Source organism: Elusimicrobiota bacterium, from assembly GCA_016721625.1.
Lineage (GTDB): Bacteria > Elusimicrobiota > Elusimicrobia > FEN-1173 > FEN-1173 > JADKHR01.
Map to the genome: position 1 here is coordinate 1 of JADKHR010000002.1, position 54,057 is coordinate 54,057.

The window sequence follows — 54,057 nt, forward strand, 5'->3', positions numbered from 1 at the left end:
AGTCGAATGGATGCCGTAGAGGGTTCCCCACCCGAACTCCGTCCCACATCGGTATTTGGCAAATCAGAAGGAGGCACTATTAGCCTTTTTTACATTTTATGGCGCGGAACGGCGTGACCGTCGGCGAACAACCGATCCGTCACGGCGCGAAACTCAGCCAACCGTTTTCCGAATCAAAGGACCGTTTTCCCGCACATAGCCGGGATAGGCATAGATCCCATCTAAGCGAACCCCAGGGCTTTTTCCACCAAACGATAAAATTTTGCAGGAGATCCTGGGCCCAACCCCCACCGGCCAGTCCCAGGTCGACCTCGATCTGCAACACTGCAGGCCGCCGAGCGTTCAAGGACGAGAGGGCGCGAAGGGGAACGGGGTTGTCCACCATCACGAAAATTTGTTTTTCGGACGACACGCCCCCCGCGCGGGATTCACCAGACCGGTGATCAAGATCAAGCGCCGAGCCCAGCGGCGCGAAGAGATGCCGGCCTCCGTTCAGATCAGTCCGACCAGCGGTCGGCGCCCGAGGCGGGGCTACCAGGCCACCGCCGGCGCTCCGTAGCCAGACCGTCGGCCCGCGCCGACGACCGCGGGCGAAGCAAGGCCAGCCCGATTTCCCGCCTCACCGCCCGCACGTTGTAGGCGATGGCGGCCAATTCCACCTCCACCCGGCGCAGGCGTGGTCCGTGACGACATCAGTCGGCCTCAGGACGATCGAACGGGGACAGAAGAAGGAGGATCGCCCGCCAGATTTTCATAAAGATCGGCAACCGCTGGCGCCCACAGGAAATAGAGCCAAGGGACATGCACGCGGTCGTATTCCCCCCCACAAACTCCGTCAGTTCCGCCCCAAAGCCTTTCTTGAACCGATACAACCCACACGGATCCTCCGGTTTCAGGTTGCTCGGCACAACGCGAAATCGTAGAGCGTGCAGGCGTTGGATTTCGCCCAGCGGATCATGGTCCATTGCATCAGATGGTTGGGCATGTATTGACGGTCGGTGTTGGCGCTGGCGCCGTAAGGCATACCAGGTTGTTTTCCCATGGGTGAGCGCCCAGGGCCCCGGAAATCGGTTTCCCCTCGCGCTCGGCCGGGAAAATTGAGCCTTCCCCTGCGCCCAACCGCTTTTGAATGTCCAAAAATACCCCGCCGGCCGAATCAAAAAATCCGTCGGCCGGGCCGTATCGACGAGGATGCGGTAGAAGGTTTCAATCTCTTCGCGGGGAGCGACCGGGCGGATGGTCACGCCTTCTTTTCCCGCCAAACGAATGTTATGGCGGGTCTTCTGATCCATCCTTCAGAAGATCTCTTCGCTCTTCGAAATATCAAGCGAAACACCAGCCGAGGCTGAACCCCGAAAAACCCGCCCGTCTCGGCGCCCGCCGAAACCCGTTTTGCAAAAAGAGGCCCCGAAATCCAGTCCATCGTTTTTTGAGACATCGGGATCGATCTTAAGAAAAACCGCTTTACGTTCCCGCGCCAGCTTTTTCCACTCGACGGAACAGTTCCGCCAAATCCTCCGCCGTCCATCCCTCCAGAGAACCGGGCCCCGGGGCGCGTAAAAAACAATGCCCGAATTTTGGAAAATCCCGCTCCAAAACCTGGAGCCCCACCGGAAAACGTCCCGTTCCACACAAAAGACGGTGCGCCCGCCAGCCGACGGGGCTTTAACCTCGGACCAACCCGCGGTTTTGAAACACATGGTGCTTAACGGCCGTGGCCGTCGTCGATCACGCCTCCGCCGCCAGGGTCAAAGGTTCACCATGGCGTTGCCACATTTCCAGCATGAGGAGGCCCACAGGCGATACCCGTGGTCCCGTCGGCCCGATTGGTGCTCGTCCCCCAATCCCTGAAGAACCTCGGGCCGGAAATCGCCGCTGGGCCTCGGGAGAAAGCACGGTCTCCTGAAACATCGGACAGGCAGCCCCGAAACCAAGGTCCCAAAGGAATCCCAAACCCCATTTTCCGCTTCAAGATCGTGGGGAAGGAGATCCTTGGAAGTTTCTTTGAAAATCCATTTGGTCTGGGACCATCCCTTTAATTTCCACCGGCGGGCAGTCGGAACACGAACTCCGCGAAATCGTGGTCAGGAGCGGCGACCGTCCCTCAAGGAAACCGCCATGGAGGCGATGTCGACTTTCGTCATCAAACATTCCGGCAAATAGGTCGAAAAATCCGTGTAGAGCGTCCGGTTGATGACATCGGCGCTGGGCGCCCGGTCGAAAAGCTTGTCGAATATGGCGCAACGCCCGTCCCTCGGCAACCCGGGAAGCGAAGGCTTCCGTATGGAGCGCGCGTTTGAGCGGGTCAGGGAAAAAACAAAGAACCCGAGATGGCGCGCCGCGGGGTCGATTCCCCCACGCTCTCCATCAAGCGCCGAACCCCGCCACACCCCACCCCTTGGAACCCCCGCGATCTCCGAGTAGGGAAAGCGTTTTGGCCCCCTTTCCAAACCCGCTCCGGGAACGGCCCGCGCCCTGTGGGCCCCAGGGCCGCCACGCGTGCCGAAGGTATCCCGCGAAGTTCTCGTCCCCCGTCGCCGTTCAAGGCCACGGTGACGTACCCGCCGGGTCTCCCGCGCCGCGTAATAGGTCGGCAGGGCGGAGGGGTCCCGCGAAGGCTCGCCGTAATGGCGGGCCAGAAGAAACACTTCCGCCATCTCGAAGCTTGACCACGAACTCCGTGTGGTCGGTTCCCGAACCGCCAGGCCACCTCATGGCGAAGGGAGTTCGGAAAATTCCTCATGGTCGAACCCAATGGAAAGGTTTTAACAGGCTGGTCCGACAATTCGCTCATAGGCCCACGATGACGGAGGAATCGATGCCGCCCGAAAAAACGCGCCCAAAGGAACCTCGGAGATCAGTCGCATTTTGACCGCCTCGGTCAATCGTCGGCGGATCTCAGACAACCTCTTCAACCCGATCGATAAGGGCGGTTGGTTAACCGGAAAGGTCCCAATACCGTTCCACCGCACCGCGCCTTTCTCCACGATCAAACGGTGGGCCGGGAAGTTTCCGAACATTTTTGTAGATAGTGAACGGGCTGGGGATATACTGAAAACTTAAAAACAGATCCAGCGCCTCGAGGTGCATTTCCGGATCAAAGTCGGGAACTTTAAGCGCCCAAGTTCAGACGCCCACGCCAGCCAGCCGCCGTTCCATGTAGAAGAGCGGCTTTTTCCCGAACCGGTCCCGAGCTAAAAACAACCGCTGGCGTTTCTCGTCCCACAAGGAAAAGCGGAACATCCCCGAAGCCGCCGAACGCACTCCACGCCTTCTTCCTCATACAGATGGACAATAGTTTCCGTGTCCGAATGGGTTTTTAAACCGGTGCCCTTGGCCTCCAACTCTTTCCGCAAAACCTCGAAATTATAAATCTCCCCGTTAAAAACAATCCCCACCGTCCCATCTTCATTGAAGATCGGCTGTCGCCCCCCCGCCACATCAATGATCGCCAACCGCCGCATGGCCAACCCCACCCGACCGTCGGGCGAAACCCAAGCGCCGCCCCCATCCGGACCCCGGTGGTGAAGACTCTCGCAGGCGCCCTCCAACAGTGGGGCCGATCCGGTAACGCCGGAACGGGAGAAAAAGCCGGTTATGCCGCACATGTTAGCGCTCGCATAGGAAATGCCAGTAGGGAAGGTGATCGGAAACCGTCACGCGAGTAAAAGTGTCCGTGAGAGCTGAAATCTCTTTCCGACTCACCCTCTGTTCGATGCTCGTAAAAAATCGATCGTAGACATCCTGCTCGATCCGCCGAAGAGATTTGTCTTGATAGAACTCGAAAAGCGGAACGTACCGGCCCCATCCGAAAACATTCAACAGACGGCCCCAACACCACCAACGGTTTGTAAATAAACACCGCACCCAGCCAAGAGAACAACCGCCAGAAAACCAAGCCCCCGGATCTGGCAAAGGATCGTCCGGGCCAACGTCACCGCTTGGAGCGCCCACCGATAATAGAAAGGACGATTGTCCAAGCTGTAGTAAAGGAAAACCAACAACCGCGGCGCGTAGCGAGCGATGGCCCTCACCTCGTCTAAACAAGGCACCGGCAAATGGTGCAACACCCCGAGACAAAAAAGAAAATCGGCGAAATCTCGCCGAAAGGAAGCCCACGAAGGTCTCCCTAAAAAAAAAAGCGCGTGGGGGCAATCCCGCAAATTTTCTCGGCCACAAAGATCGCGTCGGAGAAATCCACCAGCACCAGTTCCCGGCAATGGTCTTTGATGAAGTGGCTCCAGCGCCCAATGCCGCACCCCAGGTCGCAGACCCGCGCGCCGCGAAGGCTCGCCCGGTCCACCAGATCGAAATAGGCGTCAAATTCCCGCCCATGCTCGGGGAGAATCCGCGGATACTGTTTCCATTCCTCTCCAAAGGAAAATTGGATGTCTTCGGCGAAATCCGCGCGAGAGGGGCCTCCCCTGGAATCCCATAAGACCCGGCGAACCTGCGCTGAATATTCCCGCGGGTCCGGCAGAAGGATGACGTCGCCCAAAACGGGATACGACCGGCCTCGAACCTCGATTCCGCCATCCACTAGGCGAAGGTCCTCCGTGCCAAAGAGATCACGAAGGGCGGGAAGTTTGTCCGCGTAGTAAGAAGGTCCCAGGACCAAAGAGGGAGGGATCACCGCGGGGCTCCTAACGCTTCGTCATAGAGGGCCCGATAACGGGCGGCGACGGAACCCATGGAAAAATGTTTTTCAATTCGATCTCTTCCCGCCAAACCCCGGCTTCGGCGCTCTTCAGGCGATAGGGCCAAGAGCGCCCCCCACGCCTCGGAAAGAACCGCCGGATCCCGCGCCGGAACGGTCCGGCCGGTGTCCCCCAGAAGCGCGACCACGTCCCCCACGGCCGTGGCCGCGCAGAGGACCCCGCAGGCCATGGCCTCGCCTAAAACGCTGGGGAACCCTTCGCTCACCGACGACAGGGTGGCCACATCAAACCCCGGGAGAATGTCCTGAACATTTTCTTGTTGGCCCAGAAGGATCATGTCGTCAAGCCCGCGGGCACCCAGAGCGTGGAGAAGAACGGCGTTGCTCCTTTCCATTCCCGCCCCGCAGAGAACGAACCGCGCGTCGGGCCGCTTGTTTTTAAAAATCTGGGCGGCGTCCAAAAAAGTGGGGATGTCTTTGTGTGGGTCGTAGCGAGCCACGAGCCCGATCACCGGGTTCTCCGGCGTCACCCCCCAGGAAAGCCGAACCGCCGCCCGGACGTTCGGACGCGGCCGAAAAAGGTCGGTGTCAAACCCCAGTGGAATCACCCGCATGGGACCCGGGTCATACCCGGCGGCCACATGCGCAAGACGAACCGCCTCTCCCACGCACACGATGCGCCGCGGAATCCGACAGGACAAACGAGCCCCCCACCGCAACATCCGCAGGGTCCGCGCCCCGTTCAGGCCGGGCGAAAGGTTGGCCTGGTGGAGCCCCCACACCACCGGGATCCCCAGGGTCCAAGCCGCCAATCCCCCGACTACATTAGGGTCCGGAAGCCAGGTTTGAACCAAATCAAACTTTTCCCTCCCGAAGCCACCCCCACAGACGGAGGAGACAGCGTCCCCAGGGTTTTTTCCTAGAGGTCCCAACCCTTCACACGGAATTCCCATTCCCTTAAAGCGCTCTCAGCCTCCCCCCGACCGAAAAGCAAGAACCCGTTGCCTAAAATCCGGCCCCTCCAGCCTTTCCGCCAGCCGGAGCAACATGTTCTCCGCGCCGCCCGGGTCGAGGCCTGTGATCACATGGGCGATCTTTGTCATTCGGGGTCCAAAGCGGAGGCGGGGCCCTTCTCTTTCCTTTGGTCGCGCGCCGATGTTCTCCGCAGTCTCTCCGTCAACCCCCACAGGAAACGTTTTGCCGATTTTTCCCTTTGAAACCAAGAAGTCGTCAACGACCGCCCCATCCACCGGAAAAATATCCAGTAAAGCCAGGCCCGAGGCCGCCAGGGGTCGAGCCGGAGGGATTCCCTTAAGAACGGGTCCCCGTTTCCACCTCCCGCCAGGAGCGCGCTCCGAAAGTGCCGCAGATGAACGGCGGCCAATGCCCGACGCCGCGCGGGTTCCGCCACCCGAAGTCCCTGGAACGCGCTCTCCAGCGCGCGTATTTCCGAGACATGGGCGCGGGAAAGGTCCGAGGACATTTGATGGGGAGACACGCGATAAAGCGCCAGCGTCTCCCGCACCACGGCGATGGGATAACGGGCGGCCAAACGGAGCCACAGTTCATAGTCTTCCGAGCCTCTCACTTCCGGATCCAGAGAAAACACCCCGACCGTCACCAGGCAAGAGCGACGGACCATGACCGTGCAGGCAGGAATGAAATTCCCGTTCAATAGCGCTGAGAACACCCGACCCTCCCGAAGTTGCCAGGGCCCGGCCTCGACGTCCTGGGTTCGGAGCCCCTCGCCAAAGCGGCGGGCGTTCGCGTAGCACCACCCCGCCTCCGGCGCCTGTTCAAGAAACTTAATTTGTCGATCGAGTTTTGTCGGCAACCACAGGTCGTCGGAATCCAGGAACGCGATAAACTCCCCACCGGCGGCGCGAATTCCCTCGTTCCGCGGGCACGCGGGCAAAGGACAATTGGGAATCTGAAGGACCCGAACCCTGTCCGGAGCGCGGGCCTTCAGCATCGCCGCTGTTCCATCCGTGGACCCGTGGTCCACCACCAAAATCTCAAAATCCGTAAACGTCTGCCGTTCCACCGAATCGATGGCTTCCGCCAGCCACTCCTTGCGATTGTAGGTGGGGATGATGACGCTGACCCGTGGATTCATCGATTAGCGGCTGATCGGAATTTTTGTCTTTCCAAGAAAGGAACGGCGGCAGAGGCGCAACGTGGATTCGATCTCCCACTCGATTCTATTTCGCCAGGAAAAACCCATTCGCTGAAGCCGCTGAACCGAAAATGTCCAGGAGGGGGCGCGGGGGGTCATCGCAGGAATTTCAACGGGAACCGAAACCCCCCATATTTTCTGGGCCACGCCGGCCACGGACTCCGCAGCCTCCCGGAGCGTCATGGCGCGCGGGTGGCCCACGTGGAGAAGTCCCTGATCCGGCCAACGTTTTGGTCGCCGCAAAAGAAACGAGACGGCACGGGCTGTGTCTTCCAGGGTGATAAAATTCCTCTTCTGGTTGCCGGGAGACTTCAACACAATTTTCCCGGTCCGAACGACCTGATCGCAGAGGTCGTTAAAGAGAAGAGACCAGCGGGGAACGCTGACATCGGCGGGCGCCCCCATGGCGTTCGAAAGGCGGAGTCGGAGGACGGGAAGTCCTTTGTTCGAGCGGAAATAGTCCGCCACGCATTCTCCAAGGTAACGCCCGAGGGCGTAGGGGTGGCCGGGGGCCGGGGGCGTGTCTTCGCGCAAGACGCCACGCGCGTGGGCGCCGTAGACATGAAAAGTGGAAAAGAAAAGGACGCGGGGGGGGGGTAAATGAGCCAGAAGATCAAGGGTCGCCCAGGTCCATTCCCCCCCGACCTGAAGAGCTTCAACGGGATTCCGGGCGGCGTCGATTTCATTGGGAGCCGAGAGGAGAAGCGCGGCGTCCACCGGACCCAGCGCCTGTCGAAATCGCTCGGCCCCCTTCCCCGTCCACGCCAGGACCCGTTTCACTTTAAGCCACGGGGGCGGCGGCCCCGGACGCCGCGAGACGGCGATGACGTCATGCCCTTCTTCCGTCAAGTGCGCCGCGATTCTTCCCCCGAGGTATCCCCGAGCGCCGAAAAGGGCGACCTTCATGGATGCCGCGACTCCCATTGGTAGGGAATCGATTGGTCGAACGGGTCCAAGCGGTCGATTTCATTCGGATCGTGGGGGATGGTCGCGCAATTGGCCACCAGGGACATTCCCTCCGCCAACCCCAAGAAACCGTTCCAGATTCCAGGCGGAATGGCCACCAGGGCGTAGTGGTCCGGCCCCATCTCAATTTCTTGAACCTGACCTCGGGTAGGACTCTGGAGGCGCTGGTCGTAGAGCACGAGACGAACGAGGCCATGGGGCACCGCGTAGTTCAGGGTCATGCGATGGTGCAGATGCCACGCCTTGACCCGCGCGCCCTGATGCACTCCGGAAAAATAGATCTCCCCGAATTCCTCGAAATGGGGATCATCTCGCCTCAACATATGCATAACCATTCCACGGGGATCGATGATTTTCCGGAGCGGGAAAACCCGCACGTCATGGATCATGGCACGTTCCCCGCGTATTCCTGAATTTGTTGCCACGTCAGGTCGGTCAGGTGTTCCTTTCGCTCGGCGTTTTGGTACCAACGCGCGGTTTCCGCCAAGGCTTTGTCGACGGTCCAACGGGGCCGCCAAGACAACAAACGTTTTGCCTTATCACAATTTAAAAAAAGGAAGGTCGTTTCCCGAAGTCCTCCCACCTCCCGCCGAACTTCAACCCGGCCGCCACCCCAATGAGCGAGAAATGTTTTGACCAAACTCCTCACCGGCAAACAAGCTTCCTCGTTTGGCCCGAAATTCCAGGAACCGGCGAATTCCTTGGGGCGGTCCGCCAAGGCCACCGCCAAGGTGAGATACCCGGACAGGGGTTCGAGCACATGTTGCCAGGGGCGGGTGGCTTCCGGTCGGCGAAGAACGATGGGGGCGCCGCGTTTGAGCGCTCGCACGCAATCGGGGATCACACGGTCCTTGGCCCAATCCCCGCCGCCGATCACATTGCCCGCCCTCACCGTGGCCACCCCCGTGGATGAACCGTCGAAGTAAGATCGGGCGAAAGCCGTGTAAACGGTCTCCGCCGCCGCCTTGGAAGCGCTGTAAGGGTCATCCCCCCCGAGGGAGTCGGTCTCACGATAACCCCACACCCACTCTCGATTTCGGTAACACTTATCCGAGGTGATGAGGACGACGGAGCGAAGTTTTGGCGCACGACGACAGGCCTCCAGAACGGTGGCCGTTCCTCCCACATTGACCGAAAAGGTTTCCACCGGACTCTCGTAGGAGGGACGGACCAAAGACTGCGCGGCCAAATGGAACAAAAATTCCGGGGAAAATTCTTTCATCACCCGCTGAAAAACGGTTCTGGTCCCGAATGTCACCGTTGACGTGGCGGATCTTCCGGGAGGCCCGAGCAGTCGATAGGGATTTTGATCCCGGCGCGGCGGAAGGGCATAGCCCAGGACGTGGGCCCCCAGACGATGGAGCCAAAAAGCGAGCCAGGCCCCCTTAAACCCCGTGTCGCCCGTGACGAGAACTTTTCGCCCACGATAACGATCGCCCACCTCTTTCAGCGTCACCACACCCGCCAAGGGGCTTGGCCCCGGTTCCAGAGATCATTCAAGTGGGCGTAATCCCGGTAGGTGTCCATGGGTTGCCAGAACCCATCGTGTCGATACATCATCAGTTGTTTGTTTTGAACCAGTTGGTTCATGGGCTCCAATTCAAACACCAAATCCTCCCGTTCCGGCAGGACCTCAAAAAGATCGGGACGGCATACGAAAAATCCCCCAGAAACCCGACCCACCGTCCCCTTCGGTTTTTCATTAAAGGTGGTGACCAAGTCCTTCTCATCGCTGAGGATCTCGCCGAAACGTCCCGTGGGCAATACCCCGGTCACCGTGAGGATCTTTCCGTGGGCGCGGTGATACGCCAAGAGCTTGTCCGGGTTCACGTCCGCCAAACCATCTCCGTAGGTGAGGAAAAAATTCTCATTCCCCACGTAATTCTTGATCTTCCGGATGCGGGCCCCCGTCATGGCGTCCAGCCCCGTTTCGGCGAAAGTCACACGCCAATCCGCCTCGCCGTTTCGGGTGTGGTACTGAATCTCTTTTTCATTCCCGAGCGTCACGGTAAAATCCGATGTTCGGGCGGCATAGTTTAAGAAATAATCCTTGATCGCTTCTCCCTTATACCCAAGACAGAGGACGAACTCTTGGTGCCCCCACCGCGCGAAGTATTTCATGATGTGCCACAGGATGGGCCACTGGCCCACGGTCACCATGGGTTTCGGTACGTTCTCGGAAACATCGCGGATCCGGGTTCCCCGGCCACCGCACAAAATGACCACTTTCATTGGGATCTCCTTTGACCTAAATCGGGGAATAACAAGGGCCGGGGAAGATCACAGACCATAGTGACCCCCAAAGGCCTTATAAAAATCGAAGGTCTTTTGCACCCCCTCTTTAAAAGCAACGAGCGGAAACCATCCCGTGGCCTTTTTAAACTTTTCGATATGGGTCACGTAGTCTCCTGTTTCGACGTTCACATAATTCTCCGGCCAGGGGACGTATTGAACGCTCCCGGAACCAACGGTGTCCAAAATGCGCTGGACCATGTCCTTGAAAGTGGTGCCGACGCCGCTTCCGACATTGTACACCTGGCCCCGGCAGGCGGGGGTCACGGCGGCCTGCAAGAAGGCCTCCGCCAGGTCGTCGACATAGATGTAGTCCCGAATTTGTTCTCCCGACCCGAAGATACGGATCGTTTTATTTTCCATGGCCTGCCGCAACATCCAGTTGACCATGGAATATTTTGAATGTTTCATTTGAGACCGTGGACCGTAGGGATTGGCGATGCGAAACAAGACGCAGGGAATGCCGTACATCTCGTGGTAAAACCGATACATGTTTTCAGCGGCGGTTTTGTTCAATGCGTAGGGGGTGCGGGGGTTGAGGGGATGGTTTTCATCCACCGGAATATTTTGGATCCGCCCGAACTGTAACCGCGATCCCGCGTGCAGAATGACGGCGTGGGGTTCACATGGCGAAGGTTCTCCAACACGTTCAAATGGCCCAGGTAATTGATTCCCGCATCCAAGAAGGGATCGTCAATGCTGTCGTTATGGCTCACTTGGGCGGCCAGGTTAAAAATGATGTCCTTGTTTTCACGAGGACGCTCATCCCCTCCCGGTCCCGAATGTCCGTCGAGTGGATCTCCACGCGCCCTTTTAGTTCATGCACATTGAATTCGTTGGCGCCATAGGGTTCCAATCGCGAATCGGCGATCGTCACGCACGCCTTCGCCCGGACCAGTTTATGGACCAGGGTGCTCCCAATCATTCCCAGTCCACCGGTCACGAGAACATTTTTTCCTTCCAACTCCGCTAAGCCCTTCCCCACGTCTTCCTCCGATGGGGCCCTCACCCGGGCCCCGCCCACTTTTAGGGTTTTTGAAAATAGACGACGGAATATCCGGCCGGTTTCAGGTCCACTTGGATTTTCCTTTCTAAAAAGAAAGCATCCACCGCTTTTCGGCATCCTTCCCAGTGCCCGTAATCATCAATCACCACGTACCCGCCGGAAACGACGTTGTCGTACAACGTCTCCAAACACACCTTGGTGGACTCAAACCAATCCCCATCCAACCGAAGCAGGGCGATGGGCCCCACCGCGTCTTTTTGCGACGGGAGGGTGTCCTGGAACCACCCTTTGACGATCTGAACCCGTTCGGGGTCAATTCGAAACTCCCTGAACAAAATTGTTTCCACGTTCTTGAGCGCGCCCACGAAATGTCCGATGGCTTTCAGCCTCCCGGACGCGTTGTTCAACGCCAAGCGCTTGGCCTCGGCGCCATCCAGTTCGACGGGTTCGGGAACCCCTTCAAAAGAGTCAAACAGCCATGTCCTGCGCGCATGACCGGACCTTTTGGCCGTTCGAGCCATGAGGGCCGAACACCCTCCGTTCCAAACCCCGCATTCCACGTAGGCCCCCCCCAGGTTTCTCCGCTCCACGTCGACGCAAAGGGTCAGCAAACTAGACAACCCTTCGTAGGGAACCATAGTGTAAGGTCTTAGTTGTCGGAAAAGACGAGCCTTGCTTAGGTTCAATCCCGTGACGCGAAAAAGTTTCCAGCGATCCAACAGCCACAGATAAAAACGAAAGAGGGCGGGCCTCTTCTTTACCCACTGCTTCGTTCCTTCCAGCATTTACTTCCTCCTCGAAGAACTACGCCCAATGGGCGACCCGCTGTTTCCGTCTCGGTACGTTCGCTCCGTATCTTGGAGCATCCGTTCCAATGAAAAATTCGCTTCCACGTGCTGTCGCGCCGTTTGGCCCATGCGCGCCGCTTCCTTGGGGTTTTCCAACATCCACCCCAAGGCTTCGGCCAGCTCCCCGTCGCTTCGGGGCGAAACCAACCTTCCGCACACCCCGTCACAGATTTGCTCTGAAACCCCCCCCACGCGGGTGGCCACGATGGGTAAAGCGGATTCCATAGCATTTAAAATAACATATGGAAGGCATTCGTTGTCCACTGAGGGGAACGCAAACAGATCCAGAGCCGGAAGGAATTGAGCCGCCTCCGGCACGTATCCCGGCAACGACACACGCCCGTCGAGGCCCAAGGACCTCAAAGCGTCCGACAGTTCGGCGGAAGAAGGTCCGCTCCCGATTATCACTAAATGAGCCGTGGGAAATTTGGCCGCGATTTTGGAAAAAGCCCTCAAGAGGAAGATATGTCCTTTTCGCGGTTCCAAAAATCCGATGGTTCCAATGAGCTGGGCCCGGGCGGGGACCCCCAGGGCTCGACGCAGAGAGTCCCGGTCCGTGGCCCTTTGAGAGGGCCAGGCGATCCCATTGGGAATCACGCTCACCGTGTCTGAACGAAACCCCCGGCGAGCCCCCCGGGGAACGGGCATGGCCTCATTATGAAAGGTTAAAACTCGCCGGGAAACCCCGTAATGGCTCGCCGCCAAAACGGCGGCCCGGTGGCTCTCGCTGGCGGGATATCCGCCGCTGACAACGTGAAAAACATCTGGTTTCGCGGTTTTAAGAAACCGCCGAACCATCCAATAACAACGAAACATGTTGAGGTAAAAGAAAATCATTCCCGGACTCTTCAGAAAAGAAAATCGACTTTTCCAGGACCGGTTTAAAGACAAACCCGCTTGGAGAATCCGGTTCCGGGTAATGCTGGGAAACCGTCGGGTGAAGAGGAGGACCTGGCCTCCCGTCTGTTTCCGGATGTAATCGATGAAGGGCGGATGATCGTGGCAGAGGAGCATCACCTCCCACCCGCGGGATTCCATCCCGCTCAAAAGATCGGCGACGTATTTCTCGGCTCCCCCCACCGCATGGGTGTCCATGAAATAGAGGAGGCGCCCTTTTTCGCCCGGGCTTTGCCGGGCCAGAGCATCGACCTTTTCAGTCGCCATGGGGGTGCCTGTTCGTGAACATAAAATGTTAGTTCCCTCCGTTTTTCCGCGCCACCGCCAAGAATGAAAGCGCCCAGCGGTCTTCCTGGAAAATTTTATCCAAAACGAGTGCCGCCACATTGATCAACGGGACCAGGCTTAACTTCCATAACCACCCCAACGGGCGGTCCCAGGGGGGCCTGGGGCGGAGCGCCCCAAACAACAGAGCGATAATCACCATCTGCCCCGCCGCGGACCAGGCGCCGCCCTGGGCTTTCACCGTTTCCACTTGGAAACCGGCGTTTTCCAGCAAACGGACCAGACCCTGCGGAGTGTAACGAACGAAATCCCACGGCTCCCCATGCACCGGCCAAACGAAGGGAGCGGATAAAAGGATTCGGCCGCCCGGTTTAAGTACCCGAAACATTTCTTGGACGTGGGATTCGGGCGCCGGGAGATGTTCAAGAACGTGGATGGACAAAGCGGAATCAAAAGTCTCCGAAGGGAACGGAAGGGCGGACGCGTCCCCCCAGGCATCGGCCAAGGTGTGCTCGCCATAATGACGATCGCTCCCGGGCGGGTAATCCAGTCCCAGGTAATCCACTCCCGGGAACAGGCTCGCGTAGGGTTTAAGCCCACACCCCACGTCGATCAACCGGCCTTTGAATTGGGACGCCACCTGCCGGACGTCCTTCCAGAGGTGATGGCGGATTAAGAAAATGTCCTGGTAAAACCGAACGGAGGAAAAATTCTTCCGAATTTGTTTTGCGATTTCAGGGGACGGCGTTGGGCCCATGGTCAGGCGGTTCCTTTTTTGCGAGAGAGGAATCGACTCAGATGCTGGCGGATGTTCAAGGTTTGTTCGGCCTTCCAATAGAGAGGAAGCATCCCCCCCCACGCCAACAAAACACACAAACCGCTCCTGAACAAATCCGAAGAAAAGGATCCAAGCGGGCGGTCCCCATAAACAACAAGATCCAATAGACGGATGAGCAGAATGGTGTAAAAAGCCCCCCCCATCAATAAGGCATAGGTCTTAAGGGCCTCCATCCGCCCCATCATGCGCGAGGCCACCCAGAAAAAGGTCAATGAGAAGAAGGCGGCGTATCCGGCGATGGTCACCGCCGCAACACCCGAGAGCCCCCAAGGGGAAGCCAACCAAGCCGATCCCGCGATGGCGCCCCCGACCCCCAATTCCATTAACGCGAGACCCCACATTTTATTCCTGGCAATGAAGATTTGTGCCGGGATTTGGGTGGCCGGTAAAAACATGCTTCCAAAAATCAGGAGTTTCAAGGCGGGGATCCCGGGTGAAAACGTCGGCAGGAACCTTCGCACAATAAAGGACGAGCCGAAATAGGCGGGAGCGAGGACGACGGGCACCAGGAACAAGAACAGGGCCAAGAGGGAAAGAACCACTTCCGATTTCAATGCCGAAACATCTTCGGTGGCCCCGTATTTTTCAACCAATCTCGGAAAGATAACCGTGCTGAGACGCGTTGGGATATCGGAGACGGCCCTCGCCACGGTGGACCCCAGGGAATAGAATCCCAGGGAGGCCACCCCCAAGGTCCGGGCAAGGACTAAACTGTCGGCGGAGGAGAGGAACTGCCACGTGAAGCTTCCCACTAAGATGGGAAACCCCACCCGAACGACAGGAATAGCTTCCCCCCAAGACCAGTACCACGAGTAGCTGAACTTTTTATGCCGTCGGACCCAATAGGCCCAGAAGGCAGTACGGAACAGGAGCCCCGCGCCGAAGGAGCCCAGGAGGCCGCGGAAACCCCAGACGTAGCAGGAGGGAACAATGAGGAGGAGGTCCGCGCAAGCGAACAACACTTCGCTTTTGCTGAGAAACACAAAATCGTGGGAGGTGCGAAACGCGGTGATGAAGCACCCCAGGATTCGCTGGAGAACCACATACGAACAAGAATAAATGAACCCCAGGGCCAGCGCTTTTGGGAATTCAGAGAAATGACGGAGCAGGTAAGCCAGGAAAACCCCACCCACCCCAACGCCTTCCAAGAGCGACGTGGTGAACATTAAGCGACGGACGTGATCCTCTTTTTCGGGTTGGCCCTTCCCGCGGTAGAAGGGAATTTCGCGCTCGGCCCCCAACTGAACCCCGGCGCTGATGCTGGCCATGTAACCCGCGGCGATCTGGACCAGGCTCCACACGCCCATTAGCTGAGGACCGAGAAGCCGCCGGGTCATGAAGTTGGTCCCCACCGTCACGATCTTCACCAGGAAGCTAGAGAAGATCAACGCGGAGGCGTTCACGAAAATAGCCATTGGCTTTTCAACTCCCCCGCGGGTTTTTTGCCGCGCACGCGTCACTCACGAAAGATAAAAGACGATCGCAACTCTGCCCATCCAATGTTCCAACAAATCGGGTCAAAACCTCCGAATAATCCACCCCAGCGGCGGGGCGGGGCGCCGCCACTTCCCGAAGAAACCTTTGCAGTTCCACAGCGCTGGACGCGAAAGGGAATCCCCATGGGGGCAAGGGGCGGCGGGTATTCGCACCGGGTGAAATTGACGCAGAGGACCGCTTTCCCCAGGACAGCGGCCTCAGCCAGCACGGTCGTGGCGGGCCCGATCACAATATCATGCTCGTCGAGAAGGGGTTCGATATCTTGTTGGGCCTCCAAACGGACTCCCGAGCGCCCGGCCAGAAGAGACCGGTAGTAAGCCGGGGATTCGGAGGGATGGGGCCGCACGGTGATTGAAAGCCCTGGAAAACCGGCGAGCACGTCCAACACGGTGTTCAGGTAGACTTCCGGATCTTCAGGCGAGGAAAGACAGCTTTGAAAGAAGAGGGTGGAGGTCAACAACAAGACCCGGTTCCTTCCGTCTTTGGGAGGAGGCGGAAGTCCACTCGAGCGGACGGATGGATCCAAATAGCACACACAGTTGGTCACGATGCTCCCGGGATCGCGCCCCTGGGCCACGAACTGGTTTTTTATTTCTCCCCCTAACGCCAGCGTATCCGCGTTCATAAAATAATTTCCCGAATGATGGCCCGGAAGACCGTGAAGGAGAACGATGTTGGGTAACTTTTTTTTCTTGGCGACTTCCACCACGGCGGCCTGGCGCGGCATGCAGTCGATGGGCACCAGAACCGCGTCCATCGCCTGGGAATCCATAAAATGGTCGAGAAAGGCGACCCAGCGAGCGATTTGGGTCAACGATTGAATGAACGAGTCTCTCATCACGTGGTCCAGCCGAGACCAGGGGGACAACCCCGAAAAAATAAACCTTTCCTGGTATTTCACGCTTTGGGCCAAACCTTCGTAGGTCGACGCGATTTCCAATAATCGTGACTCGTCTTCCCCCGTCAGTGAGTTCGGAACCGGTGGGACGCCGCCCAGCCGTTCCCCTCGGAGCAAGCGGAAACCGCGGGCCCAGGAGGCGAACAAGAGGTCCCGTGACGGCGGTTCCAGCATCACCACATCGAAGGCCCGAGACCATGGGGGAACGCATCAGCGCCCGGTAGAGGTCCTTCATGGCGACATGGTAGGAGACCAAAAGGCGCCGGCGGTTTGGGGAAGGGGACCGGACCCTCTGGAAAAAAAAGGCCGACCCATCGAAGAGAATCTTGGTCAAATTCTCCGCCCATCGCGAACGCCGTGACGATTGGTCAAGACTCCAAGCGTAGGCGGGTCCCATCACTTCCCGAACCTCCCAAGCCCGGCTTGGAGGGTTTCCCAAAACTTTAAGCTCAAAGGGATCCCGGCTCTTTTCCCGGACACGCTGGAGGGCCTCTAATAGGAAACCGGAAGAGGTTCCCTCGCAAAGAACCACTCGCGGGTTTTCCCTGGCGATGATCGCTTCGGCAAAAACCTGGGATCGGTACGCCGGTTGAAACTGGAGGTCGCAGAAATAGACGTCGTAAAGTTTTCCGAGAGAAACGCCGTGAAACTCCGTAAAATCTTTTCCGTCTAAACCCAGACGCCACTCCCTGGACAGAGCTTGAACGAAGGCGTCCGCCTCACGGGCTTTGGCTTCCCCGACATAATCCTTAGGGGAAAGAAAGGGAAGCCCCGCCCCGCGGAAAAGTTCCTGAGCTTCCCACTCCAGGGCCACAAAACGGGTTTGATCCAACGCCGTTTTGGGAGGCTGGCGGACGTGACGGAACCCCGCGCTCCCCCGAACAAGGACCACCTGGTTCATTTGGGCGGCCGCGCGGCCGGAGGGACGAGGCCCACCAGCTCCCAATTCAGCGGGGTTCCCCGGCGGATGGCACGGACGGCGCGTTGCCCCAACACCTCCGGGAGGTGCCGGGGAGGCAGACCGTCGCCCGGGCGGATGGACCGAACCGTTTCTTCCGTGAAGGGATCTCCCGCCGCCATGTCACGCACAACGAAAAGAGAACGCCGTAACCCGCGGTTCGCCATTTCCCCAGCCCCCAGAACGAATTCGGCTCGACCCAGTGACTTTTCGGTGGTGCGCACCGCCTCCACGAGCGACTTAAACTCCTGGGGCTCCAATGAAAAGGAACTATCCGGGCCCGGAATCGCCCGCGAAAGAGTGAAGTGTTTTTCAATCAGGCAGGCCCCCATGGCGACGGCGGCCACGGAGACGGCTATTCCCATGGTGTGGTCGGACAACCCAATGGGAACGTCAAAGAGCTGGGCCATGGCGGGAATGGCCCGCAGGTTCATTTCTTCCGGTTTGGCCGGATAAGCGCTGGTGCACTTCAACAGCGCCACCTCGCGGGCCACGTGATCGCGGGCCGCTCGGAGCGCTTCGCTGATTTCATCCGGAGTGGCCAACCCTGTCGAGAGGATCATCGGTTTCCCGGTACGCGCCACCCGTTGAATGAGCGGAATGTCGACGATCTCAAAAGAGGCGATCTTAAAGCAGGGGACCTCGAGCTTTTCGAGGAAATCCACGGCGGTGGCGTCAAAGGGAGAGGAGAAGAAATCCAACCCAAGGCGGTCGGCCACCTCTTTCAGCTTCGGGTGCCACTCCCAAGGAGTATGGGCTTCCTGATAGAGGTCATAGAGCCGCCGACCCTCCCACAGGGAACCGGCACCGATACGAAAGAATTCCTTGTCTGACTGAATCGTCAACGTATCGGCGGTGTAGGTCTGCAGTTTGATGGCGTCCGCTCCCGCGGCTTTCGCTTCCTCCACTATTTTGACCGCCCTGGAATAGTCTCCCCCGTGATTGGCTGACATTTCAGCCACCAGATAGGCGGGAGCGCCTCCTCCGACTGGACGGCCGTTAATCTTGATCGACGTTGGCATTGTCTCCCTTCCCTTCAAGATTAAGTTCCTCCAGCAACTGGAGCCGTAAATAGATCTTTCGACCATCCTGTCGGAAATAGGCGCCCGGATGGGGGGGGAACGTTCGAGCGCGAAGAATGTTGATGAGATCTTTTGCCAAGTAATTTTTTTCCAAATGGATTTCATCAATCATTTCGACGTCCGACATCCGGTGCAAAGTCCCTTTTCCCTTTTCCTGCGGGGCGCGGGAAGGTTTATGAACGTCTTTCAGAGGTCCCCAAGACTCTTGAAACAGACGGAGGCTTTCCGCTTCCAGACGGTGATATAGGCTGCCGCCGGTGTCCCAAGGCTCTTTCGCCACGGGACGTTGAGAAATGATATCCCCCGTGTCCACGCCTTCGTCCATATAATGAAGGGTCACTCCCGCCGGGGTACCCTCCACGAGGGTCCACACGTTGGGATAGGACCCCCTATTGAAGGGAAGAAAACCGGGGTGTAAATTGACGCACCCCCGCGGAAACAGATCGAGAATTTCCTTTCGCAACAGATAACCAAAACTAACCGACACGCCGAGCGTGGGCCGCAACGCCTTGAGGGCCTGTTGCACCTCCGGGTCACGGAGGGAGGAGCCATCAAATACCCGGCAAGACCTCGGGTCCACCAAAGCGGTCATTTCATTTGCCCGGATCGCCCGTTTCGACGGATGGACGACCAAACCCACGATCTCCTCCCCCTGCTCCCTTAACCAGCGGAGGACTTTCCATCCGATGTTATTGTTGCCAAAGTAAACGATCCTCATTCAAGGCACCCCTTGGCCATCATCGCTTTTACCACCCGTGTCGCGCCACGCCCGTCAATCAGGAGCCGACCGCGAGACGACATCCTCCTCCGAACATCGGGCGAGTCGGCGAGCCATTGAAGACGGCGTTGAAGCGATTTTTCCCTCAAGCCTGCCGCGGGTCCCAAATTCCACGCCACTCCCGCCCGGTGCAAAGACCGCGCGATTCTGACCTGGTTGTCGGCCTGCTCCACAAGAAGCGCCGGAAGGCCCAGGCGAGAGATCTCCCAGCAGGTGGAACCCGCAGAAACCACCGCCAAATCGGCTCGGGCCATCAGACGGGCCATATGGCTCGGGTTCCGCCGGACATGGACCCGATGGATTCCCGTGGAAACCAACAGATTCTTGAGCGTCTTTTCCTTCTTATAACCCGGGCCTAAAATCACCTCAATTTCAAAAGACGGGTTCGAAACATGGGAAAGCGCCTCCAAAGCGGTCTTTGTCATATTGTGGGGGTCGGTTCCCCCGCCGGAAATGAGGAGCCGTGGGCGGGGGCCCGCTTTGTGGGTCCGGCTCCCCGCCTGAACGAATTCTTTTCTCAACAACGCAAAAGAGGGACCCAGAAGCAGGCGGGTGCGAGGAGAACATTTCGGATAGAGGCTTTTCTTTGCATGAAGGTTGTGGTTGACCACCATGTCCGCAAAACCCTCCCCGGAGGTTCCTAGATCGTCGATCCACAACAGAAGACATCCGTTGTTCCGCAAGACTTTTCTAAAGGTGGAATGAAAATGATACCCGTCCACCGCCACCCATTGGGCCCCATGCTTTTTGGCGTGACCCGCGGTGAGTTTCGCATCAGCGGATCCTCCCGGAGCAACGGCCATGGAAACCACACGAAACCCTTCTTTGCGAATCCTGTTTTTAAGGCCGGAAGGTTTCTGGCCGTCAAAAAATGGCCCGGCCCCCGAGGCCCGCCACGCTTGCGCCTGAGCCAGACAACGCATCACATGACCGGTTCCCGTTCGGACATGGGCATCCGCCCGAATGAGGAGGGTGGGGGAGGAGTGAATCACGGCCGCCGGAAAACGGGTTGAACCGGCGGCCCTTCCAGGAAAGAAGCCGGGCGCCCACTTTCCAGGGCCGTCTTCATCCGTTGAAACACCTGCCGGTAGACCCCGAGAGTCTTCTGAACGTCTTTGAAAGCGTGCCCCAAAGAGACATTGTGCAAACCCAAAGAGAGAACACCGCGTTTCGCCGTTTCTTGAATAAAAAGGCTCCGCAGAGTCAGATCTCCCACTTTCCCCAGATCACTGAACGTCAGCATGGTTCGGGGGAGAATCCCACGCACTGGGTTTCATTGGACAATCCAAACTCTTTCGCCAGATCGTTGTATTCCCTTTGAAGGTTTCTCCCCATGGACCAGAGATGGGGAACCACTTTCCCTCGCTTCAGTTCCGCGAGCGTCGCCAGGGCGGCCGCCAGGGCGATGGTTTCTCCGCCGAAGGTAAAGGAGAAAAAAACCTTGTCAAAAACCTTCATGATCTCCCGTCTGCCAACGACGGCCGAAATGGGAAATCCGTTCCCCAGGGCTTTGCCGAAGCAGGCCAGGTCCGGCGTCACTTTGAAATATTCCTGGGCACCCCCAGGGAAAATCGAAACCCGGTCACGATCTCATCAAAAATGAGAATCGCTCCCTCTTTTCGAGCCAGCGCCTTCACTTGCCGAAGAAATCCCGGGGCGGGAGGGACCACTCCCACAGGTTCCATAATGACGGCCGCCACCCGGCCAGGGTTTTCCAGGAAAATTTGTCGGAGAGATTCCAGCTTATTGTATTCAAACGTTCGCGTGAGTTTCGCCACGGTGGGCGGCACTCCCAGGTTTCGGGTCGTGGTCCCAATGGACCAATCGTGCCATCCGTGATAGCCCGAAGAGGCGATGATCTCACGGCCCGTATAGGCCCTGGCGACCCGGACGGCCCCGGCCGTGGCATCGGACCCATTCTTTCCAAACCGAACCATCTCGGCGCAGGGAATGAGGGCGCAGAGATCCTCGGCCAATTCGACCTCCAACCGATGGGGAAGGGAAAATGAAACACCCTCTTTCAATTGGCGCTGAACCGCCTTCGTGACCGCGGGGTGGCCGTAACCGAGCACGACCGCGCCCAACGCTGAAATGTAGTCGATGTACTCGTTCCCGTCCACGTCCCAGACATGACTGCCCCGGCCTCTTTGAAGAAAAACGGGAGAAACCCCTTGGACGAATTGGGTGGGCCCCTTGCTGAAGGTCTGGGTGCAAGAGGGAATCAGCCCCTCCGCCCGGCGAAGAAGGTTCCGGGAATTTTTAAGCGAACGGACGCTTTGTTTCATAGGACTCTCACTTCCCTGCTTTCTGAAAAGACCCGCGGGCCTCTAAAACTTTCCCCATGGCCGAAAGGATATCGTCCATGTCTCCGGTGGTCGCGGGAGCGCGCACGACTCCTAAAAGGAGCAAGTCCGTTTCATGCATGCGCTCAGCCACAGGGCAGAGGCCCTTATCATAGGTGGCTTTGCCTTGGTAGTAACGGAACGCCGCCGGCCGACGGTCATGATAAATGGGGTTGAGGTAGAGAGGCTTGACGTAACCCGCGCCCACGGGGATGCCTTCCGCGGCCATGGCCTGAACGAATTGCGCCCGGCTGATCCCGGCGGTGGCCTCGTGAAACCGAAAGGGGTACATGTAATAAACATGTTGGCATTCCGGTTTAACGATCACGGGGGAGAGGCCGGGCAAGGAACTCAACCCTTGATTCAAATGGGCGGCCAATTTTATCCGGTGGGCGTTCAACGTATCCAATCGCCCCAGCTGAACAATGCCCAGAGCCGCCTCCAACTCGGTCATCCGGTAATTCCAACCTAAAAGAGTGGAGGTGTACGTTCGTTCTTTTTGCCCTTCCGTGATCATCTCTCCATGGTTTCGCACCAGGCGGGCGGCCTCGGCAATGACGGGGTCCTTGGTGATCAACATTCCGCCTTCTCCCGTCATAATGGTTTTGGATTCCGTGAAGGAGAAAATGCCGCAGTCCCCCATCGTCCCCACACGCCGCCCTTTGTAGAAGGCGCCCGGAGCCTGGGCGCAATCTTCAATCACTTTCAGGCCGCGCTCACGGGCGACGGACAACAAGGGGTCCATATCGGCCGGATGGCCAAAAAGATGGACGGGAATCATCGCCCGGGTCAGCGGACTGACGGCCGCGCGAACGGCGTCGGCATCCAAACCGAAGGTGTCTTCTTCGATATCCGCAAAAACGGGAATCGCGTTGTGCATCAGCGCGCAGGTGGCGGTGGACGTAAAGGTGTAGGGCGGAACGATGACCTCTTCCCCCGGTTGAACACCCACCGCCACCACCGCCGCGTGAAGGGCGGCGGTGGCCGAGTTGAACGCCACCGCGTACGGCACGCCGTGATAGGCGGCGAACTCCCTCTCAAACCGCTTGATTTGTTCCCCACCCAAAAAAGCTTGCCCGGGAGCGGCGATGAAGGTGGATATGTGCCCGCTCTCCAAGACCGCCATCACCGCCTTCTTCTCCTCCTCCCCGATCATGGGGTGGGGCGGAAAAAGGGGTCTGGCGGGTTTTGGAGCCGCCAAACAAAGCCAATGGTTCTTTCATATTCACCTCGATGGGATAAGAATGGGACTGTCTTTTAACGGCAAATGGATCCGCCGACCGTCCGACGCCGCCGACTCCCGCAACGCGCAAATGATTTCCATGGCCCGTCGCCCGTCCTCGCCGCCTGACACCGGCGCCTGGCCTTTGTCCAAGCACTCCACCAGATGGGCCATGGCCTGCAACATGAATTCCCTGCCTCCCCCGGCGTCCACGGGGGAAGGAGCGGGGGACAAATCCCGGAGGCCGGGAAATCGTTTACTTCCCGTGGACGCCTCAAAGGACGAGTCGAAACCGTGCGACGTGATCCGAAACCGGCCGGATTCGCCTAAAAAATTGAACTCAAAAATCGTATACGCTCGGACGTCCAACGCCTGGATCGCCACCAGGGGCCCGTTTTTAAAACTCAACCACCCATCGATATTGGGGTCCGACGCATTCGGAGCCGCGATTCGACTCTCGATGCCTTGAACCCAATCCACCTCGCCCAGACAGAATCTCAAGAAATCAAATAAATGGGTCCCCGTGTTGGCCACGCCGGCGGTGTAGTAAGCGGTGACCTGTTGCAACCGCCCCAGTCCCCCCCCGCGAACGAAGGCGGCCGCTTCCCGGTGAAACCGATCGAAACGCCTTTGATGATCGACCATCAAAAGGATGTTTTTCTCCCGGCATATTCGGAGGATGGCGTCGGCGTCTGCGAGACTGTTCGACAGGGGTTTTTCGCAGAAGATGGCTTTAACGCCTGCACGGGCCGCGCGCTCCACCATAGCCCGGTGGGTATCGTTCCACGTGCAGATAGAGACGATATCCAGTTTTTCCCGGTCGAAAAGCGTTTCGTCATTGGGGTAGAGGGCCGCCACATTGAATTTTTTTCCATAACGTTCCCGTTTGTCGCGGTCCACGTCGACCAAGGCCACCAATTCCACCCCGGGGGTGCGGCGGTAGGCCCCCGCGTGGGTGCTGACGTACCCCCGCTCAGGATCGTCGTCGAACCCGCACCCGATCCTACCGCAACCGATGACGGCGGCGCGATAGGTCATGTCACCCGGGCCTGGCGTCTTTCTGGCGCATGGTTTCGTACTCACGGCGCAACAGCCCCATGCGAATCACATCGTAGTAGCGGAAATTGCGATATTGCTCTTCTCGCAAGATTCCTTCTCGCTTGAACCCGGCGTTTTCGTAAGCCTTGACTCCGCCTTTGTTCTCCGCGTTGACGCCCAGTTACCCGGTTATGTTAAGTTTTTCAAACCCATAGGTCGCCATGGCTTTGGTCACCGCCGTGCCGATCCCCGATTCCAATAACGTTTATCGCCGAGGAAGATTCTGAATTCAGCCGTCCGCATGATCCACTGAATGCTGTAGAGCCCCGTTGTCCCCAACAGGGCGTCGCCTTTCCGAGCGCACACGGCAAAGGGGATGTCCTTCCCGCCGCGTTGTTCGGTTTCCCATTGTTCGGTTAATCGTTCCACGGTGGCCGGACGGTCTCCCATAAAGAGGAGCCGAGTCACCTCGGCGTCATTGATCCATTTCACCAATGAGGGCAGATCCGCCCTTTCCAGCGCGCGAAGATACACCTCTTTTAATACGACGAAGGGTTCTCTCATAACGGACGATCTCCTGGGGGTACTTGATGGGTCGCCAGCGCGGCCGCATAACCCTCGTTGCGCGAGTGGCTCGCATTGAGGGCCGCCAAAGCCGGTTCACTTCGGAGGAGGGATAAAACTCCCTCCATGGTAAAGGGGGGTTCCCCGGGACGATAAAGCCGCCCATAGATTTCCCGCAAAAAGGCCAAATCCTCTTCGTAGTCCAGGGTCCACCGCAGAGCCGACAAATCCACAAAATGGCGAACGTTCCGTGCCCTGAACCCGTTTAACGGATCCGCCAGGTAGCTGGTGAACCACTCGCGCCAAAAAGGATTGGAAACCTCCCGGGACAACTTCGCCAGCAGGCCCGTGGGGAACACCTCCGTATCCAGCCCGTCGGGGAAGGTCGGAGGTTGCGTATTGCAAACATAGTCGGCGGTTTCTCCGTGCGATAAAAAGTCGCCCACCAATTGGTCCATCACCAGGGGATCGACCAAGGGGCAATCCGCGGTCACCCGGACCAGGGCGCGGGCGCCGAACCGCCCAGCCGTTTGGTGCAACCGATCCACTAAATCGGTCTGGCTCCCGGCATAGAAGGGTATGCCGTTGGACTCGGCAAAAGCCCGAATAGGGGCATCCGCCGGATCGGCGCTGGTGGCAATGACCACCTGGTCCACGCGCCTCGCCGCCCGCGCCCGTTGAACGACGTGCCAGAGGACCGGTCGTCCCGCCAGGTCGGCCAGGGCTTTCCCCGGCAAGCGGGGGGAATTCATTCTGACTTGGATGGCGGCGACGATCATAAAGGGGTTGGCGCTTGGAACGTTTCATGGAGAAAAGACCCGACACGTCGATCCTCGCCCCTCGGCGAGCCGAGGCTTTCGCCGCGAGCGCAATGCCCAGCGACTGGCGCGCCGATTCTCCGTCGATCCCGGGTTTCCCGCGCCCGCGGATGCATCGTAAAAAATGGGCCATTTCCTTTAAGTATGGTCTGTTCGGGTCGTCGCGGTCCCGCCAGGTCGTCCAGCGCCGGGTTTCACCGTTAAACAAACGAGCGACTCCCTTCTTGTAATCGCAACGGAGGTACCCCGCCTCCCCGATCACCTCGCACCATCGCTCGTGGGGCCGCTGGAGATAGTCCAGATGGACGCTCACCACCTTTCGGTGGGACGTCGTCAAGAGGATTTCCGCCACATCTTCCGTGTCGATGTCCAGGGAGCTGAATTTCCCCCCCACGCAATAGACCGAAACCAACGGTCCAAAAAACCACAGCGCGCAATCAATTTCATGGATAGAGTCCAGAATCACCCCGCCGCCCAAGCGGGAGCGGGCCCCATACCCCCGGCGGTAATCCTCCCAAGGGTGTCGCCAGGGGAGGTAGGAACCCACGTGCAACCGAGCGCTGAGGACGGCCCCAAGGCGACCCTGATCCAGCCATTCTTTGACTTTCATGGCGCAGGCATTGAACCGTAGATTGTAACCCACCATCAGAACGCGCTCTTTCTTTCGGGACAGCGCGATCAGACTGTCCACCCCCCTCCATTGGTGAGAGAGGGGCTTCTCGACAAACACATGACAATCCCGGGACAGGGCCTCGCGGGCCAGGGACCGGTGAGAGTTCGTCGGGGTGCAAACGAGCACCGCCTCCGGGTTCTCTCTCCAGGCTTCTCCCAACGTCCGGCGGGGGGTCACTCCGAATTCCCGTGCGACGGACGCGCTTCGTTTCGCGTCCCGATCGTACACATCAATGTTTTTTTCGCCCAAGGAAACCAGATTCCCCACGTGCCTCCGACCGATGGACCCGCAACCCAAAACCAGAAGAGGGGATTTCATGGACGTCGGATCTTCCGCTGGGTCCCCAGGACCGAAGACGTGGGGACATAATGATCCGTCAACCTTTTCTCCAAAAGCCATACGCCCGTTCGTTCGTTTTCCGGAACACCCCCGGAGAGGACCTTGGAGGAGTGACCGTTGGTTAACATCGCCACGGGGTGATAGAGGCCGGAAGCCAAAAACAGCTCCGCGTAGTTCTGTTTAAATGTTTGGATCGAGGGATCCTTCACATGATGATACGGAACCCGATGTCGGTTGGCGGGCGAAAAATCCCCTAACAGAAGGAACCCTTGGTCCGAGAGGAAACGGTCCAACTCGGCGACGGCGGACAAGAGGAGGTTCCGGTCGATCCAATGAAAAACGAAATTCACAATGATCAAGTCGAAGGTCCCCCGCACGGGAAGGCGGGTGGCCTGTCCTCTCAAGAGACGGACCGAAGGATACCGGCGCCGTCCATCCTGGACCGCTTCTTGGGAAGCCTCCACCCCCACGGTTTCACCTCCGTAACGGCGATTCACCTCGGCCAGCCGGTATCCATTGGCCGCTCCGATTTCCAAGACGCGTTTGGGCCGTAACTGGTAAAGGTCCATGAGCCGAAGGGGGAGGTCGCGGGCCGGGTCAAAACCCACCAGCGCGGTTCTGTTTCGCCGGAACCATTGGTCCCCCTCCGACGAATAAAACAGGGTCTCTTGTTTACCGGACATAAGCCCCCACCACCTTTCGAACGGCGCGGGAGGCGTCCCGCGCGTCACGAAGAGTCATGGCATGGGTCATGGGGAGACTGATCAATCGCTCATAGGCGTCTTCAGCCACCGGGCAGAGACCCCGCCGATCCCCAAAACGTTTCCGGTAATAGGAATGTTGATAGACCGGAAGGTAATGAACGTTCACACCGATGACCTCGGCCTAAAGAGCTTGAAAGATTCTTTTCCGGCCCACGCGAAGGCGGTCCAGGTCAAGGCGGATCGGATACAAATGCCAGGCCGGAACCGCGTCCTCCCGAACGGATGGGAGCGTGAGCCCGCCCACGCCCGTCAAGGCGCTTTGGCAGTGGGCGGCGATTTCCCGTCGCCGTTTCAAATTGCTTTCGAGTCGCCCCAGCTGAGACGTTCCCAGCGCAGGAGAAGTCTGGAAGTCGGTAGTTGCACTCAATTCCGCCATGTCGTAAATCCAATCGCCCTTTCGCCGGCGCGCGTGCGCGTCCGCATCGATGCCGTGACTGCGAAACCGCCTCAAGCGCTTCGCCAACCGCGGATCGTTCGTGGTGACGAGGCCTCCCTCGCCGGTCGTGATGTGTTTAACGGGATGGAAACTGAATACCGTCATGTGACTGATCCCCCCCACGTTTTTCTGACGATAATGAGCTCCCAGAGCGTGGCAGGCATCCTCAATAACCACCAACCCATGCCGTTTCGCCAACCGAAGCAGTTCTCCCAAATCCGCCGGATGGCCGGCATAATCCACGGGGAGGAGGGCTTTGGTGCGCCGCGTGATGGCCCGGGCGGTGGCCGAAGGGTCCAGGGTGAGAGTGTCGGGCGTCACGTCGGCGAAAACCGGGATCGCCCCCTGGTAGAGAACGCTGTTCGCCGTGGCACAAAAAGTTAAGGGAGAGGTGATGGCTTCGTCTCCGGGACCCAGGCCCGCCGCGAACGCACAGGCGTGAAGCGCGGCGGTGCCTGAACTGAAAGCGACCGCGTGATGGGACCCCACCCGCTTGGCCATGGCTTCTTCAAACTCCGCTATTTTTGGGCCTGTGGTGAGCCAGCGAGAGCGCAGAACGTTCGACACCGCCCGCACATCCTCGGGAACGATCTTTTGCCTCCCGTAGGGAAGAAGTTGTGTCCGCACGGGCGGCCCCCCGTCGATGGCCAAGCCCTCCGACGCTGTCATTTTGCCATGGCCCGCAATTGCGCCAGCGTGAGCCACTGGGTGTTTGTATCGCTCGAGTAACGGAACCCCGCTGGAAGAGCTTTGGCGCCGCGCCAGACTTTTCCCACCCAACTGGGCTCCAGAGGGGGGATGACGAAGAAGGAGCCGGCGTCGAAGGAGTGACGCCCCTCATCTTCAGATAAAAGCACTTCGTGGAGTTTTTCGCCGGGACGGATGCCGATAACATTTATTTTCGCCGAAGGGCAAACCGCCTTGGCCATATCAACCACTTTCATACTTGGGATTTTCGGAACGAATAATTCGCCCCATGCATTTGCTCGATGCAGTTAACGACAAAATCAACTCCTTGTTCCAGCGTGATCCAAAAACGCGTCATTCGAGGGTCCGTAATGGTCACCGTCCCGGTCTTGGCCTGTTCCAAAAACAGAGGCAGGACGCTTCCGCGGCTTCCAACCACATTGCCGTAGCGCACGCACGAAAACGAACTGGCGCGAGGCCCCGCGTAGAAATTCCCTTGAATGAAGAGCTTTTCCGCGCAAAGTTTCGAAGCGCCGTAAAGGTTCACGGGGTTGACGGCCTTGTCCGTGCTCAAGGCCATGATGCGGGGCACGTTGGCATCAATCCCCGCGTCGATCACGTTTTTCGCTCCGAGGACATTCGTTTGAATGGCCTCGAAGGGGTTGTACTCGCAGAGGGGGACCTGCTTCAGGGCCGCCGCGTGGACCACCAAGGAAACGCCCTCCATGGCGCGGCGAAGCCGATCCTTGTCCCGCACATCCCCTAGGAAAAACCGGAGCGAGGGATCCTTGAAGCGTTTTTGCATCTCCCACTGTTTCCACTCGTCGCGACTGAAAATACGAATCGCTTTGGGGTGATACCGCCGCAACAAGATGTCCGTGAATTTTTGCCCAAAAGATCCCGTGCCTCCCGTGAGAAGGATGGTTTGTTGCCGCCAATGGAATTTCATTTGTTTCCTCCGTCCGGAGTGGTCGCGAACAAGCGTCGCGCCTGGTGGTGATTCATGGAACTGTCATCCCTTTCGTTACAGCCCTAAAAATCAAATTTCCCTCCCCGAAATGACTTAACACCCCCCAAAGGAGCCGGGCGGATCCGGAACCGGCCATCGTATAAACATAGCTGGCATAGACGAAAATAAACCAGAAAAAAAGGGCCCATCGAAACGGCCGGTGATGCCAAACCAAGGCGTTGGTTCTTTTATCCATGGCGGTAAAGAAGGCGGAACCCGTCCTCCCGGGCGATCTCCTGGAAATGGGTTTTCAAGAAGTCTTCCGTGAGCCACGGCACGCGAATGGTATAGGGCCCCTTGACCACGCTATCCAAGAAACGGCTTCCGTCTTTGGTGGTTTCATAGCGGGGCCCAGGGAAAATGAAATACCGGTAACGACCCCCCTGGAACGACTCCAAAACCCGGCGGACGTCCTTTTCCTCCCACAAGAGCCGTTGGTCCAAAGAATGGACGGAGGGCTTCCAATACAAAAATTGGCCGGCGGGTGCCAAAAAGAACACGGTTTCCTCCGGCGGCACCCTCCCGTTGACTTTCTCCACAAAGGCCCAAGGGATGAGAGGATAATTGGCCCTTCGTAAAAACGTTTCCCGCGACTCCAAACCCATGGCGAACCGAACACGATTAACGGCGTAACCGCCGCCCAACGCCAGCCCCGGCAAAACCCCCACCAGCAGGAGGCCGGCAAACCACGCCGGCGGACGGACCGGACGGCTGACCATCTCCCACACCCGTTTGGATAAAAGGACGACCAAAAGAGCGGAGCCCCCGAGAAAGAAGCGGGGGTCCGTTACGGAAAAGAGAGCCCAGGACAGGACCACCCCGATTAAAATCGTTCCCGACAATTTCCATTCCTCCGCTCCCTTGGGGGGAAAAACAAGAACGAGAGGCAGGAGAGCGGCAAAGAGGGGTCCCATGCCGTCGAACAAAACGTTGCCGAAAGCCACTGTGCGAGGAATTCGAAGGAGTCCTTCCACCGTTCGGGGGAATTTTTGACGCTTGGAACAAGAGCCCGAAATAGTCGTCGGGCGCGGTCCCCAACGGATAGATGGGGTTCCCCTTTAACACCAGATTTCGGATCGGCGTGAAGGCGAAGGCCCCGAGGAAAAGGGCCAGGCAAAGAATTCCCGTTTGAAGGGATGGCCGCCGGAGCCGACCCGCGGCCGTCCACGAGAGGCCCCTCCGACAGGAGGATCGCGATCACAAAAGGGACGGATTGGTATTTGATTGAAATGGCCGCCCCCCGCAAAAAGAACCGAGGAGAAGCCAGGGGGACTTTCCCTCTTCCCGATGATTCATGAACGCCCAGACTGACAACAGAACGTAAAAGAGGGCAAAGAAATCCGAATCTCCCCGACCCGACAGACAGACGAACAAGGGGGTCAGATAGGCCAAACTCGCCGTGACCGCCCAAGGGACCTTAAATATTTCTTTCGTCATGAAAGACAACACCAACACCGATAACACGCCAAACACCGCGTGGAGACACCTCGCGACGATATCATTTCGGACTCCCATGAGAAACGTGTAGCCCGCCTGAGCCGTCATGGGCAGAAAAGAGAACGGCAGGTCGTCAAAAGCCGCGAATTGATTCCTCTCCAAGGAGAGCTTTGGAATGGTGAGGTGATAGAAAACCTCATCGCCCCCTTTCGGCGGGGAGTAGGCGAAAACCCAGTTAAATAGGCATAGGGCCAAGAAAAGCCAAAAGGCGGTTCGCACCAGCGTTCGAGAGGGGAGCGGAATCGTGACCGGGGAGACTCCCCCGGCTGTCTCTGAACTCCGATTTTTCCATTCGAACCACCATCCCGGGATGGACGCGAGAGTCAATCCGAAAAACCAACCCCAAAGCCCCGATGGCGTCAAGCGATGCGCGAAACCCAAAACCATAATCCCGTGCGTCAAAACAAAGAACCCCACCGCGAACCCAAACAGCCATCTGGCGGTTCGTTGCGGGGCGGTGCCGACCCATCGCAGGATCGACAAACCCGCTCCACAACAGACACCCATAAAGGCCAACGTGAACACCCCATCCAAAAGGATCATTGTCGCTTTATCCCGCCTTCCGGCTTCGCCATAAAGAAATCACACGCCCTCATGATTCAATGGAGTCAGTCACGATCGACTCATCAAGCCCAAAAGAAAAGATTTTGTGCGATTTGGAATATAAATGCGGAACCCCACCGAATGATTTGAAGTTTTCGAACACCGCCTAGGCGCGGAGGCTCGTCTCCGGGGATTTCCGATAAGCGGAGTCTGCGCTTAGCGGCCCGCATCGACAGGACTGGCTCCCAGCTGATGCGCGTAAAGAACAACCGCTCCGCCCATCGGTAGGTTGATTCTTTGTCCAGATCCAGAGTGTTCACCAAACTTTTTTTGTAGGCGCGGTAAATCACCATGGCATCCGTGTAATGGGCCCCGAAACAAAAGTTAATCAAAGCCGTAAACATCCAATTTCCAAAACCGGTAACCACATCGTCATCCTCGCTCTTGGCGGGGGGCGCATATCGAGACACAATGACCATATCAAAACCTTCTTTCATTTTTTCAACCAAGGGAGGAATTCGATCCGCAAGGGAATTCCCATCGGGACTAAACGTAATAATCACATCCCCGGTCACGTGCGGCAAGGCCTCTAAATAACCTTGACGCAAGCCCTTTTCCTTTTGCACCACCACGTCATACCCCTGCTCTCGAGCAAATTCGATAGTCCCATCCGTGGAGCCACCGTCTAAAACGAGGATCTGGTCCACCCATTCCTTTTTGACCTGGGGCATAATGGCCCGCATGCCGTCGATTTCATTGATGGTTGGAACGAGGAGCGTTATTTTCATTGGGGGAGGCCCTTTAATTGTTTGAGATGCTAAATTAGTTCCCTCGGAGCAAGCGATGCCCGGAAACGGGTGTAGTCCATCCTTCGTATTCGACCTGACGGTAGTAGACCACCTGGCTTCCGCTGTTTTCAAAGGAAAAGGGGACGTGAAGAAAGCTCCGCAGAGCCTGACGGATTCTCTTGTGCGACTCTGGTGGGGCGAAGATCAGCAGAAACCCTCCCCCGCCCGCCCCCAACAGTTTGCCTCCCGTCGCTCCGGAACGACGCGCCAGGCGATACATTTCATCGACGGCGGGCGTGGAAATGCGGTTCGACAGGGACTTTTTAATCGTCCAACCCTCGTGCAAAAGCTTGCCGAAATCTTTTATCTTCCCTGGGGAACCCAAAATTTTCGCGGCCTCGTAGGCCAACTGACAGGTGGCCTTGAGTTCGGATTTTCGCGAAGGGATATTCTGAACCAGATCCCCGGCGATTTCCGAAGCGTGGCGAACGAACCCGGTGAAGAAAAGAAGGAGGTGGGCGTTTAACCCTCGGGCCTGGGCGGGAGACATGACAAAGGGCTGGACTGAAATACGATTGTCAGGGCCGAATTCCATGAAATTGAATCCCCCTAAGGAGGCGGCCATTTGATCCTGCACCCCAACGTTTTCCTTGATCACCTCCTGCTCCACCCGAATCGCTTCCCGCGCCAGCTGATAGTTGCCAACGAACTTTCCCTTTAACGCGAAGAGGCACTTCAGAAGCCCGACCGTGAAGGAAGAACTGGATCCAAGCCCGGTTCGTGCCGGGAGATCCCCGTCGTAATGGATTTCCAAACCTTGCCGAATACCCAGGTGTTCCAAACAGCCCCTGACCGCGGGGTGCCGGATCTCTTTGACCCGGCGGACTAATTCGATGACCGAATACGAAACCCGGAACCGGTGGTCAAAAAACGGTGGAAGGCCCCGGCAGGTCAAATAACAGTATTTATCAATGGACGTGGACAACACGGCGCCTTTGTTTTCTCGAAACCAAGCGGGATAGTCGGTCCCGCCGCCAAAGAAAGAAATGCGAAGGGGTGTTTTGCTGATGATCACAGGGTCCCCCGCTCGTCTTTACACATTGGAGAAACGCGTTTCACGAAGGATCGCAAAGCTTTTAATCAGCTCGCGGATTCCGTCGTCCAGCGTCTTGGAGGTCCGGAACCCGGTGGCGAGGAGTTTTTCATTGGAAACAATATAATCCCGCTTGTCGGGGTCCTCGCCAATCGGGGCCTCCATGAAGACAAAACCCGGGATGTGCTTTTGAATGGTTTGGCAAAGCTCCCATTTGGACAAATTGGCTTCTTCCAACCCGACGTTGTAGACATTTCCCTTCATCCGGTCAAAATTCTCCAGGCCATGGAGGAACACCCGGGCCACGTCGTGAATGTGAATGTAATTGCGTTTGAAGTGGCTCTCAAACACAATCAAAGCCCGATCCCGAAAAGCCCGATATACGAAATCGTTCACCAACAGGTCGAGACGCATGCGAGGGGAGACGCCAAAAACCGTCGCGAGGCGGAAACTGACGGCGTTCCCTCGATTGAGAACCGCCGCCTCGGCTTTCACCTTCGTTCGCCCGTAAAGGGAAATGGGGCGCAGGGGGGACTCTTCGGTGCAGGGTTTCCCCTTTTCCCCGATGCCGTAACCGCTGTTGGTCACGGGAAGCAAGATCCGTTGTTCCTTGGATGTCAGGCGGCAGAGCAGTTCCACCGCTCCCGCGTTCGTCGTCTCGGCCGCCACGGGATCCCGGTCGCAAAGAGGGGCGCCGACCAACGCCGCCAGGGGAATCACCGCGTCTACCTCTTGGAGGAGTTCGCGGACCGTGGGTTCATGTCGCGCGTCTCCCCGCACCACCCGCAACCGCTCGTCATGGCATACATCCAGAAGAGACATTTGCCCGAACATGAAATTATCAAGCACGGTGACGGCATAACCGTGTTCCAAGAGGTACCGAACCAAAACGGAACCTAAGTACCCGGCTCCGCCGGTGACGAGAATTCGTTTCATGCTTTTCACGGGCTTACTCCTTGTGCAGGCGGCGAATGGCGCCCACCATTGTATCAACACTGGGATAGAAAAACGTTTCCAAAGTCGCCCCCGCGGGGGTGGGACAATCGGGAAGGCCCACCCGGCGGATGGGCGCCCGGAGGGAACGAAAACCTTTCTCGGCCACCAAACAACCGATTTCGGCGCAGGCGCCGCCCATGGCCCAACCGGTGTCCACAATAAGGATCTTGCCTGTTTTGGCCACCGACGCCAGAACGATTTCCTCATCCAAAGGTTTCAAGCATCTCAAGTCAATGACGTCGGCCGTGATGGACTCTTTCTCGAGTGAATCCAGCGCTTGCTGGGCCAGGTGAAGCGCGTGGGAGGTCCCCACCACGGTTAAATCCTTGCCCCGTCGACGATACACGCCCTTGCCCAGCGGCACCCGGTAATAGCCGGGCGGGACCACGCCTTTCTGTTTCATGAGCCACCGGTGTTCAAACACCAAGACGGGATTGTTGTCCTCGATGGCGGAAATCAGCAGGCCTTTGGCATCAAAAGGATTGCTCGGCATGACAATTTTCAGGCCCGGGACCCCCAGCAGGAGGCCCTGAATCGCCTGGGAATGCTGGGCTCCCGACCCCCATCCTCGACCGATGGCGGACCAAATAACCATGGGCACGCGGGTCTGGCCGTTGTCCATGTAAGAGGCCTTGGCCCCATGGGAAACCAGTTGATTCATGGTCAGCAAAATAAAATCGGGCCGGTTATGAAAATACACCGGGCGGAGCCCGTTCATGGCCGCCCCCACGCAGACCCCGGTCATCCCTTCCTCGGACAACGGCGTGTCGAAAACACGTTCCGGACCAAATCGTTCCTTCAGTCCTCGCGTCGTCCCAAACATGCCCGTGGGGTCGTCCACCCCTTGGCCCAGGACGAAAACGTCCTCTCGTTTTTCCATCAGGATCGATAACGCCTCGTGAATGGCCTCGGCGTAACCCAATACCCTTCCCTCCTTGGGGTCGGGCTCATCATACACGAGGGAATTGACGAGACCTTCATCCCAGGGCATGGGGACTTTCCTCCGTTCTATTCGGCATAGACGTGGGTGAACGCATCCGCCGCGCTCGGCTCCGGGCTTTGCCGGGCGAATTCAAAAGCGTCTTGGATTTCCCGGTGAATCTCCTGGTCCCATTCGGCACGTTGGCCTTTTGAGAAAACACCCGCCGACCGGAGAGCCTCCTCGAACCCTTCGATGGGGCAGACCGCCCGCCACGCCTCCACTTCCGCGGGGTCCCGGTATCCGCTGGGGCTGTCGTCCCCCGCGCCGCCATGGGCCCGCCAACGATAGGTCCGGGCTTCAATAAAGGTCGGCCCTCTTCCTTCGCGGGCCCGTTCAACCGCCCGCGACATCGCTTCAAAAACCGCGACGACATTGTTCCATCCACCACTTCCGCCGGCAGGCCGGAAACCGGCGGCGCGGCGATGAATCTCGACGGAGGGCTGACGGCCCTCTAAAGAAGACTGCACGGAATAAAAATTGTTCTCACTGAAAAACACCAGCGGGAGATGTTTCAAAACGGAAAAGTTTAAGGTTTCGGAGGTGACCCCCTCCTCGTTGGCCGCGTCGCCAAAAAAAGCCACGATCACCCGGTCCTCCTTTTTCATTTGCGCGGCTAATGCGGCTCCCGCCGCAATGGGAATGGACCCCGCCACAATGGCCGAGGTCCAAGCCATGCCCGCCTTTTTATCGATCAAGTGCATGGACCCGCCCCGGGATCCGACGCAACCGGTCGAGCGGCAATAGAGTTCGGCCATCATGGATTTCAGGTCACCCCCCTTGGCCAGATAGATCCCGTGGTTCCGATGTCCCGCGTAAACCAAGTCGGGGGGTCGGAGAGCGGCGGCGCAACCCACGGCGCAAGCTTCTTGCCCGATCACCAGGTGAATGGGGGTCTTCATCTCGTCCTCTTTATAGCGGCGCTCGATTTCCAGTTCCACTAAACGAACGCGAATCATGTCTCTCAGCATCGCCCACAGGAACGGCTTCGGATGCCGCGTCAGCCAACCCGCGGGGTCCGCGTATTTTTGGCCGCGGTAGGGATATTTGATCACGAGGGAGCCACGTGGGTCCGGAAAAAACGATAGGTCTCCCGGAGACCCTTTTCGAGGGGAATTTTCGGTTTCCAGCCCGTATCGAAAAGCCGCTGGCTGTCCAACCATTTCCGGGGAGCTCCCCCCGGTTTGGAGGGGTCCCAAACCATTTTTCCTTCAAAACCCACCACCCGCTTGACCTGTGCCGCGAGCTCGGCGATGGACTCGTCTTTCCCGACCCCCACATTGATGGGAGATAGGAGCCGGCCCGGTGGGACGGAACAAAGATGCACGCTGGCGTCTGCCACGTCATCCACATGGATGAACTCCCGCCGAGGCAAACCCGTTCCCCACAAACGGAGAGAACCTCTTTTCTTCGTTTTCGCCTCATGGAAACGCCTCATCAACGAGGCCACGACGTGGCCTGCCTTTTCATCGAAGTTGTCCCCCGGACCTCCATACTGTTGGGGATAAGCGCTAAAAACGCCGCGTCCCATCTTGCCGATCAAACGCCAGCCCCATCTCCAAACCCGTCAGTTTCGCCACCGCATAGGCGCGGCTGGTCGGTTCTAAGGGTCCTCCCCACAGGGCGCTTTCTTTCATGGGTTGGGCGGCTTCACGCGGGCATATGCAGGACGACCCAAAGTAAACCACTCGGCGGGCACGGGAACGGCGAGCGAGTTGAAGAACATTTAACTCCATCGCCAAATTGACGGTCAAAAGATCCCCTGGCTTTCTTTGGTTCTCCAAAATGCCCCCGGAAGGCCCACCGGCCAGGAAGAGGACGTCGGGTTTAACGACCGCCAACCGGTCCGCCACCCAGGCTCGGTCCAACAGCTGATTCTCTTTTTCCCCCGGCGCGGAGAGAAGGCCCACGGTCTTGGCACGGAGGCGGCGGAGCAAAGCGGTTCCCAGAAAGGTATTTGAGCCGAGAACCAGGACGCGCGAGCGGGCCGTTGATCACGCCTTCGCTCCCAGGGCGTCCAAGACCACGCCCGAAATAAATTCGACGTCTTTGGATCGGAGGCTGGGATGGTTCGGAAGGAAAAAACCGGTGTGATGAATACGGTCCGCCATGGGAAAGCTGGACGGGCCCTGGCGTTCCACCCAAAAAGGATGCAGGCCGAGGTTCCCTGCGGAAAAGATGCGGGTTTCAATCCCCTTCGCCACCAGAGCCTTCACGATACGCTTCCGCTGTTCCGGCGATGAGGCGAGAGCGCCGAACGATATACTGCAAACCACGGAATCGGCCGGAGGCTTTTGGGTCAGAAGGTGCCCGCCCAGCCGTTTGAAATACAGATCGTGATGGGCCTGCCGTTTCTCTATGATCCACTCCACCTTGTCCAGTTGAGTGAGCCCCAGGAACGCATTCAGATCCGTTGACCGCAGGTTAAACCCTGGAATATAAAATACGAAAGGCGCGTGGAAATCATCGATCTGGTAACGACGCACGAGCCGACGGTGGTCGGCGCGATCCAGGTCCTTACTCCACCCATGGCTTCGTAGCATGAGAAGGAGGTTTCGAAAGTCGCGGTGGGGCGTGTTGACCATTCCCCCCTCGATGGTCGACATTTGATGGCCAAAATAAAATGAAAAGCTGGCCATGTCGCCGAAGGAACCCACCTTCTTTGAACGGAAAGACGCCCCCGCCGCGGCGCAGGCATCCTCTAACAGAAAGAATCCGTATTTTTTCTTAAGGGAAAGGATCCGGTCCATCTTGTGGGGAACGCCCAGCACATGGACTAGAACGACGGTGGACGGGCGGTGTTTTATTAATAGTTTCTCCAGGTGATCCAGATCCAGGCCAAAAGTGTCGGGATCCGCCTCGCACATAATGGGTTCAAAACCCAATTGGAAGGCGGGGGCCAACGTGGTGACCCAGCCAACGCTTGGCACGATGACCTTCTTATTGGAAAGTTTCCCGGAATACAACAGAGCCGCATACATCAGGAGATTGGCGGATGATCCGGAGTTGCACATCACGGAAAAAGGACTCCCCACCCAATGGCTCCAGCGTTCTTCAAAACGAATCGTCAGCGCCCCCTTCGTTAAACGGGGAGATGTTTTCAACCAACGAGTGAGCGACGCAATGTCTTTGCGATCGATCGTATCTTCGGCCAAGTGAAACCGCATTTTCGTTTTCACATCCTTCATGGTTCGAATGCCTCCTGGCGCTCTGATCTTTGGACCGACGCGTTTTTCCCCGTGACGGCCTCCACCGTGCCTACCGGGACGCGCGCCCCGATCTTCCAACGTTCCGACCCTCCCAGGGCTGTCTCCACCACCGCTTCCGCAAAAGCCAAGGAACACGTGAAGGCGGGAGAAATGGCGTTCAACACGTGGAGGGATCGGGGGGTGGACTCGAAACGAAAATCCATTTCCAATCGGGCATCCTTTCGGCTCACCAATTGGGGACGAATACCGATTTTCACGCTGGGCAGAAGGTCTTCCTTTCGGAGGAGGGGATGAGGCGTTGGGCGGCAAGCAAAAATTGGGATTTCACGTATTGGCCCATCTCCCGATGGACCAACCGTCTGAACTGTGGGTCCCGTGAAAAATAGAGGCGTCCCAATTGGCTGAGGATCCCCAGGGATTCCCAAACCCGCGCTCCCTGGAGAAACCCATAGTTTTCCCGGCCCAGGGCCGGTATGGCCGTGGGGCCCACATAAACGGTGCCGGACACCCCCCGCGTTAAATGAATTCCAAGGAACGGGAAACTGAGGTCGGGAACAGGGTATATGCTTTCGCGAACAAGATGCGAACGGTCCGTCCGGAGTTGGTAATAGAGACCTTTAAAGGGCACGAGGGCATGGTCCCGCGCCAGGCCAAACAGGCGGGCCACCTGGTCCGCGTGGGCCCCGGCGCAATTAAACAAGAAACCATAGGAAAATTGTTTCCCCGATTTCAAAACCAGTTGATCCGTGGATTTGTCAGCGGACACCACCGTCTCATTGAAAAGAATCTTAACCCCGTTTTGGGTTATCTCATGGGCCAAAGCGGTGAGAACCGCCATGGGATCAATGACAGCGGTGTCCCGGCAGAATAATCCCGGAAAAGGCGAGGCGTAGGGCTCCTTTTCTGGACATCCGATGCGGATAGCCGTTCCACCCGAACCCCATTGCCAAGAGCATTGGCCATCAGTCGATCGAGAGCCGGGAGATCTTCCTCTCCCCCCGCCACAATCAGTTTCCCGGCCACCCGACAGGGAATGCCATTCTTTCCCGCGTATTCGATCATCCGGCGCGCCCCCTCCGCGCAAAACCGGGCTTTCAGCGTGCCCGGGGTATAATAAATCCCGGAATGAAGGACGCCGCTGTTGCGGCCGCTGGCGTGAAGGCCGGGTGCGGGCTCCTTTTCCAGGACGGCGATGCGGGCTTTGGGGTGGCGGCGGCGCAGTTCACGGGCGACCGACAACCCGACGATCCCAGCGCCGACGATCAGGAAGTCGGTGGTTTCCATCAAAGGACCTTCTTGGTCAACCCCAGGAGCGTCGACGCCAGGCCCAGGGCTCGGGTCAGGATCGCTGAGGTTTTGGAGGTTTTCTCCGTTTCTTTGACGAGCCGGGTCAACCGGGCCTGGGCCACCCGGCTTGGGCGATGAGCCTTTTCGTTTCTTTAGACCAATCGTTCAAGACCGAACGGCGAAGCCGCGCGATTTCCGTGCGGAGGGATTGCCCGCGGACGGTCAATTCTTTGGCCAGGGCGTTGTTCTTCGCCTCTTTGGCCTGCCGCGCCAGGAAGAGTATGGCGATGCGGGATTCGGACAAGGATTCGAGAAGCGGGAGGGAGAGAACCGTTAAATCTCCCGTGGTTTTCTTGGCGTCTTTCCCTTTCATCGGGCTTTCTCCAACTCTCTTGTGCGGCGGGCCACCTGGTCGGCGAAGGCGGCGAGATCAGTCAGGGCCTTTTGGGGCTTGGCGTTTCGGGCCAGTCCCTCCGCTAAATCGGCGTGGGCCTTCGGCAAACCATTGTAGAAAAGGGAGAGCGCTTTCAGGGAATCCATGGCGTCGGCGTATTCGGCGTTGAGGTTGAAAATCGATCGGGCCAGGGTATTCCGGCCGGGGGCGCGCTTGTCGTCCCAGCGCGCGTGGATGGATTCCATTCGGTCGGCATAGGCGGCCTTGAGGTCGGCGCGGATGATGTCGATGAGCGTCAGGCCTTGCGTTGCGTAGGATTCCACCCACGGTTGGTTTTCCTGGACGGCGGCGCGGAGTTTCTTGGCGCGCCCCTGCCGTTTAAAGGCGAGCAAACTCTCGGAAGAAAAGGCGGCGGCTCCGGCGGGAAAAAGGTTCGGCCGGTTCTTCGCTTGGAGAATGGTGTCCCCGGCGTCGCGGAGGTTTTTGTTGATGGCGGCGGCCAGGGCCTCCAGGTCCTCTGACTCCTGGGGAACCCCTTGGGCCACCCGGGTCAAGAGTTGGGTGTATCCCAGAAAACCGGCGTTCAAGTCTTCCAGGGCGCGCAAGGTCAGCCGTGCTTCCCAATGGGGAGCCGTGGCCGGCATGGACCAGGCGTATCCTTGGGCGTCCTTCAGCATATATTGGCTCAAGGGAGCGTCCTTCGAATCGGCCAGGGCATCCACGTCGGATTCCCGGGTCCACTCCACGTCCCGGGCCATTTCGGCGGCCAGGCCCTTTTGGCCGTTCGCCACAGCTGTTTCAAAAGTTTGGAACGGCGCGGGGCGAAGGGGAGCGCAGGCGGCCAGACAAAGGATCATTCCCAGGGGGGCCACCCAAAAGCCGAGAGGGAAATAAACTTCTCTCCTCATTTGACCCCCACGGATTTCCAGGCGTTCTTCACCGCCGCGCTTTCGGAACTCAGGGGCCCGTAAAGGGCGGCGGCTTTTTCCGCCGTGGCCTTGGCCGCGGTAGCGAACGGGCTCCGCGGCGACAACGTCAAAAGTGCCTGGTACCAAATGCGCCCCGCCTTCTCCCAGGCTTTTCCCCCCATCTCCATGGCGGCCAAATAAAAGGCGTGGTTCGGGATGCCGGAATTGATGTGGACCCCGCCGTAATCATCCTCGCCCGTGTATTTCTCTTTCATGTGGGCGGGCTGGGGGTCAGTGCCGATGTCCGGATCGTTGGCGTAAGCGGTGCCGGGGGCGGCGAAACTTCGAAGCGCGCGGCGCGTCGGGGTTTTAACCAAAAGGTCGCCGCCGATCAGCCAATCCGCCTGTTTCACCGTTTGCCCCAAACGCCACTGCTTCACCAAAATCCCAAAAACGTCGGCGAAGTGCTCGTTCAAAGCCCCCGGCTCGCCTTCATAATCCAAATTGGCCGTGTGGGTCACCACGCCGTGGGTTAATTCGTGGGCGACCACATCCAGCGCCTTGGTGAACCGGACGAATGTCCGCCCGTCGCCGTCGCCGTAGGCCATTTGTTCCCCGTTCCAGAACGCGTTGGTGTAGTTCCGGCCCACGTGGACGCTGGAGATCAAAGACATCCCCCGGTCGTCCAGAGAATTCCGGCCAAAGAGTTTCAAATAGAAGTCGTAGGTGTCGCCGGAATGGTCATAGGCCTCGTTGGCGGCGGGGTCCTTCGACCCCTTTTCACCCTCCGAGCGGACCAAGAGCCCGGGCAGGGATTCTTTCCGCTTGGCGTCATAAATGAGCCGGTGCTTTTTCCCCTGGGGCGACGGAATGGCCGCCATGGCGGGCAAGGTCGCGAGCGTGCTCCGAGCCGCGCGGGCGGCGGCGGAAGCGGCCAAACTTTTCAACGCCCAGCGCCGCGTTTCCGCGTTCGGAGACTCCGCCATCCGTTCCAGCAGGAACGGAGGTAAAATCCCGGGGCAAAAGGAATTCGTCAAGCGATCCATTGGGAGATGAACTTCAGGGCTTTTCGGCCCTTGCCCAGGAGGGATTGAAGCTCCTGGAGTCGTTTTTCTTGGGGAGACGCGGCGCCGGGTCCGCCGTTCAAGAGTTTAGCCAACTGTTCCTCCGCCCGGTCCAGCCGTTTGGTGAACCCTTCCCGAAGACGGCGCAGAGCGACTTCTTTAATGTCCCGGTTCGCCTCATAAAAATCCTTGCGGCTTCCCACGACGGAAACGGGCCGAACGGCCCCCCAGGATTCCAGGAGCCGGATGTTGATGCTGACGTTTCCTTTGCTCATGGACAAATGACGGCCGATATCTTCCAACGCCATGGGGCTTTCTTGAAGGTAGAGCAGGCCGTAGATTTGGCCCAGGGAGCGGTTGAAACTGAACGACTCCGCCAGTTCCCCCGCCAGGCGGGCGAACTCGGCATCGACGGCGGGACTGGGGTGGGTGGCCATAGGGTTCTGAACGTTTAGTGCGTTCTAAACAAAGCATATCCCAGGAAGGGGTTCTTGTCAAGGGCCCGGAGGGGCCCCCGCCAACCCCTGAACGACCCCCACCAGGTAGCCGAAACATCGTTTGGGGTTGTCGGGTTTTTTCTCCCCCAAGAGGTGGAGGGCCTGGTCCATTACCTGGCGGCCGTAGCGGGTTTCCAGGGCCATGGATTTTTCTACGATGTCCGCGTCCGAATCCTCATAGAGGAGCCTGGCCACCGCCCGCCCCCGGGCCACCGCGGCGGGTCCGTATTGGTTTTCCAGCGCCTGAAACCGTTTTTGCAAAGCCGCGGGGTCATAAAAGGGCGCGGGGGTGTAGGTGTTGGCATGGCGCTGGGGGTCGGCCGGGGTGGGTTGATCGTCGTATTCCACCTCCAACAAATTGTTCCGTCGCAGATCCACCACACCCACGCTCAACGTGTCAATCGTGAAGCCATGGCGGGTCGCCAGCGCGTTCCGGCCGAAAGACCACCGGGGCGTGATCGGCGAAACGGCGGAATAGTGGAGGTCCAGGAGCAGGAACGCCTTTCCGGACAAGGACAGCCGCCGGTCCCATCCAAACTCGAAATAGTCCGCCGGAAGCTCGACCCTTTCAGCCGTGGAAAGCGCCAGCCGGACGGAGGGGTCTTCCCCATAAACCTCACGGACGTCCAAAAGCCCGTAGAAGTCCCGCAGTCGACGGAAACCCGGTGCAGGCGTCGCCGGTTGGCCACGGGGCCCTCGTCTTTTGGCGCCCAAAACCGCCACAGCGGCCGGGACATCCACCGATGCAAAGCTCGACGTGGACACGCCGATTTTAAGGAAGTGCAGGTAAAGGTCCAGGGCCCATTCGTCTTTCCGGCGAACGATTTCCCCAGCTTGCCCGGTGGGAAAAGGAGACCCAAGGGCACGGGAACGATGCCGCCCGAAAAGGGATCGGGGGGAGCTCGGCGCGACACGTCGGCCATTCGGGCCAGGAGGGTTTTGGCGACGGACGTGGAACGAATTAAAACATCCGCCTCCACATTTTTCTCCAGCGCCGCCGAGGTCCAGTTGGTGGAACCCAGGAGGACGGTCTTCCCGTCCACCACCAGCGCCTTGGCGTGGAGCACGGGCCCCTGGGCGTAAAACACGTTCACCCCGCCCCGCCGGAGGGCCTCTGCCGCGGGAGCGTTCCGGTCCAACAGATCGAAAGCCTGGCCCCCGGATCCAAAGGACCTCCACCCGCAGGCCCCTCTGCCGGGCTTGGATGAGCGAGTTTAATAAGCGGGAGGGCCGCCCGGGGCTGGGCCGCTTGGCGGGCGAACAGATAAAGGAAAAGATGTGCGATTCCCGGGCCCCATCGATCTCGCGGAGGGCCACGTCGGTGTAAGCGCCGGCCGGCACCAGTTCGGTCTCCGAGGCCCACGAGAGGCGCGCGCCGAAAGCAAACACCCAGCCGACCACGACCCAACTCAACCGTCGGCAAGCCAAAAGAGCGCTCCCTCCCATCAAGCCGAGCCGGGGGAAGCGCGTTGGGAAAGGTATCTCACCAAGGGCCGGGCGGCCAGAGGCACCGAGGCTTCGTCCAAAAGGACGTCCCGGATCCCTCTCGCCTCCGCGAGGGTGAGACGGTACGTTTTCAGGTCCCGGCCCAGGCCCCGCCCCCTGGATGAGGCAAAAGCGTGCCGCACCCCGCGCCGGGCCGCCGGAGGCAGGTCGTCCAGCCGAACCTCGCAGGTCTTCCGCACGCCGGCCACTCCCCCCGCCTCGACAAAATGGATTCGATCAGCGGCGGGGCCCGCCGCCTTCGAATCAGACGGACGAACCCTCTTAGAGGGGCCCATAGGTTCTGGATTTAAAAAGGTTCGGAAAACTCAAAGGGAGCCGGACAGGAAGGCCCGCCTTTTTCGAAACGACAGCGATCTGTTACGCATGTCGACAATTTTACAGTAAAACGACCGCCATAGGCGACGCAGATTGCACTGGTTCCCGATGGGTGGGACGCGACAGGAACCGCATCTCAAATTTCAACTCCCGCGAACCAACTGCACCTTTCGGGTTAACCGGATAATGAGTGCCCGATTAGGGGGTCCCGACATGGGTTATTTGCACAGAAATCACCGTTCCGCTACCCAAAAAACTTGGCTGTTGGTTTGGGGTAGTGTATTATCCCAGGTCAGCTATTGGCACTAAGGAGTGCCGCGTTGGTAGCGGTGATTCCGGAATAATATTCGTCCATGTGAATACGGCCCCGGTTGCTTCCTCGCAGGTGAAGGGCGCTCCATTTGACGAGGATCATGGTTAAGGGCAACAGGATTAAAAGCAAGAACACGATCATTAAGATCGCCGCCCCGGCTTTTTTTTGATGCTTGAGGGATCGATTTTTTTTCATGGCCAATCCTAAGTATTCACGATGAGAACGGAAAGGACTGTCACTTTCCCTACCACATTGGTGACCCGGACAGTCACCCTTTTACAATTCGTTGGGGCGGTAGATGACACCACTTGTCCGGAAGCGTTGAGGGTCACGTAGTCCACATCCACGTGCCTTCCGTAACGCACGGAGGAGGCTAAAGAGTCCGGCAAGCTGAAGTTATTCCAATCGTCCACGTCATCGAAATCCCCAGGACCCGATTCACCGCTATCGGGCCCCAAAACGGAGGAAGCCGAACTTAAATTTTCATCCCACCTCATGGAACGGATTTTGTCGATCAACCGCTGGGCCACGGCGGTGGACTTGGTGACGTCCCAGGAATCCGTCACCGAGCGAATGGACGTCATGAAGACGGACAGGATAAGGATCATCACCGGCACCAGAATGATCACGGAAACCACAATCTCCGCCAAGGTGAAACCGCTTTGCGAGAACGAACGCCCCTTGGAAGTGGCCCGGGACCGCATTTAAGGCGCCTCCGGAAAAACGGAAAACACCAACTCGAGGGCGTTCCGGGTGGTTGACGGAGACGCGACCGATCCGCCGAGCGGGGCCCCCACCTCTCCCGATTCCAAAAAGATGACGAGCGGAAAATTCATGCCTTTCGAAAATCCGAAAGGGAGAGGGCTGGCAGGACCCAGGCCTGGGCTGGCCAAAATCCATCCCACCCAAAGCCGCCGGATATTGTTGAGCGACCCTTGGGATGACCAAGGGCCGCCGGGCACCAGCCTCCGTTCCCGGATCAACTGCCCGCTATTTCCATGAGGCGCCAAACGATATCGTATCCGTACGCGTCGACTGGTGGCGCCGCTCACCTCAAATCGATCGAACTCGAAAGTCACCCCATTGGTCGTCGTTAGGTCCAACGAGAGGGGCGTCACCACAATGTCGTCGTACGCGGCGTCGAGGGTAAAGGAATCCGTCAGGGACGCTCCGGCTTCAACCCGATAATTATAAGTTCCAACAGCCGTAAAGGAGGAAACAAGATAAACCCATGTTTGCGGGGGAGAAGCGAGCGTGATGGCCAGTGCGGAGGAAAGAAGAGGAGGCCAGGGAACGGGATCGCCTAGAAGCACCGAGTCCGCTCCCCGACCGATATTTGATTTATAAGTCCGGATCCCCACCCCGAACAGGTAGATATTCTGGCCCACCAACGAAAACGTCGCCGATTGCGCGGCAAATTGCCTGTTGTCATCCAAAGAGACGATCAGCCCGTAATGTCCATTCAACACCGAGACCGGACGGCCGCTGATATACCCTATTCGGTAAGAAAATTGAGAGTTTGAAATCGTCGGCGGGTACGGGACGCACGTCCATCCCCCCGGGGGAGGAGGCAAAGTCGTTGACATCGCTGTCGGCGTTTCCTCAAAACCGCAATTGGGGACGGCGTTTCCAATGGAATGGCGCGGGGCCGAGAGAAGATCTTTTTCGATGACGTATTTGGCGATTTGCAGATCCCTTTGCAAAGGGATCGATCTCTGGACCCCGCCTAACCCATCGACAAAATTCCGCATCATCTTGAAAATAAAAAGGCCAAGAATGGAAACCAACGAAATAGCCACCACCATCTCAATGAGCGTAAAGCCGCGGGGGCGGCCCTTCCCGTTTAGGATTTTCAAGGGGCACCCACGTCTTGCCCAAGGATCCGCCCCACGGATCGGTCCGGCAAAGTGTACAGAAAGGAGACCACTCGCTGAACGAACCCCTTCTTCTCGATGGTGGTCATGACTTTCACATGGCGTTCCGTGTTCCAGTTGTTTTCGAAATAGGCGAGGTTGGTTTCAATGTGGGACCGCACCACATCCATATCCCCATCTCCGTCAAAATCACTAACAGCCAATCCCCCCCCGCGGGTGATATTCATGGCCGGAAGAGCGCCGTTTTCGACCAAGGGGATGGATCTCCAGGCCGTGATCGGGTTCGTGGGAAGCGATCCGGAGTTCAGCCAGAGGGTCGTCACCGTGCTTTTTCCCGCCGGCAAAGTGGGAGGTTCGGAGCGCTCCCGAAAAAGCAACGATATCCAACAAACCGTCGTTATTGAAATCGGCCACGCGGATGTCGAGTATATTGCCCAAGGTGTTCGCTCCGGCCAGCGGGGTCTGGGTCCAGTTAACGCAATTCGCGCCACCCTGAAGACTGCCGGAAAAAATGGAAATCGGCGAGCCGGTCTGATTTCCCCCGGCGATGATCTCTTGGCACCCGCCTGGAATCACATCGGAGACGGTCACCGCGCGGAAGACGGGGAACTGGTTATGGACCACGACCTTGGTGAAAGGTAAGCCGCTAAAAATGTCCCCGCTGGGATTCTTTAAGTAAAACAATTCCTGGTCATTGCCGCCGGTTGGGCCATCCTCGCCAATGACCAGATCCGGAAAGGTGTCGCCATCGATGTCGGCGGACGAAATAACAATGCCGAACCGATCGCGATAGGGGGCGCCGGCCACTATGACGGGAGCCACATTCCCAACTGTTTGGCTGAACAAACCCGGTCCGGCTCCATTGTTTTTAAAAACGTATAGCCCTGATTCCCCGAAAGGGCACCGCCATGAGCCAAAACGGCTAAGTCTAATTTACCGTCCAAGTTCATGTTAACCAAGGTTCCCGCCTGCGTATCATCGACACTGTAACTAGTTAAGCCCACTGAAAAATGCCCTGGGGTGTTCCATGGATCAACAGCATTGAATTGTTTGAACTGTATTTTATTGGTCGTCAAAGGAATGCTTTCAAACCAAGCCACTCGCCCGGCGCCGAGAGCGAAGTCGGTTGTGTTGTTTCCCGTACTGGCCCAAACAACGATATCGTTGTCTGAGTCGCCATCCAAATCCGCCACTTGAAGATTTTTTCCGTTGTAAATTTCGGGGGGATTGCCGGTGTTGAGGTTAACAAAACAAGGTTCGAAATACCCGTTTCCATTGTTTTGGCAGGCCGGGTCCCCTCCGGTATATTGGATAAAGGTGGAGTTGGGAGCTCCCACAATCCCAGCCAAAACGTTGGGCGAACTTGAGCCAGCGACGGCGAGATTAATTGGATTATGCAGGTAATGGGTCGGAGGAATCCATCCCCTGGGGTTTGAAAATCGTTCGCCTGGACGGCCGTCGGCCAGAATAACGACGTCGGCTAACTGGTCTCCGTTTATATCGCACGCTTGAACCGCGCCATGAAGGCTTAAGAAGGAAAAAGAAGCCGCGGTCATGTCATACCCGGCGCCCGTTCCGGTAAAATCAATCGTTTCAAATAAATCGGCCCGCACCGGAAAGCGAGCAGAATACCCCCGCCCAACACCCCGATACCTCCAAAAAAGAACCTCGAAAGCGATTCGATAACGTATGCATTTATGACCCCCTCATTGAGCATAACCCCAAAAGGAAGAAAAAGCAATGAAACAATTTTGTCCTGTCGGTTTCCTTACATGCAACACAATGACTCGCTCTTAAGGAAAAATGTTAAGAATGAAGCCAATTGAAACCTGGCCATTCCTGTCGGTAACGCCCGGCCAAACCCGCGCCGCCTGACTTTCCATAACCAAGCCTACACGCCCGATAACGTCCCAGTTGGTGTGCAAATAAAAAATCAAACGTCCGGGCGATAAAATAACCGGCCGTTTTAAAACGCACAAACCACCATGGTATACTACCATATGGCCGGTTGCAGAGAAATAGGACGGTGATAATTTAATAACTTAGTGGCCCCCTCCATTGAATTTCTGTGTCAGTTTAGCGCTCTGAAGCGATTTTTGTAGTGGCCCGATTTATCGGGCGATTTTCCGTCAGAAGACCTTGTCCTGGAAAAAGGTGGCCCCCTCCATGGGGCCACTACAAAAATCATGCGTCATCGGATGAACCAAGCGGCTAAAGAGACACGAATTTCTATTATTTCCAAAATGCCGCGCCAGCCACGTCTCCGTGTTCCTGGAGGGTTATACGACGTCATCGTCGAAGCATTGAGCCCGGACGATTCTCGCAGTGGAAGGGATTTGGTTGTATTTGTCGGAAGGGAAAAATGGGATTCCCGCCACGGAAATCAACAAATTCTCTCCTTTTCCACCGACGTTATCAAAAGCCATTCTTCGAGAAGAAAGACGGTTGGATGAAAACTTCTTTAAGTTATAAAGTTATCACCGTCCCTATTCGACATAAAAAATCGCCTATGATCCGGTCAATCAATCACGATGCGGTAGTCTTCCCAGGGGAGGTGGGGTCGATGGCGATCGTGAGCGAGCGTTTGATGATTTTTCCAGGCGGTCTTGGCGTTCGCGGACGAAGTCGCCCACGCTGGGCGGAGCGTGATTTGGAGACGGCCTTCCGAGCGGCCTTGGGTCATTTCCAAAATTTCTTTTGGAGTTTTAGATACATCGACTCCCAGGAGAGGACGTTGCCGGACCCGGCGCATTCGGGGCAGGGTTCGGACAACAAGAGGACAACAGCGATTCCCGGCGGCGTTCCCGGGTCATCTCGACTAAGCCCAGGCGCGTGATGGGAGGATTTTAATTTTCGCCCGGTCGTTCCGCGTGGCTTGCTCCAAGACCTCCACCACTTTGATTTGGTTCCGTTTCCGCCGCATGTCGATGAAATCGATCACGATGATGCCGCCGATGTTTCGGATCCGCAGCTGTTTGGCCACTTCCTCGGCGGCTTCCAGGTTCGTGGCCGTGACGGTTTCTTCCTGGGATTTGTGGCCGACGAATTTGCCGGTGTTGACGTCGATGGCGCAGAGGGACTCGGCCTCCTGGATGATGATGTAGCCGCCCGGACGGAGATCGATCCTTTGTTGACGGATATGGGCCAGTTCTCGGTCCACGCCGAAGGCTTGGAAAATCGGCGTTTTGCCGGTGTAATGCTGGACCCGGTCGGCGAACTCCGGCGCCAGGATTTCCACGAACTTTTGACGTCTTTGTATTCCTCCTTGTCGTCAATCAGAAAAATGTTCGCGTCGTTGTTCAACAGGTCCCGCGCCACCTGAAACGTCAAGCCCAGTTCCCGGTGGATCAGGGTGCCGGTTTGGGCACTCTCGTATTTCCTTTGAATGGTTTCCCACAGTTTGGCCAAATATTTCATTTCGGCCTTCCTGGTTCGCCCTCGTCGGCGCCCTCGGCTTCGGTGCGGACGATCATGCCGCCCGGCAAATTCCCTCGTCAATGATGCGCCGCAGTCGTTCCCGCTCCTCGGTTCCTCGATGTGTTTTGAAACGCCCACGTGTTCGCTTTTGGGCATGTAGATGAGGTACCGCCCCGGGAGTGAAATGTCCATGGTGACTTTCATGCCTTTGGTGCTGATCGCCTCTTTCGCGACCTGAACCATCAGGTCTTCCCCGCGTTTCAGCATCTTTTCAATGTGGCGATCCTTCGAGGGACTCACGACGTCCGTCACATACAGGTAGGCGTTCTTTCGAACCCCGTGCTCACGAAGGCGCTGGAAATGCCGGGAAGAACATTTTCCAGCCCCCCTTGTAGATGTTGCCCACCAGTTTCGCCATGCCGAGCGCGGGGCGCTCGATCATGAACTCCGCCAGATGCCCTTCCTCTAAAACGGCGATCCGCGTTTCTTCCGGTAAAACGTTGGCGATAATTTCTCTAATATGCATTGACTCCCTTTCAATGTTTACAAAATGTACCGACGCAAATGGATGGACAACAACAGGCCTATTGCCATAAAAGAGCCCACGAGCCCGGACCCGCCATACGACAAAGGAAAGGCAGGGGAACCCCTGTCACGGGCATGAGGCCCATGGCCATTCCGATATTGATAAGCCCCGAAAAAGTGAAAAAGGCGCCCAGGCCCGTGGCCAGGTATCGTCCGAAATAATCCCGCGCCGTCAACGCGATATCAAAAGCCCGCCACGCGACCCAAAATAAACCGCCAAGAGAAAAAGGCCCCCAAAACCGGTTTCCTCTCCCACCAAGGAAAAAATAAAGTCCGTGTGTTTCTCCGGCAAGAAACCCAACTGGCTCTGGCTTCCCGAGAGATCCCTTTCCCAACAATCGCCCGGACCCGACGGCGATTTTCGATTGCAAAATGTTATGCCCGGCCCCCAACGGATCCACGGCCGGATCAACGAAAGCGATCAGCCGTTTGCGTTGGTAGGGTTTAATGGCCCGGTCCACCACGAAAGAACCCGCCACGCCCATGACGATCACCATCAAAGCCACCGCCAAAGGAAACCCTGACAGGACCCGCCACTTCCGCAGAAACCACCAGGCGAACCACCGCCGCCAACCCGGACCACACAGCAAGAAGAGGGCCGGTTTCCTGAAACGCCCGCGACGATCCAGGTCATGGCAGGACTGTCGATCCAGCGATCGCTGACGATGGAAAATAGGTCCCGGTCAGCGGAATGCCGAGCGCCAAAACCGGCCGCAAGCCAGGATCGTGACTAAGAAAACCCAACGGCATCCCGCGGCGAAACAGGACCGCCAACGTCATGGGCCCCATCACCAGCGCGCTGGAAAGGTCCGGCTGAAGAAGCACCAACCCGAAATGAACCGCCGCCAAGAGGATGGGGATGGACCCGCGCCAGTGGCGGAGGTCCCTGCCTCGGGCGTTTCACATAAGCCGGCCAGCGCCACCGCCAGGCCAACCGCGTGATCTCCACCGGTTGAAAATAGATGTCCCAAATCGATCCAGGACCGGCTTCCCCTCAGCCGCGTCCCCACCACGAGCGTGAAAATTAAGAGAAATGAACCCGCGAGGTATACGCCCTTGGCATAGGTTTGAAACACCTGATAGGGAGCAGCGCCAAGAAAATCATGGCCAGGAACCCACCCCAGCCCCAGCCCTTGCCGAGATAAATGAGCCGGCCGTGGCCTCCCTGGAGCGTGGCGGAAAAAATAAAGAGCAGTCCCCACCGAGGAAAGCGCGACCACCGACGCCAGAAGGCTCAATCAGCCGACGCCTAGACCCGGACCCCGCCGTGGTTTCCCCGCGCGAAAAACGCGGAACGTTGAAAACTCTCACAGGGTCGGCCTCGGGTAATAAGCCTCGATCATCGCTTTGGCAATCGGGCCCGCCGCCACCGAGCCCCTGGCCGCCGTTTTCGACGATATTAACCAACCCGCCGGTTCCCCGGCCGACCCGCGTAAACCAGCCGCCGGTGGTCCTCCCCATGGGGTTTTGCGCCGTTCCGGTTTTGGCCCTGATCACCAGGTTAGCCGATGAACGCTGGCCCGACCCTGGGTGACCACGCCCTCCAGCGCCCAGTGCAGGAAAATAGACCATACGCCGTTCGTCAAAACAACCCGGCGGCGGGCCTCGGGCTCTCCGCCGATAAAGGATTTTCTTGTCCGGCCCCACCGCGTGGAAGAACCGCAGCCAGGGCCGCCACACCGATCCGCCGTTGGCGATGGCCCGCCAGCAAGAACGGCCGCCTGGAGCAGCGTCGCCGTCATGGCCTTGCCCGATGCAGAAATTCAACGTGTCCCCTTCATACCACCTTGCTTTTGGATGCGCCTTTTCCAGTCCAGCCCGGCACGAGGCCGGGGAGCTCAGGCAAATCAGTCCGGACTTTTCACCAGATCCGACGCTGGCGTAGGTTTCAATGGAGATCGGGCCCCGCCGTCCGGCCCAGGTTGTAGAAGTAAACGTTGCAGGACGAAACCGGACCCGAAAAATCCAGAACCCCGTGGCGTTTCCAGCAACCGAACTTTTTGTTGCCCAGATCGGCCCAGGAACGCGTGCAGAGAATGCTTTGCCGGGTGTTCCACGTGGTGTCTTTCAGGACGGCGGCCGCCGTCCCGATCTTGAAAGATCGAGCCGGGCGGATAGATGCCCTGGAGCGCGCGATTAAAATGGCGGGTCCGGATCCCCAGGTAATCTTGCCCAGATTTTGGGATGGATCGTAGCCCGGCGCGCTGGCGAAGGCGAGCACGGCCCCGTGCGGGGCCAGCGCCGGCGGCTCCCCCGCCCCGTGGAAGCTCCACAACCCGGCCTCAGCCACGGATTTGGAGCCGTCGGTCCAGCGTGAGATGGATGTCGGCTCCTGGAACCGACAGAATTCCGGCGACCTACCTGGACGTGGCGGCCGGCGGCGTCCATTTCGAACTGCAGGCCTCAAGTCAATTTGCCCGCGCAGATCAGGGAGTCGTCATTTTTCAGGTCCGTTTTGCCGACCCATTGGCCGGGACGGAGGGCCTGATCCCGAGCGCGCCGGGGATTCCCCCCTTCGTCCACCTCCCCGCGTAGCCCAAGGATGGCAGGCCAGCTGGCCGGCAACGCGCCCGGCGTTGGGTTCGACTAAAACGTTCACACCGGGCAGGAAGATCCGCCGTTCCATGAGCGCCAGGGCGGTCTCACGGGATGTTGGTCAGGATCCGCGTCATCTTTCCGGACTTCCAGGCTTCCCCACCGAATCAGCGCCGCTCCGGCGCTGGAGCAGAATCGGCTCGCCAGTTCTTTCCATTTTCGCAGCGGGACGCTGCAGCAGGAGTTGTGGGCGTAGGAAAACCGCGGGGCGTTGTCCAAAAGGACTTCTTCCCCCGCGCCGTCCCGGGCGTAAACGAGACCCCGCGGGGCCAGGGCTTATGATTTGAAGTCCTGTTCATTTTCGGCCCGGCGGGCCACCTCAGTGCAAGCAACTTGGAATGAAGCGCGGAACACCCAGCGTGACGAACGCATATATGGCTAGAACCGCAGACCCCGGTTTGGGGTGAGGAAATTGAATTAAGAACAGTTTGTCCAACCTCAGAAGCCGGGCAGTCTGTGAGTGTAAATCCACTTGGCCCAGGGGCCAGGCCCACGCCGGGATGGACCACCAGGGCCGGTTGGAAAAACCGCGACAACCCCCCACCCGGCCCATAAAGGAAGTGTCCACCCACCTGCCAAGAAGATTCCTGGGTCACCAACTCATTTGGCGTTGAATTTTTGGACGGGGTTCCGGAAGCGCGTAACCCGCCAGGGCCAAGCCAACCCTGAACCCCAAAGCGGTTATCCATGGGCGTCAGGGCCAACCCCAGAGAAAACCAAGCCCTTAGCTGGGGTGGACCCGCCCAGGCCCAGGCAAGAACACAAAAAAAGCCAATGGGGTCGGGGGCGGGCGTGGCGCTTAATGAGAAAACCGGCTGGAACGACCAGCCCAGGATCGCCGTCAGAACGAAAAGAAATAAAATGCGCCGTTTCATGGGACAGGGTTCTCCACGGCAGCGGGTCGGCGGTGCGGGTCGAGATCAGCACTTCGCGCGTAACCCAACCAGGCGAAAGGAATCCACTGCGGCGCGTTTGGAACTGGCTCCGCCGCATCCAGCACGTCGGAGACCAGCCCACGGAGATATTGGCAGGATAAGCCTCGCCCAGGCCCGAAGTCGCCACCTCGTCGCCGGGTTGGATCGTTGAATCGGAAAACAAATAGTTTAAAGAGGCGCCCGGTGCCGCGG

At 58.2% G+C, this 54,057-nt stretch carries 60 protein-coding genes and 8 pseudogenes; 1 reads left to right on the forward strand and 67 read right to left on the reverse strand.

What is annotated here, in order from left to right:
• Positions 1-497: 497 nt before the first annotated feature.
• From IPP35_12130 to IPP35_12460, 67 genes and pseudogenes are all read right to left on the reverse strand, one after another.
• Entirely contained in the window at positions 498-653 is a 156-nt protein-coding gene (locus tag IPP35_12130; GenBank protein ID MBL0059817.1) for a hypothetical protein, read from the reverse strand.
• Between the two features lie 39 nt (positions 654-692).
• Entirely contained in the window at positions 693-1,292 is a 600-nt protein-coding gene (locus IPP35_12135; protein ID MBL0059818.1) for a peptidoglycan bridge formation glycyltransferase FemA/FemB family protein, read from the reverse strand.
• 792 nt (positions 1,293-2,084) lie between these two features.
• Positions 2,085-2,648 (reverse strand): hypothetical protein, encoded by a 564-nt coding sequence (locus IPP35_12140; GenBank protein ID MBL0059819.1) that lies wholly within the window; start codon positions 2,646-2,648, stop codon positions 2,085-2,087.
• A gap of 478 nt (positions 2,649-3,126) precedes the next feature.
• Complete coding sequence (locus tag IPP35_12145) at positions 3,127-3,228, reverse strand: hypothetical protein (GenBank protein ID MBL0059820.1); 102 nt, start codon at positions 3,226-3,228, stop codon at positions 3,127-3,129.
• Positions 3,195-3,608 (reverse strand): hypothetical protein, encoded by a 414-nt coding sequence (locus IPP35_12150; protein MBL0059821.1) that lies wholly within the window; start codon positions 3,606-3,608, stop codon positions 3,195-3,197. The genes IPP35_12145 and IPP35_12150 overlap by 34 nt, the downstream gene beginning before the upstream one ends.
• 1 nt (position 3,609) lies before the next feature.
• Complete coding sequence (locus IPP35_12155; protein ID MBL0059822.1) at positions 3,610-3,822, reverse strand: hypothetical protein; 213 nt, start codon at positions 3,820-3,822, stop codon at positions 3,610-3,612.
• On the reverse strand, positions 3,819-4,052 hold the full coding sequence (locus tag IPP35_12160; protein MBL0059823.1) for a hypothetical protein: 234 nt from the start codon (positions 4,050-4,052) through the stop codon (positions 3,819-3,821). Before IPP35_12160 ends, IPP35_12155 begins: the two co-directional genes overlap by 4 nt.
• 77 nt (positions 4,053-4,129) lie before the next feature.
• Entirely contained in the window at positions 4,130-4,633 is a 504-nt protein-coding gene (locus tag IPP35_12165) for a hypothetical protein (protein MBL0059824.1), read from the reverse strand.
• Positions 4,630-5,511: a glycosyltransferase gene (locus IPP35_12170; GenBank protein ID MBL0059825.1), complete on the reverse strand. Its 882-nt coding sequence runs from the start codon at positions 5,509-5,511 to the stop codon at positions 4,630-4,632. The genes IPP35_12165 and IPP35_12170 overlap by 4 nt, the downstream gene beginning before the upstream one ends.
• Before the next feature lie 245 nt (positions 5,512-5,756).
• Complete coding sequence (locus IPP35_12175) at positions 5,757-6,773, reverse strand: glycosyltransferase (GenBank protein ID MBL0059826.1); 1,017 nt, start codon at positions 6,771-6,773, stop codon at positions 5,757-5,759.
• A 3-nt stretch (positions 6,774-6,776) separates the two neighbouring features.
• Complete coding sequence (locus tag IPP35_12180) at positions 6,777-7,739, reverse strand: SDR family oxidoreductase (GenBank protein ID MBL0059827.1); 963 nt, start codon at positions 7,737-7,739, stop codon at positions 6,777-6,779.
• Positions 7,736-8,188, reverse strand: a complete 453-nt coding sequence (locus tag IPP35_12185; GenBank protein MBL0059828.1) for a dTDP-4-dehydrorhamnose 3,5-epimerase family protein — start codon at positions 8,186-8,188, stop codon at positions 7,736-7,738. The genes IPP35_12180 and IPP35_12185 overlap by 4 nt, the downstream gene beginning before the upstream one ends.
• Complete coding sequence (rfbG, locus tag IPP35_12190) at positions 8,185-9,255, reverse strand: CDP-glucose 4,6-dehydratase (GenBank protein ID MBL0059829.1); 1,071 nt, start codon at positions 9,253-9,255, stop codon at positions 8,185-8,187. The genes IPP35_12185 and rfbG overlap by 4 nt, the downstream gene beginning before the upstream one ends.
• Positions 9,252-10,031, reverse strand: coding sequence for a glucose-1-phosphate cytidylyltransferase (gene rfbF, locus IPP35_12195; GenBank protein ID MBL0059830.1), 780 nt, complete (start codon positions 10,029-10,031; stop codon positions 9,252-9,254). Before rfbF ends, rfbG begins: the two co-directional genes overlap by 4 nt.
• Before the next feature lie 48 nt (positions 10,032-10,079).
• On the reverse strand, positions 10,080-10,700 hold the full coding sequence (locus IPP35_12200) for an NAD-dependent epimerase/dehydratase family protein (protein MBL0059831.1): 621 nt from the start codon (positions 10,698-10,700) through the stop codon (positions 10,080-10,082).
• Entirely contained in the window at positions 10,604-10,807 is a 204-nt protein-coding gene (locus tag IPP35_12205; GenBank protein ID MBL0059832.1) for a hypothetical protein, read from the reverse strand. The genes IPP35_12200 and IPP35_12205 overlap by 97 nt, the downstream gene beginning before the upstream one ends.
• Positions 10,804-11,076: a GDP-mannose 4,6-dehydratase gene (locus tag IPP35_12210; protein ID MBL0059833.1), complete on the reverse strand. Its 273-nt coding sequence runs from the start codon at positions 11,074-11,076 to the stop codon at positions 10,804-10,806. Before IPP35_12210 ends, IPP35_12205 begins: the two co-directional genes overlap by 4 nt.
• Positions 11,077-11,117: 41 nt before the next feature.
• Positions 11,118-11,882 carry a class I SAM-dependent methyltransferase gene (locus IPP35_12215; protein ID MBL0059834.1) on the reverse strand — a complete coding sequence of 255 codons (765 nt, stop codon included), beginning with the start codon at positions 11,880-11,882 and terminating at the stop codon, positions 11,118-11,120.
• Positions 11,883-13,109, reverse strand: coding sequence for a glycosyltransferase (locus IPP35_12220; GenBank protein ID MBL0059835.1), 1,227 nt, complete (start codon positions 13,107-13,109; stop codon positions 11,883-11,885).
• Positions 13,110-13,137: 28 nt separating this feature from the next.
• Complete coding sequence (locus tag IPP35_12225; GenBank protein MBL0059836.1) at positions 13,138-13,884, reverse strand: class I SAM-dependent methyltransferase; 747 nt, start codon at positions 13,882-13,884, stop codon at positions 13,138-13,140.
• Positions 13,885-13,886: 2 nt separating this feature from the next.
• Entirely contained in the window at positions 13,887-15,380 is a 1,494-nt protein-coding gene (locus IPP35_12230) for an oligosaccharide flippase family protein (protein MBL0059837.1), read from the reverse strand.
• A 41-nt stretch (positions 15,381-15,421) separates the two neighbouring features.
• Positions 15,422-16,534, reverse strand: coding sequence for a hypothetical protein (locus IPP35_12235; GenBank protein ID MBL0059838.1), 1,113 nt, complete (start codon positions 16,532-16,534; stop codon positions 15,422-15,424).
• A 723-nt stretch (positions 16,535-17,257) separates the two neighbouring features.
• Positions 17,258-18,340 (reverse strand): pseudaminic acid synthase, encoded by a 1,083-nt coding sequence (pseI, locus tag IPP35_12240; GenBank protein ID MBL0059839.1) that lies wholly within the window; start codon positions 18,338-18,340, stop codon positions 17,258-17,260.
• A complete protein-coding gene (locus IPP35_12245) occupies positions 18,318-19,118 on the reverse strand; it encodes a hypothetical protein (protein MBL0059840.1) in 801 nt (266 codons plus the stop codon). Before IPP35_12245 ends, pseI begins: the two co-directional genes overlap by 23 nt.
• Positions 19,115-20,170, reverse strand: coding sequence for a UDP-2,4-diacetamido-2,4,6-trideoxy-beta-L-altropyranose hydrolase (gene pseG / locus IPP35_12250; GenBank protein ID MBL0059841.1), 1,056 nt, complete (start codon positions 20,168-20,170; stop codon positions 19,115-19,117). The genes IPP35_12245 and pseG overlap by 4 nt, the downstream gene beginning before the upstream one ends.
• Positions 20,167-21,463 (reverse strand): annotated as a pseudogene (locus IPP35_12255) (aminotransferase class III-fold pyridoxal phosphate-dependent enzyme). Before IPP35_12255 ends, pseG begins: the two are co-directional and overlap by 4 nt.
• Positions 21,464-21,470: 7 nt before the next feature.
• On the reverse strand, positions 21,471-22,646 hold the full coding sequence (locus tag IPP35_12260; protein ID MBL0059842.1) for a DegT/DnrJ/EryC1/StrS family aminotransferase: 1,176 nt from the start codon (positions 22,644-22,646) through the stop codon (positions 21,471-21,473).
• A gap of 99 nt (positions 22,647-22,745) precedes the next feature.
• Entirely contained in the window at positions 22,746-23,780 is a 1,035-nt protein-coding gene (locus IPP35_12265; protein ID MBL0059843.1) for a Gfo/Idh/MocA family oxidoreductase, read from the reverse strand.
• A gap of 231 nt (positions 23,781-24,011) precedes the next feature.
• Positions 24,012-24,344, reverse strand: coding sequence for a GNAT family N-acetyltransferase (locus tag IPP35_12270; GenBank protein MBL0059844.1), 333 nt, complete (start codon positions 24,342-24,344; stop codon positions 24,012-24,014).
• Positions 24,341-25,123, reverse strand: a complete 783-nt coding sequence (locus tag IPP35_12275) for a glycosyltransferase family protein (GenBank protein MBL0059845.1) — start codon at positions 25,121-25,123, stop codon at positions 24,341-24,343. Before IPP35_12275 ends, IPP35_12270 begins: the two co-directional genes overlap by 4 nt.
• Positions 25,124-25,529: 406 nt before the next feature.
• A pseudogene (locus IPP35_12280) lies at positions 25,530-25,808 on the reverse strand (gfo/Idh/MocA family oxidoreductase).
• Positions 25,797-26,234 (reverse strand): annotated as a pseudogene (locus tag IPP35_12285) (Gfo/Idh/MocA family oxidoreductase). Before IPP35_12285 ends, IPP35_12280 begins: the two co-directional pseudogenes overlap by 12 nt.
• Positions 26,150-26,857, reverse strand: a complete 708-nt coding sequence (locus tag IPP35_12290) for a class I SAM-dependent methyltransferase (GenBank protein MBL0059846.1) — start codon at positions 26,855-26,857, stop codon at positions 26,150-26,152. The pseudogene IPP35_12285 and the gene IPP35_12290 overlap by 85 nt, the downstream one beginning before the upstream one ends.
• Positions 26,847-28,043, reverse strand: a pseudogene (locus IPP35_12295) (aminotransferase class I/II-fold pyridoxal phosphate-dependent enzyme). The gene IPP35_12290 and the pseudogene IPP35_12295 overlap by 11 nt, the downstream one beginning before the upstream one ends.
• A pseudogene (gene pseB, locus IPP35_12300) lies at positions 28,040-29,010 on the reverse strand (UDP-N-acetylglucosamine 4,6-dehydratase (inverting)). Before pseB ends, IPP35_12295 begins: the two co-directional pseudogenes overlap by 4 nt.
• A 248-nt stretch (positions 29,011-29,258) precedes the next feature.
• Positions 29,259-30,044, reverse strand: coding sequence for a hypothetical protein (locus IPP35_12305; protein MBL0059847.1), 786 nt, complete (start codon positions 30,042-30,044; stop codon positions 29,259-29,261).
• 223 nt (positions 30,045-30,267) lie between these two features.
• Positions 30,268-31,110: a glycosyltransferase family 39 protein gene (locus tag IPP35_12310; GenBank protein ID MBL0059848.1), complete on the reverse strand. Its 843-nt coding sequence runs from the start codon at positions 31,108-31,110 to the stop codon at positions 30,268-30,270.
• An 83-nt stretch (positions 31,111-31,193) separates the two neighbouring features.
• Complete coding sequence (locus IPP35_12315; GenBank protein MBL0059849.1) at positions 31,194-31,898, reverse strand: glycosyltransferase; 705 nt, start codon at positions 31,896-31,898, stop codon at positions 31,194-31,196.
• A gap of 34 nt (positions 31,899-31,932) precedes the next feature.
• On the reverse strand, positions 31,933-32,973 hold the full coding sequence (locus tag IPP35_12320) for a kinase (protein MBL0059850.1): 1,041 nt from the start codon (positions 32,971-32,973) through the stop codon (positions 31,933-31,935).
• An 18-nt stretch (positions 32,974-32,991) separates the two neighbouring features.
• A complete protein-coding gene (locus IPP35_12325) occupies positions 32,992-33,927 on the reverse strand; it encodes an NAD-dependent epimerase/dehydratase (protein MBL0059851.1) in 936 nt (311 codons plus the stop codon).
• A gap of 13 nt (positions 33,928-33,940) precedes the next feature.
• Positions 33,941-34,978, reverse strand: a complete 1,038-nt coding sequence (locus IPP35_12330; protein MBL0059852.1) for an alpha-ketoacid dehydrogenase subunit beta — start codon at positions 34,976-34,978, stop codon at positions 33,941-33,943.
• 17 nt (positions 34,979-34,995) lie between these two features.
• A complete protein-coding gene (locus tag IPP35_12335) occupies positions 34,996-36,021 on the reverse strand; it encodes a thiamine pyrophosphate-dependent dehydrogenase E1 component subunit alpha (protein MBL0059853.1) in 1,026 nt (341 codons plus the stop codon).
• Positions 36,018-36,509, reverse strand: coding sequence for an NAD-dependent epimerase/dehydratase family protein (locus IPP35_12340; GenBank protein MBL0059854.1), 492 nt, complete (start codon positions 36,507-36,509; stop codon positions 36,018-36,020). Before IPP35_12340 ends, IPP35_12335 begins: the two co-directional genes overlap by 4 nt.
• A complete protein-coding gene (locus IPP35_12345) occupies positions 36,478-36,903 on the reverse strand; it encodes an NAD-dependent epimerase/dehydratase family protein (protein MBL0059855.1) in 426 nt (141 codons plus the stop codon). The genes IPP35_12340 and IPP35_12345 overlap by 32 nt, the downstream gene beginning before the upstream one ends.
• 57 nt (positions 36,904-36,960) lie before the next feature.
• The gene (locus IPP35_12350; GenBank protein ID MBL0059856.1) at positions 36,961-38,154 is read right to left on the reverse strand and encodes a DegT/DnrJ/EryC1/StrS family aminotransferase; all 1,194 of its coding nucleotides are present in this window, start codon (positions 38,152-38,154) and stop codon (positions 36,961-36,963) included.
• Positions 38,151-39,459: pseudogene (gene lhgO, locus IPP35_12355) on the reverse strand (L-2-hydroxyglutarate oxidase). The gene IPP35_12350 and the pseudogene lhgO overlap by 4 nt, the downstream one beginning before the upstream one ends.
• A gap of 106 nt (positions 39,460-39,565) precedes the next feature.
• Positions 39,566-39,835, reverse strand: a complete 270-nt coding sequence (locus IPP35_12360) for a hypothetical protein (GenBank protein ID MBL0059857.1) — start codon at positions 39,833-39,835, stop codon at positions 39,566-39,568.
• Positions 39,832-40,764 carry a hypothetical protein gene (locus IPP35_12365; protein ID MBL0059858.1) on the reverse strand — a complete coding sequence of 311 codons (933 nt, stop codon included), beginning with the start codon at positions 40,762-40,764 and terminating at the stop codon, positions 39,832-39,834. Before IPP35_12365 ends, IPP35_12360 begins: the two co-directional genes overlap by 4 nt.
• Positions 40,761-41,810 (reverse strand): M4 family metallopeptidase, encoded by a 1,050-nt coding sequence (locus tag IPP35_12370; GenBank protein MBL0059859.1) that lies wholly within the window; start codon positions 41,808-41,810, stop codon positions 40,761-40,763. The genes IPP35_12365 and IPP35_12370 overlap by 4 nt, the downstream gene beginning before the upstream one ends.
• Positions 41,798-42,265, reverse strand: coding sequence for a hypothetical protein (locus IPP35_12375; GenBank protein ID MBL0059860.1), 468 nt, complete (start codon positions 42,263-42,265; stop codon positions 41,798-41,800). Before IPP35_12375 ends, IPP35_12370 begins: the two co-directional genes overlap by 13 nt.
• 57 nt (positions 42,266-42,322) lie before the next feature.
• On the reverse strand, positions 42,323-42,718 hold the full coding sequence (locus IPP35_12380) for a hypothetical protein (protein MBL0059861.1): 396 nt from the start codon (positions 42,716-42,718) through the stop codon (positions 42,323-42,325).
• The gene (locus IPP35_12385; GenBank protein ID MBL0059862.1) at positions 42,715-43,464 is read right to left on the reverse strand and encodes a hypothetical protein; all 750 of its coding nucleotides are present in this window, start codon (positions 43,462-43,464) and stop codon (positions 42,715-42,717) included. The genes IPP35_12380 and IPP35_12385 overlap by 4 nt, the downstream gene beginning before the upstream one ends.
• A 306-nt stretch (positions 43,465-43,770) precedes the next feature.
• Entirely contained in the window at positions 43,771-44,019 is a 249-nt protein-coding gene (locus IPP35_12390; protein ID MBL0059863.1) for a hypothetical protein, read from the reverse strand.
• 419 nt (positions 44,020-44,438) lie between these two features.
• A complete protein-coding gene (locus IPP35_12395) occupies positions 44,439-44,654 on the reverse strand; it encodes a hypothetical protein (protein MBL0059864.1) in 216 nt (71 codons plus the stop codon).
• 8 nt (positions 44,655-44,662) lie between these two features.
• On the reverse strand, positions 44,663-45,163 hold the full coding sequence (locus IPP35_12400; GenBank protein MBL0059865.1) for a type II secretion system protein: 501 nt from the start codon (positions 45,161-45,163) through the stop codon (positions 44,663-44,665).
• Positions 45,164-46,315 carry a prepilin-type N-terminal cleavage/methylation domain-containing protein gene (locus IPP35_12405; protein MBL0059866.1) on the reverse strand — a complete coding sequence of 384 codons (1,152 nt, stop codon included), beginning with the start codon at positions 46,313-46,315 and terminating at the stop codon, positions 45,164-45,166.
• Entirely contained in the window at positions 46,312-46,560 is a 249-nt protein-coding gene (locus IPP35_12410) for a hypothetical protein (GenBank protein ID MBL0059867.1), read from the reverse strand. Before IPP35_12410 ends, IPP35_12405 begins: the two co-directional genes overlap by 4 nt.
• On the reverse strand, positions 46,526-47,155 hold the full coding sequence (locus IPP35_12415) for an FG-GAP repeat protein (protein MBL0059868.1): 630 nt from the start codon (positions 47,153-47,155) through the stop codon (positions 46,526-46,528). The genes IPP35_12410 and IPP35_12415 overlap by 35 nt, the downstream gene beginning before the upstream one ends.
• A complete protein-coding gene (locus tag IPP35_12420; protein ID MBL0059869.1) occupies positions 47,140-47,946 on the reverse strand; it encodes a hypothetical protein in 807 nt (268 codons plus the stop codon). Before IPP35_12420 ends, IPP35_12415 begins: the two co-directional genes overlap by 16 nt.
• A gap of 905 nt (positions 47,947-48,851) precedes the next feature.
• Positions 48,852-49,016, reverse strand: coding sequence for a hypothetical protein (locus IPP35_12425; GenBank protein MBL0059870.1), 165 nt, complete (start codon positions 49,014-49,016; stop codon positions 48,852-48,854).
• Positions 49,017-49,151: 135 nt separating this feature from the next.
• A complete protein-coding gene (locus IPP35_12430; protein MBL0059871.1) occupies positions 49,152-49,571 on the reverse strand; it encodes a ribonuclease E/G in 420 nt (139 codons plus the stop codon).
• Positions 49,559-50,017 (reverse strand): annotated as a pseudogene (locus IPP35_12435) (ribonuclease E/G). The gene IPP35_12430 and the pseudogene IPP35_12435 overlap by 13 nt, the downstream one beginning before the upstream one ends.
• Before the next feature lie 76 nt (positions 50,018-50,093).
• Entirely contained in the window at positions 50,094-50,276 is a 183-nt protein-coding gene (locus IPP35_12440; protein ID MBL0059872.1) for a hypothetical protein, read from the reverse strand.
• A gap of 231 nt (positions 50,277-50,507) precedes the next feature.
• Positions 50,508-50,832 (reverse strand): annotated as a pseudogene (locus IPP35_12445) (FtsW/RodA/SpoVE family cell cycle protein).
• A 133-nt stretch (positions 50,833-50,965) separates the two neighbouring features.
• On the reverse strand, positions 50,966-51,184 hold the full coding sequence (locus IPP35_12450) for a hypothetical protein (protein MBL0059873.1): 219 nt from the start codon (positions 51,182-51,184) through the stop codon (positions 50,966-50,968).
• 644 nt (positions 51,185-51,828) lie between these two features.
• Positions 51,829-52,077, reverse strand: coding sequence for a hypothetical protein (locus IPP35_12455; protein ID MBL0059874.1), 249 nt, complete (start codon positions 52,075-52,077; stop codon positions 51,829-51,831).
• Positions 52,078-52,223: 146 nt separating this feature from the next.
• On the reverse strand, positions 52,224-52,625 hold the full coding sequence (locus IPP35_12460) for a hypothetical protein (protein MBL0059875.1): 402 nt from the start codon (positions 52,623-52,625) through the stop codon (positions 52,224-52,226).
• Positions 52,626-52,648: 23 nt separating this feature from the next.
• Between IPP35_12460 and IPP35_12465 the strand changes: the two genes are divergently transcribed.
• Positions 52,649-52,870 carry a hypothetical protein gene (locus IPP35_12465; GenBank protein MBL0059876.1) on the forward strand — a complete coding sequence of 74 codons (222 nt, stop codon included), beginning with the start codon at positions 52,649-52,651 and terminating at the stop codon, positions 52,868-52,870.
• The last annotated feature ends 1,187 nt before the right edge of the window (positions 52,871-54,057 follow it).

Excerpts from the sequence above, each read along its gene's own strand:
- IPP35_12135 (MBL0059818.1), bottom strand. The coding sequence starts at position 1,292 with ATGGATCAGAAGACCCGCCATAACATTCGTTTGGCGGGAAAAGAAGGC.
- IPP35_12150 (MBL0059821.1), bottom strand. The coding sequence starts at position 3,608 with ATGTGCGGCATAACCGGCTTTTTCTCCCGTTCCGGCGTTACCGGATCG.
- IPP35_12175 (MBL0059826.1), bottom strand. The coding sequence starts at position 6,773 with ATGAATCCACGGGTCAGCGTCATCATCCCCACCTACAATCGCAAGGAG.
- IPP35_12180 (MBL0059827.1), bottom strand. The coding sequence starts at position 7,739 with ATGAAGGTCGCCCTTTTCGGCGCTCGGGGATACCTCGGGGGAAGAATC.
- IPP35_12185 (MBL0059828.1), bottom strand. The coding sequence starts at position 8,188 with ATGATCCATGACGTGCGGGTTTTCCCGCTCCGGAAAATCATCGATCCC.
- rfbF (MBL0059830.1), bottom strand. The coding sequence starts at position 10,031 with ATGAAAGTGGTCATTTTGTGCGGTGGCCGGGGAACCCGGATCCGCGAT.
- IPP35_12215 (MBL0059834.1), bottom strand. The coding sequence starts at position 11,882 with ATGCTGGAAGGAACGAAGCAGTGGGTAAAGAAGAGGCCCGCCCTCTTT.
- IPP35_12220 (MBL0059835.1), bottom strand. The coding sequence starts at position 13,109 with ATGGCGACTGAAAAGGTCGATGCTCTGGCCCGGCAAAGCCCGGGCGAA.
- IPP35_12225 (MBL0059836.1), bottom strand. The coding sequence starts at position 13,884 with ATGGGCCCAACGCCGTCCCCTGAAATCGCAAAACAAATTCGGAAGAAT.
- IPP35_12230 (MBL0059837.1), bottom strand. The coding sequence starts at position 15,380 with ATGGCTATTTTCGTGAACGCCTCCGCGTTGATCTTCTCTAGCTTCCTG.
- IPP35_12235 (MBL0059838.1), bottom strand. The coding sequence starts at position 16,534 with ATGCTGGAACCGCCGTCACGGGACCTCTTGTTCGCCTCCTGGGCCCGC.
- pseI (MBL0059839.1), bottom strand. The coding sequence starts at position 18,340 with ATGCCAACGTCGATCAAGATTAACGGCCGTCCAGTCGGAGGAGGCGCT.
- IPP35_12245 (MBL0059840.1), bottom strand. The coding sequence starts at position 19,118 with ATGAGGATCGTTTACTTTGGCAACAATAACATCGGATGGAAAGTCCTC.
- IPP35_12260 (MBL0059842.1), bottom strand. The coding sequence starts at position 22,646 with ATGGCGGTCTTGGAGAGCGGGCACATATCCACCTTCATCGCCGCTCCC.
- IPP35_12265 (MBL0059843.1), bottom strand. The coding sequence starts at position 23,780 with ATGACCTATCGCGCCGCCGTCATCGGTTGCGGTAGGATCGGGTGCGGG.
- IPP35_12270 (MBL0059844.1), bottom strand. The coding sequence starts at position 24,344 with ATGAGAGAACCCTTCGTCGTATTAAAAGAGGTGTATCTTCGCGCGCTG.
- IPP35_12275 (MBL0059845.1), bottom strand. The coding sequence starts at position 25,123 with ATGATCGTCGCCGCCATCCAAGTCAGAATGAATTCCCCCCGCTTGCCG.
- IPP35_12290 (MBL0059846.1), bottom strand. The coding sequence starts at position 26,857 with ATGTCCGGTAAACAAGAGACCCTGTTTTATTCGTCGGAGGGGGACCAA.
- IPP35_12310 (MBL0059848.1), bottom strand. The coding sequence starts at position 31,110 with ATGATCCTTTTGGATGGGGTGTTCACGTTGGCCTTTATGGGTGTCTGT.
- IPP35_12315 (MBL0059849.1), bottom strand. The coding sequence starts at position 31,898 with ATGAAAATAACGCTCCTCGTTCCAACCATCAATGAAATCGACGGCATG.
- IPP35_12325 (MBL0059851.1), bottom strand. The coding sequence starts at position 33,927 with ATGAAACGAATTCTCGTCACCGGCGGAGCCGGGTACTTAGGTTCCGTT.
- IPP35_12330 (MBL0059852.1), bottom strand. The coding sequence starts at position 34,978 with ATGCCCTGGGATGAAGGTCTCGTCAATTCCCTCGTGTATGATGAGCCC.
- IPP35_12350 (MBL0059856.1), bottom strand. The coding sequence starts at position 38,154 with ATGAAGGATGTGAAAACGAAAATGCGGTTTCACTTGGCCGAAGATACG.
- IPP35_12360 (MBL0059857.1), bottom strand. The coding sequence starts at position 39,835 with ATGAAAGGGAAAGACGCCAAGAAAACCACGGGAGATTTAACGGTTCTC.
- IPP35_12365 (MBL0059858.1), bottom strand. The coding sequence starts at position 40,764 with ATGAGGAGAGAAGTTTATTTCCCTCTCGGCTTTTGGGTGGCCCCCCTG.
- IPP35_12370 (MBL0059859.1), bottom strand. The coding sequence starts at position 41,810 with ATGGATCGCTTGACGAATTCCTTTTGCCCCGGGATTTTACCTCCGTTC.
- IPP35_12375 (MBL0059860.1), bottom strand. The coding sequence starts at position 42,265 with ATGGCCACCCACCCCAGTCCCGCCGTCGATGCCGAGTTCGCCCGCCTG.
- IPP35_12395 (MBL0059864.1), bottom strand. The coding sequence starts at position 44,654 with ATGAAAAAAAATCGATCCCTCAAGCATCAAAAAAAAGCCGGGGCGGCG.
- IPP35_12400 (MBL0059865.1), bottom strand. The coding sequence starts at position 45,163 with ATGCGGTCCCGGGCCACTTCCAAGGGGCGTTCGTTCTCGCAAAGCGGT.
- IPP35_12410 (MBL0059867.1), bottom strand. The coding sequence starts at position 46,560 with ATGAATATCACCCGCGGGGGGGGATTGGCTGTTAGTGATTTTGACGGA.
- IPP35_12425 (MBL0059870.1), bottom strand. The coding sequence starts at position 49,016 with ATGACCCAAGGCCGCTCGGAAGGCCGTCTCCAAATCACGCTCCGCCCA.
- IPP35_12440 (MBL0059872.1), bottom strand. The coding sequence starts at position 50,276 with ATGCATATTAGAGAAATTATCGCCAACGTTTTACCGGAAGAAACGCGG.
- IPP35_12455 (MBL0059874.1), bottom strand. The coding sequence starts at position 52,077 with ATGACGGCGACGCTGCTCCAGGCGGCCGTTCTTGCTGGCGGGCCATCG.